This is a genomic window from Pseudomonas sp. TMW22080, from assembly GCF_022496745.1.
In the GTDB taxonomy this organism is placed as follows: Bacteria; Pseudomonadota; Gammaproteobacteria; order Pseudomonadales; family Pseudomonadaceae; genus Aquipseudomonas; species Aquipseudomonas bubulae.
The window spans coordinates 1,374,361-1,429,933 of record NZ_SCFF01000001.1 but is presented as its reverse complement, the minus strand read 5'-3'; the positions used below and the strand labels follow the sequence as shown (position 1 = coordinate 1,429,933).

Here is a 55,573-nt window from a genome sequence, read left to right as displayed (position 1 = left end):
GTTGACCAATATCAGGGCTACGGGCAAATGTTTGTGCGCCTGTTCTCCACGCAGCCAATCGCGGCACAGTTCACTGTTTTCAATGTCATGCATGGCGAATATCCGTCTGATGACCAGACGTTCGATGCTTACCTGGTTACCGGCAGCAAGGCGGACTCATTTGGCACCGATCCGTGGATTCAAACCCTCAAAACCTACTTGTTGACCCGCTACGAGCGCGGTGACAAGTTGCTGGGCGTTTGCTTTGGTCATCAATTGCTGGCGCTGCTGCTGGGTGGCAAGAGCGAGCGCGCCACTCAAGGCTGGGGCGTGGGCACCCATCAGTACAAACTGGCTGCCAAGGCACCGTGGATGAACCCGGTGGTCGAGGACTTGACGCTGTTGATCAGCCATCAAGACCAGGTTACGGCCTTGCCGGAGAACGCCACGGTCATTGCTTCCAGCGATTTCTGCCCGTTTGCCGCCTACCACATCAATGATCAGGTGCTGTGCTTCCAGGGCCACCCCGAGTTTATCCACGACTATTCGCGGGCCTTGCTTGACCTGCGCCAGGAACATCTGGGCGAGCAGGTCTACAGCAGCGGTATCGCCAGCCTGGGCCAGGATCATCATGGCCGCACCGTTGCCGAGTGGATGATGCGTTTTGTGTCGCACAAGCCGCAGATCGCCTGATATCCGGCTCGATATAGGTGGGAGCGGGCTTGCTCGCGACTGGAACGATGCGGTTTGGCTGAACAATCGCGCTGTCTGAATCGCGAGCAAGCCCGCTCCCACAGGGTGAGAGGGTTAGAGCCAGCCAGACCGTTTGAAGCTGGTCCACAGGCCGGTGACGCCCACCGCAATAAACCCCAGCACACCGAAATAGCCGTAGTGCCAGGTCAATTCCGGCATGTTCTGGAAGTTCATCCCGTAAATCCCCGCCACGGCAGTGGGGAACGCCAGGATGGCCGCCCAGGCGGCGAACTTGCGCTGTACATTGCTCTGGCGTGAAGACTCCAGTAGCACAACGATCTCAATGGTCTGGGTAGCGGCATCGCGCAGGTTGGTGAGGTCTTCCATCTGCCGCGTGACGTGAATCTGCACATCACGAAAATACGGACGCATGTTCTTGTCGATAAAGGGGAAGGTCAGGCGCTGCAGTTCTTCGCTGATCTCCACCATGGGCGCCACATAGCGGCGCAGACGCAGTACATCTCGGCGCAGGCCATGCAGGTGGACGATGTCGGCCTCATTCAGGGCATTGCCCATGATGCTTTGTTCGAGCTGCTCGATTTCGGCATGGATGGCTTCGCTGACAGGCTGATAACTCTCGGTAACGAAGTCGAGCAGGGCATACAGCACAAAGTCTTCACCATGCTCCAGCAGCAGCGGCCGTGCTTCGCAACGCTGGCGCACGGATTTGTAAGAGGCTGAATGGCCATTGCGGCTGGTGATGATATAGCCGTTGCCGGCAAAGATATGGGTTTCGACAAACTCCAGTTTGCCTTCATGGCGAACCGGCGAATAGATCACGATAAACAGCGCATCGCCAAAGGTCTCGAGCTTGGGACGGCTGTGTTGCTCAAGGGCGTCTTCGATGGCCAGTTCATGCAGGTTGAACTGGCGTTGCAAGTTGGCCAGCTCTTGCGCGTCGGGTTGCTCCAGACCAATCCAGACGAAGTGACCAGGCTTTTTCGCCCACTCAATGCCTTCGTCCAGCGTGATATTGGTGACTTTCTTGCCTGCGTTATAAACCGCAGCAGCAACAACTCTCCCCATAGTTCTAATCGCTTCTTCTTCAAAGGGTTATGGCACGAAGATGCAGCTTAGCGTGCTATTGGCCACTTTGAGACGACAAAGGTTCAGTGGTTCGGGTTGGATACTGTCGAGTTGCCCTTGGACAGGGGGGGCAAGTGAATGTTTTTCTGGCTCAGCAGTTCCCGGTCCATGGCTTCAATGCATTCACGCATCTGCTCGTGGCACTGTTCCATCAACTGCGGGATGTCATTCAGGGTCAGGCCGGCTGTCGGGATGGCAGGCAGTGAACGGATCTGGATATCGGCACTGTGCCAGCGGTTGAGCTGCAGGTGCTGGCTATAAGTGCTAACGCACACCGGTACGATCGGCACCCCGGCAGTGATTGCCATCTGGAATGCGCCCTTCTTGAAAGGCAGCAGGGTTTTGCCGAAATTGCGCGTGCCTTCCGGGAATACCCAGATGGACGTGTCTTTCTCTTGCAGGGTGCGGGTAGTCGTCAGCATCGACTTGCGGGCTTTCTGGGCATTGCCCCGATCGATCAGCACATTGCCCGCCAACCAGAACAGCTGGCCGAACAGAGGCACCCACTTAAGGCTTTTTTTGCCGATGCACACAGTGCGGCGCGGTACCACGTTGCCGAATATAAACAGGTCGTAGTTGGACTGATGATTGGCAATCACCACACAGCTTTGCGGCTTGTCCATCAGCGGTCCGACCTCGGCCTTGAGTCTGTAGCCCAGGATCCAGCGGGACGGCCAGGCATACAGGCGCGCGCACAGGCGGCTGTTGTCCGGATTGAAGGGACGGCACATGCCCAGTATTACACCCAGTACGCCTGCAAGCATAAAATGCAGACACATCAACAACATACGCATCGAAAGTAGCATTTACAGGCTCGCCAAAACAAAAGTCGGCGCAGTGTACGGATGTGCACTGTCTTCAGCAATTACCCCGATACAAGTAGGAGATAGCTGAAGTTTTAGCATTTGTTTCAACGAGCTTTGTAAGAGGCGGGCCAGAGCAGTTTGAGAATGATTGCAGGGGGACGTCAGGCAGGCACAATCCCGACCGCAGGTTGCGGTCGGGACCGGTATTTCAGGGGGGGAGGGTCAGAGCGGGTGGTGCTGGTCTTCTTCAATTGCCTTGTCCAGCGTTTCCAGCAGCTCCTTGCGCACCTTGAGCTTGGTGTTCCTGTGGGCCCTCATATTGATCTTCTTCAACTGGCGGGCGGCTTCCAGGGCTGCGGCTTGCAGCTCATCAGGCTTGACCACCTTGTCGAGGAAGCCTGCGTCAACTGCGGTGAGCGGGGTGAACATCTCACCGTTGATAACCGAGCGGTGGAATGCCGATTTGCGCAGCCGGTCGCGGGCCAGCTCAATACCGGCATGGTGCATGGTCATGCCTATCTGCACTTCGTTCAGGCCGATGCTGAACGGGCCTTCCACGCCGATACGGTAATCCACCGACAACAGCAGAAATGCGCCCTTGGCCACCGCGTGGCCGGAACAGGCAATCACCACCGGGAACGGATGCGCCAACAGGCGACGAGCGAGGGTCGAGCCCTGTCTGACCAGCTCAATGGCTTGCTCGGGGCTGGCGGTCATCACCTTCAAGTCATAGCCGCCAGAGAGAATGCCTGGTTGCCCGGTAATGATGACTACAGCGCGATCCTGCTCGGCCTGGTCCAGGGCGGCATTAAACGCAGTGATCACATCCGGGGAGATGGCATTGACCTTGCCATTGCTCAAGGTCAGCGTGGCGATACCGTCTTCCAGGTGATAGGCAATCAAGTCACTCATGGCGCAAATCCTTGTTATGAAGTGGGGCAGACGTTACCCAGCCCCGTGGCCCAGGTAAAGGGCCATGACTGACCGGTGAGTCATGCAATTGGCCTGCACCTTCTATATAGAGGGCAGCGGAGCAGGGTTTTTGCCTGAACGGGCAAAGCTGCGGTGCCGGAATTTGGCAGAAACGCCCCCCCGTGGCATACCGCCAAAAGGACTATTTTCGTAAGCACATGAAAATTCTGAAAAAAACATTTGTCATATCGAAAGCTTTCGACTACATTAGCGCGCCTCGACAGACAGAACTTGTTTGAAGAGATACGGTGAAGTGTCCGAGTGGCTTAAGGAGCACGCCTGGAAAGTGTGTATACAAGAAATTGTATCGAGAGTTCGAATCTCTCCTTCACCGCCACATTAAGTAAACACAAACCCCTGATTTTCCTAGAGAAAGTCGGGGGTTTGTGGTTTCTGGCGTCTGGAAAATGGTGGTATTGGAATAATATGAGAATACGTAGGGCTTTTTCTGGCTGGGCCCCCCGTCCTTTGGGGTAGGTCCCTTCATCCCCGTGTGTACGGACCGGACATAAGGTTGACGGGTGTGCGGGGACATGGTGGACACTTTTCGGGGAGCCAACTTCGCCGGAAAACCATCATGCCCTGGGACACGAGAGATGCAATGAGCCTGAAAGAAGAGTTCGTTGCCTTAGCACGGCAACCCGGTAGCAATAAACGAGAACTGTGTCGACGGTTTGGCATCAGCCCGCAAATGGCCTGCAAGTGGCTTAACGTTACGAGGCGCACGGTCAGTCGGGACTGCAAGAGAAGTCCCGCAAACCGGCTTCCAGCCCCAAGTTGACCTCTGCTGTTTTGGAGGCGCAAGTCTTAGCCCTCAGGTGTAAACACGGTAGCATTCACCATACTTTACTTAGTCCATTGGCTGGACTAGGCTAACCTCATCAACCAACCCTTGGGAGGTAGCCATATGCAGATCCACAACATCCATGCAGCGAAAACACACTTCTCGCAGCTTGTTGATGCGGCAGCGGGCGGGGAGACCATCATCATCGCCAAGGCAGGCGTGCCAGTGGCCAAGCTGGTTCCTATTACACCCCCCAAGCGCCGCGGGATGCTCGCGGGTGTGACATTCAACGCCGATGCTTCGGACGCTCTGGATGCTGAAATAGCAGATCTGTTTGAGGGAAAGGCATGAGGTTATTGCTCGACACGCATATCCTGATCTGGGCAGCTATTGGCGACGACAAACTGCCCAAGGCTGCCGCCCAGCTTATCGACGATGAGGCCAACACCCTTTATTTCAGCGCAGCCAGCATCTGGGAGCTGACCATCAAAGGCGCCGAGCGCACCGGCGTTATTCCTGCTGTACTACGCAAAGTGCTGATAGATGCAGGCTACCTCGAATTGCCGATCACTTCTGATCACGGGCTGACTGTAGGCAATCTGCCGAACCATCACCGCGATCCATTTGACCGCATCATGGTTGCCCAAGCGCTTGCAGAAGGTATCAGCCTGGTGACTCACGATAGTGCCATGCACGGATACCCTCACACGATCATCGTTTGACCTGTGCGTTATCGTATGACCAAGCCGCCCATCGAGGCGGTTTTTTACGGCTCGTAACAAATAGAACTGTAAACACACCTTGTGAGGCTGCCAGTGAGAGCGCACAGCGCTTCTCGTCAAAGTGTTGATAGAAGGTGGTCAAGCTTTGGCGCCACTCATAAAGGCAACAGGGCTCTCAGGTGAAGGCCATCGGATAGCAATTTTGACGGGCAGGGTAGTGGCATGCTTCATACCCTGGCGCGCACTGTCGTCCCCCCACCTCGTCTGCGGGCTAAGCAGGTCTTTTTTTCCGCAGTTCTGCGCCTGGTTGACAGCGGACAGGGCCGCGGGCTGGGCGGAGAGTTTTGGAAGACGAGAGCCCTGCGGATTCCTGCAAAGGTAGGACTTTTTGATGCAAAGGAGTCAATTCACATCAACGTGGCACTTGTTCATTTCGGATTCAAAAGCATATTAGCTTTGGTTTCTTCGTCGATGATATTGCGAAGCGCCTCGAATAGAGGGGCGGCATCTGTGTATTTTTTGCCATAGGCAAGATTGAATTCGTAATCGAAGTCCGGTGGGTTCTTGCCCTGGTTGTGCTGAAGCATTGTTTCCAACTTATCTAGCGCCTTGACGGCTACCGCCTCTGGTGACAAAGCATTTTCGTAGTCGTCCCAAAGTGCCAATATCTCGGCTTTTAATGATTCATCCAGAGTATTGGTCAAGAGAATGAGGTCGCTCCTCTCTTGCTCGCTCTTGTTGGGAAACGAATCTTTATTGACGGCGGGAATGTCACCGCTGATGGCCTCTCCCAAGTCGTGAATGACACACATCTTGAGCATTTTTAACCTGTCGAGACCGGTCAGATAATCTCCAAAGACGACGGCCATCAGGCATAAGCGCCAGCTGTGCTCTGCCGTGCTTTCGGTTCGCCCGGAAGAGGTGTGCGCGCTTCTAAGTACATCCTTGAGCTTTTCCGCCTCACGTAGAAATTGGAGGCGCCCTTTGATTTTTTCGATGTCCATGAACACCTCTGACTCTGTGGGCCGGACAGAATGTCCGCTCACCTGGTTCAGCCAGACTAGATCTCAAGATCATTAGCGTCTACGCATAAAATATGCAGGGTGCAGTCAGAGCGACTCAACCAGGCGTGTTGTTGCTCCGTCCGAAAGGGGGATTCGTGTCCAGCGACATAAGCTTTGGCTGATCGGAACAATGGACGAATGATTGTCGCCCGTTAGAAATTCCAGCGCTGGTGGTGCGAAGGCTTCCCGCCAACCCAGTCTATCCAGGTCAGCCTCCATGCTAATAATAGTTGGCGTAGCGAAGCGCCATAAAGAACTACCCAGCAGCTCGCTGACAGGAGTCGCGAATTGGGCTGCTCGCGAAGATGAACAAGCAAGCAAACGGTGCGTCAAATCACAAATGAGATGAACGGGGCGCGAGCTTTCACGAACCATTCGGCCCAGCGCTTGATCAGCGGCTGTAGTGAGGCGAGCAGCCAGCAACTTCTCAAGCTTTTCGTGTGCGAGGGAATCCAAATCCAGTACGCCACTTTCCCAGCGAGAGATAGTCGATTGGGTAACGCTAAACAACTCTGCGGCATGGGATTGTTTGACTTGGTGCAAGAGACGCCATCGCCGGAGCATGACTCCAGGTAAGGAAGGTTTTAGCAACATATCAGGCATATTGAGTTACAGAAAAAGTGGGAGTCTTGGCGAGTTTGATCTGTGCGAGCCCTGCATGCAAATTGCCTGGATAGTTGGAAGCTGGATCGACGTGCCAGCAGACAATGTCTTTTGCGGAGCTGCTCTAAATGACGGCCATATCATCTGCCATTTCCTATGTGATTCCGGGGCATAACAACAGTTCATGGATAGGCATAGGCTCATTAGCTACAGAGGTAAACAGCCGCAAGAAAGGATATGGCCTAAGCTGCCTGTCAATGCTGCTAGAAGGATATGAGAAACAACAAGCAACTACAGGGTTTATGCTTTTTCAAGACGTACAAACCAACATCTACAGATCAGCTGGTTTTGTTGCAGCAGAATCAAGAGGCTATAAAGGAGCTCACCCGAGCTTGCTGCTCAGAATAAATGAAAGGAATAATCAGGAAGCTGAGTATTTCTTAAAAAACCCGCCGAGCTATTTTTAATTGTTCATGAGCAAGGTGCTTACTGTTCTTGCCTTTTTTCGAGGGCTAAACGCAAAGAATACACATGCCCTATCAGGCAGCAGATCCACAAGTTGACACACAACCCCATGGGGCTGCCATGGGGCCGCTCGTTAGTCAGCAGATCCTCTGCAGTCGTTATAAGCCGGGGGCCGTGATTTGAAAAAACGGGTATGGACGGTTTCGAACCCCTCCTTAAACGCCACATTAAGTCAACACAGCCCCCTGATTTCCTACAGGATGTGCGGTTGATAAAGGCTTAGCCAGTTCTGAAGGTCACTGGCTAGGGTGATATTTATAGGGCGAGATCAAACAAATAGAAGCGGGTTGATTGCTTAAGCTTCCGGTTGCGTAAAGCTGTAACGGTTTGAGCGCTTATAGGTGCCGAAGTCATTAAACCTGACACCGGCGTCCGCTAAAACTTTATGGGCGAAGGGCGCGGTCATTTGGCGCAGGTAGAACGGGTCCTTGACCACAAAGTGATGAATGCAATGGGTGCTCCCGAAGTTGAAGCAAAACAACTGGAATGGCCACAGCCACCACCGGTTCATGACCTGGGTTTGCTGCAAGGGATTGCGTGGCATGACGTCGCCGAAATAGTGAATGTTAGAGCTGATAAAAAACAGGCAGAACTGACGGATGATATTGGGCGCGACGATAATCACCACTGCAGCATTGACCACCTGTATCAGCAGTGATGCGGCAGCAGAGAGCTCAACGGTGAGGCCCATCAGCGAGTTCACCCATGTGTAGAGGTGGTAACCCAGGAATATATACCAGCAGCCCCAGTACAGAAGCCCCATGGGCGCATTCAACCGAAGCACCTTGACGGTCAACCTGATTTTTTCTTGCCAGGTCGGTGCGAACAGGGCATTGACAATGCCAAAGACAAAACCGTCGATGAGTTTTAAAAAGCGCTTGGCCCCCCACTTGCTGCCGCTGGTGGTAATCCAGGCTTCAACATCGGTGTGGGTGCCGGATTCTTTGTGATGATGAAAGTGCAGTTCACGCCGTAACCAGGGGCTGGGCATGCCGGGGCGGGCTATCCAGCACAGCAGCATCATCAGGTTGTGCGCCACGGGGTGTTTTCTGAAATACAGGCGATGAATCAAGTCGTGTTCAAGTTCATGAATAAATGACGTCAACAACGCATTGATTACAATACAAAGCCAGCCGGGAATAAGCCCTTTTATATACAGTGTGCCCGTTATTATCATGCCAGTTACAGAAACAGCCATCACGCTGGCGCCTATGGCATTCTGGAAACCCAGTACGCGATAGCGTTTACGTAGCTCATTACTGTGCTGTGTGATTTTTTGAGTAACGTCGTTAATTAAATCCTGCTCGGTTTTTGGCAAAGTCGTACTGGGTGCTCGAGAGTCAGTGTTCATCACTTCATCCTTTGAAGACAATGGGTTGGGATCGCTTCACTAGAAAAGCACATTTATTTTATTGGGCAAGTTTTAATGTTTTTATGGCGGTTTGGTCGGACGAGCGGATATATATCGTTATATTGTCGGACAATAACTTTGTGGCGCGGGGTTAACTTTTGCGTCGGGTTAAATATCGGCCTGAAAACTAACGTTTGATATTATGTAACTGGCCTGAACCGAATTGTTGCGAATGCTCGGTCGTGTGGCGCCGGGATTGAAGGATTACTACCCGGTAGTGCCATTGAACGCTCCCATTCGAGCTCAAATGGATTTAGACGATGATAAGGCTGCTCCCCCTTTGGCGTGCTGTTGCTGAATGCGGGCTGCGCGCAGGCCCGGCAGTACACGCCACCTGCCGGTGCCCCCGGGCGCAGCGCTACCCGGTCACGGCCCAAGACTTGATTCAGGAAGGCGGACTGTTCAGGTCCAGTTCTCTGGAAATTGCTTGTTCCGCTTTCACGAATGCTGGGGTTTTGCCGGCATCGGCATAAATCTCTTCACCTTCTTCAATCCTGATGACCTCAGAGCCCTTCACATAGGGCATGGCCTGCTCTGCTTGCTCAAGCGCGCAATGAATCAGGCTTTGGGTAATGGTGGCTTCATCCAGCCCGTAGGCTTGGGCGAAAGCCTTGATTTTGACCAAATCACGCTTGTGTAGTGAAAGGTTGTATTCAACCCGCTCACTGGACTCCTGAGATCTGGACTCCCAGTTGTCGAGCATGGCCCTGAAGGCGTCCATATGGCTTCTCCTGTTTGGCGCAAAGTGTTGCTGGACAGTATGGCTCAGGGTTCGCTGAAGTGCCTTCAGTTGCCATCCGTCAGAAAAAACAGCTTTGATTTAAACCTTTGCCATCACGTGCCTTCAGATTCTGTGCAGGGAATAAACCTGCCTTTTTCTGGAGGACGTTATGAAACACCTGATTGGCCCCAAACGCTTTGTGGCAGGTTGTGCCCTGGTCTGCTCCCTGATCGTGGCGGCCACAGCAGTCGCAGCCAGTCCGGCAGACTTTGTTGATGAGGCTCATGCAGCAGGGATTGCGGAGATCGAGACCAGCCGTATGGCGATCAGTAAAACCTCTTCGACGGACATAGAAAGCTATGCCGTGGAAGCCATCAAGGACCATACCAATGCCAATCGGGATTTGAAGGATCTTGCCAGCCGACTGGGCCTGCAGGTGTCCAGCGACGAGCAGATACTCGACAAGGCGAAAAAGCTGATGCTGCAAGTGCAGGAGGGCGATTCGTTCGACGCGGCCTATGCGGCCAATCAGGTCAAGGCCCATGAACAGGCCATCGAGTTGTACAAGGAGCAGGCGCAAAATCCCGAGTCACCGGAGTTGCAGGCGTTTGCCGAAAAGTACCTGCCCAAGCTGGAAATGCATCTGCTGATGGCGCAAAAACTGGTGGATGCCCACCACAAGTCCTGATCCTTTAAGTGCAAAAACGCCCGGTGAGTGATCGACCGGGCGTTTTATGCAACGTGGCGTGGCTCAGACCGCGATTTCGTTGAACCCGCAGTACTCTTCCCAGCTCATGTCCAGGGCTTCGGCGACTTCCTGATGCACTTCAAGGCGCATGCTCTTGAGTTCTTCAGGGGAGCGGGCGATCAGTTCCAGGGCCAGTTCCCAGGCTTCCAGGCCGCGGCTTTCGGCTTCGTCCTCAAAGGCCCACAAAATCTGTTGCTGGCGGTCCTCGGCGCTCAGCTCTTTCATTTCTTCGATCAGTTCAGGGTGCGCCTTGATAAAAGTATCCAGGGCCAGTTCGTTACGGGATTCTTTAGGGATCATATGGCGTCTCGGATGGTCAGGGCATTTTTCGCATGCTAGCGAGTTCGCATTACGATGAAAAGTGCCATATAGCTGCTTAGCCCACCGGTTGCAGCTTGCTTTCGCGCTGCAGGCTGTAGCCCCATACCGCCAATGCCAGTGTCGCGACCACGGCGCCGACCACGACAATACCGTCCCAGCCATAGGCCGGGTAGGTCTGCGCACCTACCAGTGAACCCAGTGCGCCGCCAATGAAATAACAGGTGATGTAGCCAGCATTCAGGCGGTTGCGGGCTGCCGGGCGGACTTTGAACACCGCGTTCTGGTTGCTCACATGGACCAGTTGCACGGCAAAATCCAGGGCCAGCACACCGATCAGCAAAGCCACCAATGAATGCCCGGCAAATGCCATGGGCAGCCAGCAGGCCAGTAGCACCAGCAGGCCAGCGGTGGTGGCCTGTTGCCCCTTGCCGCGATCAGCCATGCGTCCGGCCCAGTTGGCCGCTACCGCACCGACGGCGCCGGCCAGGCCGAACAGACCGATCACCGCGTCCGAGTAGCTGTAGGGTGGTACCGCCAGCAAAAAGGCCAGGGGGGTCCAGAACAGGGCGAACAGCGAGAAGGTCAGCAGGCCCAGCAGGGCGCGCAGGCGCAGTACGGGTTCTTCGATAAACAGAGTGAACACCGACTTCAGCAGTTTTGGGTAGCTCAGCCCGGCGCTTTGATGGTGGTTGGGCAGGGCGCAATACAGCGAGATGGCACTGATCAGCATCAAGGCGGCAGCCACCAGGTAAATGGTGCGCCAGTCACCTGCCGATGACAGCGCGCCCGCTACGGTGCGGGCCAGCAAAATGCCCAGCAACAGGCCACTCATCAGTGTCCCAACGACCCTACCACGGCTTTGCGGGTCGGTCAGGCTGGCCGCCATGGGCACCAGCACCTGGGCCGATACCGAAAACAGTCCGGTCAGTGCCGTGCCGATCAACAGCCACGTCAACGAAGGGGCAAATGCGCTTAGCAGAAGGCCCAGGGCGCTGAGCACGGTCATGGTTACGATCAGTCGGCGTTGTTCGAACAGATCACCCAGCGGCACCAGCAGTAACAGGCCAGCGCCATAGCTGAGCTGGGCAGTGATAACCACGGTACCGGCGCTGCCCATGCTCAAGCCCAGTTGCTGGGCGATGGTGTGCAGCAGGGGTTGGGCGTAATAGTTGCTGGCAACAGCCAGGCCGGTGGCGGTGGCCATCAGCAGAATCAGGGCGGTGCTAAGAGGTTTTGTTGCAGCAGTAGACGTGGACATTGACTGTCTCGTTGGCATGGGGAATGCGACGAAGTATCAGAATGTCAGCGGAGAATGTCACTGAATATGTCGGCGGTTTTAAATTTTAAACCACACAGCCCCTGGCAATAATCACCAGGGGCTGTGCAGGCAACAGTGGCAGCCGATGTTAGTTGCGACGCCCCAGCAGCAGGCCAACGACCAGACCGAAACCGGCCGAGATGGCCACGGTCTGCCATGGATGGCCACCGATATAGCTTTCCGTGGCGTCGACCACAGGCTTGGTGCGCTCGCGCACGTTGGTCACTGAATCCAGTGCCTGCTTGAGCTTGAGGCTCACCTGGGCACGCAGGGTTTCGCCTTCTTCACCGACCAGGGACACGCTGTCCTTGAGCAGCTTTTCAGATTCGGCAATCAGGTCTTGCAGTTCGCTGAACGCTTGATCCTTGATTTGATCTTCAGCTTGTACGGCATTTTTTCGAGCCATTGCGGTACTCCTTGCAGGTTAAAGGGGTGATATGTAATGGAGTCAACCCAATGCTAAAAAGTTGCATCTGATTTGCGCCTGAGCTGACAGCGTAGTCAAAAACCAGACTGAGACACTTCTTTGTAGGGTGTAAGATGTCACCTAATTAACACCGCAGGAAATTCACATGAGCTTCAACCTCGCCAACAAGCCTCTCGCAGAGCGTGCAGCGCTTGAAGATGAAAAATCCCGTTTGTATGACCTTTGGCAGAGCAACCTTGGCAAGGCCAAAGGGGATGCGGCGCGTTTGTTTGGTGAACGCGCCAAGCGCAAGGGCAAATGGGCTGAATGGGTGCGCTCGGAACTGGACGTCATGTCACCGCCGGAATACGCCAACATGGTGCGCAGTGAGTTGAACCGCATGGTGGCTGCTGCCAAGTAAGGCATGCATCAAACTTTGGTAGGAGCGGGCTTGCTCGCGATTCAGCTGCCGCGGTTTATCTGCGTGACCGGGGCGATACTATCGCGAGCAAGCCCGCTCCCACAGTTGTCTAGAGCGTTTCGCAAACGCTAAACACCTGTACCGCACCGCCCACATTGATCTGCACTTCATCATCAAGCTGTTTGCCCTGCAAGGCGGCCCCCAGGGGTGAGCGCGGGGTGATGACGGTGACCGTCTGCCCGCTGTGGTCGAGCTTGAGCCCGGCGGCATCGGGGGCGAGGAACAGCCACTGTTCGCTGCCATTTTCGGCTTCCAGCCTGACCAGCGCTCCGATCTGAATGCCCTGCGCCGGGTTGTACGGCGCAAGGGTCATGGCCCGGCAGTTTTTCAACGCCTGGCGAATTTCCTCAACCCGGCGTGCCTGTCCTGTGGCCAGATATGACGCTTCCAGGCCGAGGGTGTCGTATTTGTTCTCGGCGATGTTTTCCGCATGGGTGGCCGCTTCATAGGCGGTTTGCGCCGCGCGCTGGAGGACATCGAGGTCGATTTCGAGTTTCTCCAGCATCAGCAGGTGCACAGCAGTCTTGTTCATGGTCGCAGCTTGATAGTGACGAACGTCGATTGTCGCACGAGTGCCGCGCAGATTAATCCGCCTCAAGACTTCTGTACGCAGCCAATTATGCGGACAATCCCCCCTTTTGAATGTTGGAGCCCGGTATGAAAGCCTCCTGGGATATTTTTTGCAGTGTGGTCGATAATTACGGCGACATCGGGGTGACCTGGCGTCTGGCCCGGCAGTTGGTGGCCGAGCATCAGCAGGGCGTACGGTTGTGGGTCGATGACTTGCGTGCGTTTGTGCCGTTGTGCCCCGAGGCGGATGTCGGCGCTGCGCAGCAATGGCAGCAGGGGGTTGAGGTTTGCCAGTGGCCGGCGCAGTGGCCGGCGACGGAGGTTGCCGACGTGGTGGTCGAGGCCTTTGCCTGCAAACTGCCTGAAGGCTATCTGCAGGCGATGAAGGCTCGCGAAAAACCGGCGTTGTGGATCAATCTCGAGTACTTGAGTGCCGAAGACTGGGTCAGCGGCTGCCACGGCCTGCCATCGATGCGGCCTGACGGTTTGAAACGGATGTTTTTCTTTCCGGGGTTTGATGCCGGTACTGGCGGGCTGTTGCGTGAGGCAGACTTGTTGCAGCGCCGCCACGCCTTTGAGCAGGACCCGCAGGCCAAGCAGGTATTTTTGCAGGGGCTGGGGGTTTGCCCGGCGCATAATGCGCGGCTGATTTCATTATTTGCCTATGAAAATAACGGCCTGGCCAGCTGGCTGGATGCAATGGCGGCGGGGGCCGGGCCGACCCACCTGCTGGTGCCACAAGGACGGATCATGGGTGATCTGCTGCAGTGGCTGGGTATTGAGCAGTTACCCCTGGGTGCGGTCGAACAGCGCGGGGCGTTGACCGTTCAGGCGTTGCCGTTCGTCAGGCAAGAGGATTACGACCACCTGTTATGGAGCTGTGATTTCAACGCAGTGCGCGGTGAAGACTCGTTTGTGCGGGCGCAATGGGCGGGGCGCCCGCTGCTGTGGCATATCTATGAGCAGGAAGAAGACGCGCACTGGGTCAAGCTCAACGCATTCCTCGACCTCTACGTCAAAGGCCTTTCACCACAGGCAGCCCGGGCGGTTACCGGGCTTTGGCATGCCTGGAATGCTGGCGCCGAGATGGGCGAAAGCTGGAATGGGGTGCTCCAATGCTGGCCTGAAATCGCTGCACACGCTGAACAGTGGTGTCTGGAACAGTCATTACAGGCTGATCTTGCGCAAGCGCTAGTACTGTTTTATAGAAATTGGATATGATACGCGACCTAGATTTTTGTAAATCTCAATCCAAATTCGGATATTCGTAATGAAAACTGGTAAAGAGCTTAAACCCGGTACAGTCATCAAGCTCGAAAACGACCCTTGGTTGGTTCAGAAAGCTGAATTCACCAAGTCCGGTCGTAACAGCGCGATCATGAAGACCAAGCTGAAAAACCTGCTGACTGGCTACAAGACCGAAATCGTATACAGCGCTGACGACAAGCTGGAAGACGTGATCCTGGATCGCAAAGAAGCGACCCTGTCCTTCATCAGCGGCGACACCTACACGTTCATGGACACCACTGACTACACCATGTACGAGCTGAACGCTGAAGACATCGAAGCCGTTCTGCCATTCGTTGAAGAAGGCATGACCGACGTTTGCGAAGCGATCTTCTTCGAAGACCGTCTGGTATCCGTAGAGCTGCCGACCACTATCGTGCGTCAGGTTGACTACACCGAAGGTTCCGCTCGCGGCGACACTTCGGGCAAGGTGATGAAGCCTGCCAAACTGAAAAACGGTACCGAGCTGAGCGTTGCTGATTTCGTTGAAATCGGTGACTGGATCGAAATCGATACCCGTGACGGTGGTTCCTACAAGGGCCGCGCCAAGGTTTAAACCTTGCGTTAACCGCACGATGAAAAAGCCCGGCCTTGATGCCGGGCTTTTTTTTGCTCGATGAAAAAGCCCCGGTTCTGCGCTTTGCCCGGCGCCGGGGACTGGTTAGCATGGGTGCTCACAACGAGGGGTGGTAATGCTGATCGATTTTGTAATGTATGCAGCCTTGGGTATCGCCATGGGGGCGCTGGGCGGGTTGTTCGGAATTGGAGGCGGTCTGATCGCGATCCCGGTACTGGGGTTGTGGTTCGGTCTGGACCAGCAATTGGCGCAAGGCACGGCCCTGGCCATGTCGGTGCCCAATGTGTTCTTGGCGTTGTACCGCTATCAGCAACGCAACAGGATCAATTTGCGTCAGGCATTGCCGCTGGTGCTGATGAGTTTTTGCTTCGCCTGGTTGGGCGCGATGCTCGCCGTTGGCGTGGATGCGCGGATCATTCGCTGGGGCTTTATCGTCTTTTTGCTGGCGATCACCCTCTATAACCTGATCAAAATGTACACCTCGCCAGCCCCGCCTGTGGCCGGTTCACGCTATGGCTGGCCGTGGTTCGGGGTGCTGGGTGCCGTGGCAGGCACGACCGGAGGGCTGTTTGGTGTCGGTGGCGCCGTGGTGGCGGCGCCCGTGCTGACCAGTGTGTTCGGCACCACTCAAGTTGTGGCCCAGGGCCTGTCACTGGCCCTGGCTGCGCCAAGTACGGCGGTGACTTTGCTGACGTATGCAGTGCATGACGAGGTCAACTGGGCCATGGGCGTACCGATGGCCATTGGTGGGCTGTTAAGCATCAGTTGGGGTGTCAGGCTGGCTCACGCTTTGCCGGAGCGCCTGTTGCGCGGCCTGTATTGTGCTTTCTTGCTGCTGTGCGCGGGGTTGCTGGCGCTCAAAGCTTGAAGCCTTCGACGATGTATTCGGCAAAGCACTCAATGATCGGTGACGACGCGCTGTTGGCTTTGCGTAACAGCACAATACTGGCTGAGGGAAGCTCCGGCAGGTTCTCGGCCGCGCCGATGATGCGCAGGTCGGGCGTCAGCAGGCTTTGTAGCTGAGCGGTGACGGCGAGCCCGGTGCTGACCACGGCGTTGATCGCCGCGAGGCTGGCACTGGTGTAGGCAACCCGGTATTCACGTTGTTGAATATCCAGGGCATTACAGGCCCAGGTCCGGCAAAAACAGTCGGTATTGAACATTGCCAGGGGCAGGGGTGTTTGTTCATGGGGCGAAAAGCCTTGGGCCACCATCCAGACAAAGCGTTCCTGGCGCAGGATCTGGCCCATTTCGGTACCGGGTTTGCGGGTTACGATCGTCAGGTCCAGATCATTACGCTGCAACAGCTGGGATGACGGCTCGCAATGTACCTCGACGTTGATCAGCGGGTAGTCCTGGGCAAAGCGCGACAATACGCCGGGCAAAAAACGCATCACGTAATCATCCGGCGAACCTATCTTCACCGTGCCCACCATCTGTGGTTGGCGCAGGGTGTTGAACACTTCGCTGTGCAGCTTGAGGATGCGCCGGGCATAACCGAGCAGCACCACGCCTTCCTGGGTCAGGCTGACAGTGCGCCCTTCGCGCTGGAACAGCGCACATTGCAGCACGTCTTCTTCCAGGCGCTTCATCTGCATGCTGACCGCCGACTGGGTGCGATTGACCGCTTCGGCGGCGCGGGTGAAGCCGCCGTGATCGGCGATGGCGGCAAAGGTGCGCAGCAGGTCGGTGTCGATGCTGGGAAATTCAGCCATTGATCAATCTCGCAGATGTATCGCATAAGAAACATTCGTTGGATTGATCTTATGCCCGCGCAGACACTTGAGCCATACCACAGGAGGGCTCAAGTGATGAAAGGTCAAACAGGCGTAGTGTGGATTGCCCGGATTTCGCGCTGGTATCAACTGTCGCGGGAGCGGGCGTGCTTGCGGCAGATCAGTGATGCGGCGCTCAAGGACCTTGGGTTGAGCAGGGCGGATATCGAGGCCGAAAGCCATCGGGCTTTTTGGGATGATCCGTTTAACAGGTGAGGGCGCGGTGTTTGCTGCCCCTCACCCCAGCCCTATCCCTGAGGGAGAGGGAGCTGATTGTCGGTGTTCTTGAAACCGCGTGCGGTCAGTCCCCTCTCCCTCCGGGAGAGGGTTAGGGTGCTCTTCAGCGCTTGACCTGCTTCAGCGTCTCGGCAATCAAAAACGCCAGCTCCAGTGACTGATCGGCATTCATCCGCGGGTCGCAGTGGGTGTGGTAGCGGTCCGACAGGCCGTCTTCGGTAATCGGATTGGCACCGCCGATGCATTCGGTCACGTTCTGGCCGGTCATTTCGATATGAATGCCACCTGCGTAACTGCCTTCGGCATCGTGAACCTGGAAGAACTGTTTCACTTCACCCAGTATTTGCGCGAAATCACGGGTCTTGTAGCCGCTGCTGGCCTTGATGGTGTTGGCGTGCATCGGGTCGCAACTCCACAGCACCTGCTTGCCTTCGCCTTCTACCGCGCGGATCAGCTGCGGCAGGTGATCGCCCACTTTGTCGGCACCCATGCGCACGATCAGGTTGAGGCGGCCCGGGTCGTTGTCCGGGTTGAGGATATCGATCAGGCGGATCAGGTCTTCGTTGTTCATGCTCGGGCCGACCTTGACCCCGATCGGGTTGTTGACCCCGCGCAGGAACTCGACATGGGCGCCGTCCAGCTGGCGTGTGCGGTCGCCGATCCAGAGCATGTGTGCCGAGCAATCGTAGTAATCGTTGGTCAGGCTGTCGCGGCGTACGAAGGCTTCTTCGTAATTCAGCAGCAACGCTTCGTGGGCAGTAAAGAAGCTGGTTTCGCGCAGTTGCGGCGAGCTGTCCATGCCGCAGGCACGCATAAAGGCGAGGGTTTCATCGATACGGTCGGCCAGCTGGCTGTATTTCTCTGCCAGGGCCGAGTTGGCGATGAAGTCCAGGTTCCACTTGTGCACCTGGTGCAGGTCGGCAAAGCCGCCCTGGGCAAAGGCGCGCAGCAGGTTCAGGGTGGCGGTGGACTGGTGATAGGACTGCAGCAGGCGTTCAGGGTCTGGCACGCGGCTTTTTTCATCAAAGCCGATGCCGTTGACGATATCGCCTCGATAGGCAGGCAAGGTCACGCCGTTGATGGTTTCGTCATTGGCCGAGCGCGGCTTGGCGAATTGCCCGGCCATGCGCCCGACCTTGACCACCGGGCACCCTGCCGCGAAGGTCATGACAATGGCCATTTGCAGCAGGACCTTGAACGTGTCGCGAATCTTGGCTGCCGAAAACTCCGCAAAACTCTCGGCACAATCACCGCCCTGAAGCAGAAACGCCCTGCCTTGAGTGACCTCGGCAAACTGTCGGCGCAGTTCCCGGGCTTCGCCGGCAAATACCAGTGGCGGGTAACTGGCCAGGCTTTGCTCGACGCGCAGCAGGTGCGCCGCGTCAGGGTAGTGGGGTTGTTGCTGGATCGGCAGGGCGCGCCAGCTGTCAGGGGTCCAGATTGGGCTCATCGCAGACTCTAGTATTTGTTGGAGATGGCCCATGTTAGCAGCAATTAGTGCGTGACCTGTTGCGCCGCAATGGCCGACAATCGCGCCTTTGCGCTCGATATCGAGTGGCTGTTTTTTCAGCGCCGCGGGTAGTACCGGGGCGCGGCAAGGAGAGGAAATGTCTGAGGAGCGCGTAGAGCGTCTGCTCGCCGAAGTTCATGATGACTTCGGCATGATTCGAGTGCTGGAAGTGGCTGACTACCGTTTCCTCGAATTCGGCGATGCGATCGAGCAAAGCTGCGTGTTCACTGCTGACCCCAGCTGGCTGGAATACGACTACACCCGCGCCATGCTGATTGGTGCGTTGTGCCATGACGCTCCGGAAAGCGCACTGTTTCTGGGGCTGGGTGCCGGAACTCTGACCCAGGCCTGTCTCAAGTTTTTGCCCCTGGAAGATGTCGAAGCCATCGAGCTGCGCCCGGATGTGCCGCGTCTGGCCATCGAATACCTGGGCCTGGATGATGATCCGCGTTTGTATATTCGTATCGGTGATGCCCTGGAGCTGCTGGACAGCGCCGAGCCCGCGGACCTGATTTTTGTCGATCTGTACAACGATCTTGGACCGGCAGCGGGTCACCTGGCCTGGACATTCCTTGAAAACTGTCAAAAGAAGCTGGCCCCCAATGGCTGGCTGATCATCAACCAGTGGGCCACCGACGATGGCAAGCCGCTGGGGGCTGCGTTGCTGCGCGGCCTGTATCACCGCCATTATTGGGAGCTGCCGGTCAAGGAGGGTAATGTCATCCTGATGGTGCCTGCTGACCTGGAACAGGCACTCGATATCGACGCGCTGACAGTCCGGACACAAGTCCTGGCTCCGCGTCTGGGTTATTCGCTGGAGTCCCTGATCAAGGCAATTCGCCCGGCGACTTGATGCCAAGCGGTGAAACGTTTTAGCGTTTCACCCAGAGTGGCCCGGCACGAAAAGCTTTTTCAAGGACGAAAAAAAACGTTAAAGCCCGGTCCACAGAGGGATACAGACGATTTTGTGGCAAAAAAACCCTTCTTTTTTTTGATAAATCCGGTATAGTGCGCGCCGGCCTTTAGCCGGGCCACGTTTAGGTGTCGCATTTCCCGAAGCACGCTTCGGCTGCTCGTCCGTTTCGCGGACAACCCTGAACGCTCCATTCATTTAAACGTTTTCGCAAATCCCCGCCGACAAAGCAGCCAGGGCGACTCTTGAGTCTTACACGGCATGCGCAGCTTTGGAGCATGGGTCTTTGCGGATGCACTTAGAGGCAGACCCATGACCCAGGAAACCGGCGGCTTCGCCGCTTTTAATCTTAATCCGAACATTCTTTCTGCTGTCATCGCGACTGGCTACGAAGAACCTTCGGCTATTCAGCAGCAATCGATCCCGATCATCATGGCCGGTCACGACATGATTGGTCAGGCGCAAACCGGTACGGGTAAAACCGCCGCGTTCGCCCTGCCGATCCTGCACCGCATCGATCCTGCTAAGCGCGAGCCGCAAGCCCTGATCCTGGCGCCAACCCGTGAGTTGGCGCTGCAAGTAGCAACCGCTTTCGAAACCTACGCCAAGCAAATGCCGGGCGTTACCGTTGTGGCCGTTTACGGCGGCGCCCCTATGGGTCCACAACTGAAAGCAATCCGTAATGGCGCACAGATCGTTGTCGCCACTCCGGGCCGTCTGTGCGACCACCTGCGTCGTGACGAAAAAGTGCTGTCGACCGTGAACCACCTGGTTCTGGACGAAGCTGACGAAATGTTGAAACTGGGTTTCATGGACGATCTTGAAGTTATCTTCAAGGCACTTCCGCCAACCCGTCAGACCGTATTGTTCTCGGCAACCTTGCCGCAGTCGATCCGTGCCATTGCCGAACGCCATCTGCGCGATCCGCAACACGTGAAGATCCAGACCAAGACTCAGACCGTTACCGCGATCGAACAGGCTCACCTGTTGGTTCATGCTGACCAGAAGACCTCGGCTGTATTGAGCCTGCTGGAAGTTGAAGATTTCGACGCCCTGATCATGTTCGTTCGCACCAAGCAAGCGACCCTGGATCTGGCCAGCGCCCTTGAAGCCAAAGGCTACAAAGCTGCTGCGCTGAACGGTGACATTGCCCAGAACCAGCGTGAGCGCGTTATCGACTCGCTCAAGGATGGCCGTCTGGACATCGTTGTGGCAACCGACGTAGCGGCACGTGGTCTTGATGTTCCACGTATCACTCACGTGTTCAACGTTGACATGCCTTACGATCCAGAGTCCTACGTTCACCGTATCGGCCGTACTGGCCGTGCCGGTCGCGAAGGTCGCGCACTGCTGCTGGTGACTCCTCGTGAGCGCCGCATGCTGCAAGTGATCGAGCGTGTAACCGGTCAGAAAGTTGCGGAAGTCCGTCTGCCGGATGCCCAGGCTGTTCTTGATGCCCGCATCAAGAAGTTGACCAACAGCCTGACGCCGCTGGTCGCTGACGCTGAATCGACTCACGGTGATCTGCTGGATCGCCTGATTGCCGATATCGGCTGCAGCCCGCGTGCCCTGGCCGCTGCTCTGCTGCGCAAGGCAACCAACGGTCAGGCCCTGACCCTGGCAGCCATCGAGCGTGAACGTCCACTGGTGCCTAACAGTGCACCGCGTGAGCGTTCCGAGCGTTCGGGTGACCGTCCTGATCGTGGTGATCGCGAGCGTCGTGCTCCGGTTCCATTGGCTGAAGGCCGTGCACGTTGCCGTACCGCGCTGGGTGCGCGTGACGGTATCGCTGCCAAGAACCTGCTGGGCGCTATCCTCAACGAGGGTGGCCTGGCTCGTGAAGCTATCGGTCGCATCCAGGTGCGTGACAGCTTCAGCCTGGTAGAACTGCCGGAAGCCGGTCTGGAAGGTTTGCTGGCCAAACTGAAAGACACCCGCGTTGCTGGCAAGCAGTTGAAACTGCGTCGCTACCGCGAAGATTAATCACTCTTGCAGTGATTGATCGCTAAAAAAATCCCCGCCTGGTGCGGGGATTTTTTTTGTCCGGGATTTGTATTTGCTGGCCTTTGTGGGAGCGGGGCGCTAGCCAAACCGGTAGATATCCATCCCCAACGCACCCAGTGTCCAGCCCTGGTGGGCAATGCTGAACTGGCCGCCCGCGGCACGGGCAAAATACAACGGCAGCAGGTGCTCGTCGCTGGGGTGGTTTTTAGCGGCGAAAGGCGCCTGTGTGCGGTAGGCATGCAGCGCCGTTTCGTCATCAGCCGCCAGTTTGTCGATCATCCAGTCACGAAACGCCTTGGCCCAGGGTTCAATGCTCTCAGGGCCTGCGTGCCAGTCCAGTTCGCGCAGGTTGTGGGTGATGCTGCCCGAGCCGATGACCAGAATCCCCTCGCTGCGCAAGACCGCCAGTGCATGGCCTACCCTGGTCTGGCCCGCCGGGCCCAACTGGCTGGGCAACGAGACCTGCACCACCGGGATATCCGCATCCGGGTACATCAAGGACAGTGGCACCCAGGCGCCATGGTCAAAAGGGCGTCTGGCGTCCAGTCGCGCCGGCAAGCCGTTGTCTGCCAGCAATTCCACAATGTTCGCGGCCAACTTCGGGTCGCCGGGCGCAGGGTATTGCACGGCAAACAGTGCTGGCGGGAAGCCGCCAAAGTCATGCCAGGTTTCCGGTGACGGGTGGCTGGCGACCCGCAGGTCGGGGCTTTCCCAGTGCGCAGACACCAGCACTATGGCCTTGGGGCGCGGCAGTTCGGCCGCCAGGCGTTTGAGCGCCGGGCCACTGGCGCCCGGTTCCAGTGCTAGCATGGGGGAGCCGTGGGAGATAAACAGGCTGGGGAGCATGAAAGAGGTCCTCGAAGTTGAGATGCGTCATCTTCATCCTGATCATTGATCTAAATCCAATATAAGTTTTAGTGCTTATCTATCGAATTTAAAGGTGAATCATGCAGCCCGAATTTTGGCACGACCGCTGGGATCGCAATCAGATTGGCTTTCACCTGTCGCAGGTCAACCCTTACCTTCAGCGCCTTTGGCCGGCACTGGGGGTGGAGGAGGGCGGTCGTGTGCTGGTGCCGCTATGCGGCAAAAGCCTGGATATGAGTTGGCTGGCGGCCAACGGTCATGAAGTGCTGGGCGTGGAGCTGACGCAGACGGCCGTGGAGCAGTTTTTCAGTGAACAACAGGTCAAGCCACAGGTTCGTCAGCAGGGCGCCTTCAAGGTGTACGAGGCGGGTCCTGTGAAGATCCTCTGCGGTGATGTGTTTGCCCTGACTGAGGCTGACGTGGCCTCCTGTGTGGGGTTGTATGACCGCGCTGCAACCATCGCATTCCCTCCCGAGATGCGTGCGGCCTATGCTCGGCACCTGAGCCGGATTCTGCCGCCAGGCTGTCGGGGGCTGTTGATTACCCTGGATTACGATCAGTCGCAAATGAACGGCCCGCCGTTCTCGGTGCCGGACGCCGAGGTACAAAGCCTGCTGTCGCATGCCTGGGCGCTGGAAGTGCTCGAGCAGCCGGATGTACTCGATCAGGAGTGGAAGTTCCTCAAGAGTGGCGTGACGCGACTGGTGGAGCGGGTGTATCGCCTGAGCAAAATCGCCTGAAGCAAAACCCGGGCACAAAAAAGGGCGACCTGGGTCGCCCTTTTTATGTTTGCCGTGGGGTTAGCCGCGGCGACGCAGTGCGTCGATACGTTCTTCCAGTGGCGGGTGGCTCATGAACATCCGCGCCAGGCCTTGTTTGAGGCCGCCGTTGATGCCGAAAGCCGCCATGGTGTCCGGCATGTGAACCGGCAGACCCTGCTCGGAGCGCAAGCGCTGCAGGGCGCTGATCATTGCCGAGGTGCCGGCGAGCTGCGCACCGGCTTCGTCAGCCCGGAATTCACGTTTACGCGAGAACCACATCACAATGGCGCTGGCGAGGAAACCCAGGACCAGTTCGGCGAAGATGGTCGCAACGTAGTAGGCAATGCCGCGGCCCTCGTCGTTCTTGAACACCACCTTGTCGACAAAGTTGCCGATGATCCGGGCAAAGAACATGACAAAGGTGTTCACCACGCCCTGCACCAGCGCCAGGGTGACCATGTCGCCGTTGGCAACGTGGCCGATTTCGTGGGCCAGTACCGCTTTTACTTCGTCGGGCGAAAAACGCTCCAGCAAGCCCTGGCTGACTGCGACCAGTGCATCGTTTTTATTCCAGCCCGTGGCAAAGGCGTTAGCCTCGTATGCCGGGAAAATCCCCACTTCAGGCATCTTGATCCCGGCTTCGCGGGACAGTTGTTCAACGGTTTGCATCAACCATTGTTCATGACGAGTACGAGGTTGTGTAATCACCTGGGTGCTGGTGCTCATCTTCGCCATCCATTTGGATATGAATAGCGAGAACAGAGACCCTGCAAAACCAAAGACCGCACAGAACACCAACAGCTGACTGAGGTTCAGATCAACCCCGTTGGCCGCCATGAACCCGTCAAAGCCGAACAGGCTCAGGGTGATGCTGGCAATCAGCACGACCGCCAGGTTAGTGGCCAAAAACAGCAGAATGCGCATCATGGTTGTATGAATCTCCTCGTCTTAAGGGTGTTGCCGTATGCGGGGTATATAAGGTGCTGCCACAGGCTATTCAACCAGGTGACTATTTCAAACTGTGTCCTGCAGCCTGATTTTAGTAGTTTGCTGGGAATTTCCTAATATGAAGGAGCGTTTTTTTTGGCCAAAAGTTCCACTGAGCGCCAGTAAATAAAGGGCTTTATGGTTTTCATGAGGCTATTGAAGGCGGGGGAGGTCCGTAAAGACGCAGAATGAAGAATGTTTCATCAGACACATGTTGTGCGACTTTTGATTGGTCGCACAACATATTCAGAAACTACTGACGATAAGTCTTCAGAAAGTTACCGATCCGGCCAATGGCCATGTCCAGCTCGTCGACACGAGGCAGGGTCACGACGCGGAAGTGATCCGGCCACGGCCAGTTGAAGGCGGTGCCTTGTACCACCAGCAGTTTTTCCGAGAGCAGGAGGTCCAGCACGAATTTCTCGTCGTTGAGGATCGGGCACACTTTCGGGTCGATACGCGGGAACGCATACAACGCCCCCATCGGTTTCACGCAACTGACACCGGGGATCGCGTTGAGCAGTTCCCAAGTGCGGTTCCGTTGCTCAAGGAGGCGTCCGTTGGGCAGTACCAGATCATTGATGCTCTGGTAGCCGCCCAATGCGGTTTGAATGGCGTGCTGGCTGGGCACGTTGGCGCACAGGCGCATGTTGGCCAGCATGTCGATGCCTTCGATATAGCCCTGAGCGTTTTGCTTGGGCCCGGAGATGGCAATCCAGCCCGAACGGAAACCCGCAACCCGGTACGACTTGGACAGGCCGTTGAAGGTCAGGCACAACACGTCAGGGGCCAGTGAAGCGGTGCAGATATGCACCGCGTCGTCGTAGAGGATCTTGTCGTAGATCTCGTCCGAGAACACCACCAGATTGTGCTGGCGGGCAATCTCGAGCATGCCCAGCAGGACTTCCTTGGAGTACACCGCACCCGTCGGGTTGTTCGGGTTGATGATGACCATGGCTTTGGTGTTTGGAGTGATCCTGGCTTTTATGTCCTCAAGATCAGGCCACCAGTTGGCTTGCTCGTCGCACAGGTAGTGCACCGGATGGCCGCCAGCCAGCGTCACGGCAGCGGTCCACAGCGGGTAGTCCGGTGCTGGTACGAGAACTTCGTCGCCATTGTTGAGCAGCGCCTGCAGCGACATCACGATCAGCTCGGACACGCCGTTGCCCAGGTAGATGTCTTCGATGCCGACACCTTCCACCTGCTTTTGCTGGTAGTACTGCATGACTGCCTTGCGGGCGCTGAACAGGCCTTTGGAGTCGCTGTAGCCCTGGGCTGTCGGCAGGTTGCGGATCACGTCCTGGAGGATTTCGTCCGGCGCTTCAAAACCAAAAGGTGCCGGGTTGCCGATGTTCAGCTTGAGGATGCGATGGCCTTCCTCCTCCAGTCGTTTGGCGTGCTTGAGCACCGGGCCGCGAATGTCATAACAGACGTTGGCGAGCTTGTTTGATTTGCTGACCTGCATGGCGATGTGATCCCGAAAATGAACGATCCAGGCGATGTGATGACCACTGCACTGGGAAATTCTGTGTTTGCACACAGTGGCTAACACCGCTTTGCTTCAAGAATCCGTTTGAATGCAGCTAGGGCGGGTGCCAGACTGGTGATTAACGAGGCGCAATCATACGTGCCACCCGATCCCTGGAAAAGCCACCGGTCGGGGTTTTTCAGTGACAGAGGCAGAACCATGGAAAAGTTGAACAAAACCCTGGACGAATGGAAGGCCATGCTCGACCCGGAGCAATACAACGTGTGCCGCCTCAAAGGCACCGAACGGCCGTTTTCGGGGAAATACAACGCCACCAAAACTGACGGTGTCTATCACTGTATCTGCTGCAACGCGCCGCTGTTTGACTCCCGCGCCAAGTTTGACTCTGGCTGCGGCTGGCCGAGCTTTTCCCGGCCCATTGGCGACAGTGCGATGGTCGAGATCCGTGACGTCAGCCACGGCATGGTGCGTACCGAAGTGGTCTGCGCCAAATGTGATGCGCATCTGGGCCATGTGTTCCCTGACGGTCCGCCCCCGACCGGGCTGCGCTACTGTATCAACTCGGTGTGCCTGGACCTGGTCCCTCGCGTCTGACTTTTTGAGGTGTTGCCATGAACGATAACCTGCTCGATATTGCCTGTACCACACTGGTCGGTGAGCAAAAGGCCCTTGGCGATTTCGGCGGCAAGGCGCTGCTGGTGGTCAATACGGCCAGCAAGTGCGGCTTTACCCCGCAGTACAAAGGGCTGGAGGCGTTGTGGCAGCAGTACAGGGATCAGGGGCTGGTGATTCTGGGCTTCCCCTGTAACCAGTTTGGCAAGCAGGAGCCGGGCGACGAAGCGGCCATTTCCGGGTTTTGCGAGCTGAATTTTGGCGTGAGCTTCCCGCTGTTCAAGAAGGTCGAGGTCAATGGCCCCCAGGCTCATCCGTTGTTTGTCCAGCTCAAGAGGCGTGCGCCGGGGCTGTTGGGCTCGCAGGGAATCAAATGGAACTTCACCAAATTCCTGGTCAGTGGCGATGGCAAAAGCGTAAAGCGCTATGCCCCGACCACCAAGCCTGAGGCGCTCAAGGCCGATATCGAAGCGTTACTGGGTTAAAATCGCTCTATCTGTAGCCGCTGACGAGTGGAATGAGGCTGCGATCGGCGGCGCAGCCGTCGCAAATCCTGCAAACCGTGTCTGTCTGGTGCACCCTGGTGCATCATTTTGCGACCGCTTCGCGCTCGATCGCGGCCTCGTTCTACTCGTCGGCGGCAACACGGTTGGTGTCTCTGTCTCGCCTTTGCGGCACCCATACCTCAATCAACGCCGCCAGCTCTTCGCGCCGAAACGGCTTGGCCAGATAATCGTTCATCCCCGCCGAACGGCAGCGCTCACGCTCTTCGGGCATGGCATTGGCGGTCAGGGCGACGATGGGCAACTTGGGCCAGCGCCCGCGATGGCGGATTTGCCGTGTGGCTTCGTAGCCATCCATGACTGGCATGTTGCAGTCCATCAACACCAGGTCAAAGGTCTTCTGCTCCAGCCGACTCAGCGCCTCGCCGCCGTGGCTCGCAACCACCACTTCACAGCCCAGCTTGCTCAACATACCCTTGGCCACCAGCTGGTTGACCGGATTGTCTTCGACCAGCAGGATTCGCGCGCGGTGGACCGCAGGAGTATTCACGGTTTGAGTGCCCTGTACCTCGCCGTCGTCCTTGAGCAGCAAATGTTGCAAGGTCTTGTACAGTGCCTGACGCGACAGGGGCCGGGCTTTTTGTTGCAGGGGTGCCAGCGCATTGACCTGGTCACCGGGCATAAAGTTGCCATACGCGGTCACCAGCAGGATCGGCGCACTGATGGCCGGGCGCAGGCCAAACAGGCACTCGGCACAGTCGGTAATCAGTAACTGTGGATGGGTGTCGGTCAGTGAGTCGTCCTGGGAGTAGCGTGTGTAGTCCAGCCCCCACAGGGGCAAAAAACTGCCAAGCATTTCGCTCAGCCCGCTGCTCGCTGCACTCACCACAATAACCCGGCCGGACAACGGCTTTGGCTGGATGGCGGGGGTATGGCAGGGCAGGGGGAGTTCGGCGCAGAACTGGCTGCCAAAACCGACTTCCGAGCTGATGGTCAGGCGTCCGTGCATGACTGCGCACAGACTGTTGGTCAGGGTCAGACCAAGCCCGGTGCCACCATACTGGCGGGTGATGCCGGCCTCTGCCTGAGTGAAGGGGCTGAAAATTCTGGCCTGGGCCTCCTGGGCGATGCCGATGCCGGTGTCGCAAACCTCGATACGTACCTGATCGCCTTGCGCGCTGAGCCGTACATCCACCCGCCCGAATCGGGTGAATTTCAGCGCGTTGGACAACAAATTGCTGACGATCTGTCGGACCCGGGTCGGGTCCCCCATGACCAGTGCCGGAAACTGCGGATCGATCAGGCAGGTCAGTTCCACGCTGGGTGCGGCGTTCTGTGACAGCAGGTTGGCGGTATCTTCGATCAGCGTGCCCAGGTCGAAGGCAATATGTTCAAGCTCCAGTTGGCCCGCGTCGAATTTCGACAGGTCGAGAATGTCATTGAGCAGCTCGACCAGAACCTTGCCGGAGTCATGGGCAATCGACAATTGCTGGTGTTGCTCGGCATTCAGCGGGCTGTCCAGGCACAGCGCCAGCATCCCGAGCAAACCATTGAGCGGGGTGCGTATTTCATGGCTCATATTGGCCAGAAACGCTGAGCGTGCCTGGGCCATTTCCAGGGCAGTAGTGCGCGCAGCCTCAAGCTCTTCATTGGAGTGGCGCAGTTGCTCGTTGCTGGCCTCCAGTTCCTGGGTGCGCACAGAAACAATGGTTTCCAGCTGTGCCAGGTACTCGGTCAGGGTGTTTTCAGCGCGGCGCCGGTATTCCATTTCACGGGCCATGGCCTCGAACTGCTGATTGGCAGCGTTCACCAGTACGCCAATTTCATCGTTTTCGTGACCGCTGGGGCAGTGCACTTTCGACTGCCCCGGATCTGCGGGCTTGCCATCGCTGATCTCACGAATCACTCGCACCAGCGGCTTGGTCAGCATGACGTAAAACAGGCCCAGAAGAATAAAGGTGAGCACGATGCTGCGAATAAAACCGCTGAGCAGTGTGACTTCCGCCCGCTGCAAAAACCGCTTGCCGAAGGGGTAGGTATCCACCTCAAGGTGCAAGACGCCCATGCTTTGTTCGGGGAGGTGATTGAAGTACAGTCGCTGGTCAAATGAGCGGTTGGCACCAAACAGAGAGTCGCTCAGCGCCCGATAACGGCCGGTTTCAGGCAGATCCTGCACCGCCGAGAGCACCAGATAGTCGTTGTCGAGCAGTTGTGCGGCGGTGATCGCCGGTGAGCGCACCAGCCCTTGCAAAAGCTCTTGGGCAAGCTCCGAATCAAGGTTGTAGGCAATGCGTGATGCCGGGTTGTGACTGATCTCGAGCAGCGACTGGATTTCGCGATCGATGGCGGCGTTTTCACTGGCATAATCGATGCCGATTTGCAGCAGGCTAAGCAGGGTCCCCAATATCAGACCGACCAGCACAGTCAGTTTGGCTTGCTTGAAAGACAGGCGGTGGGTGAGTTTTATGTCCATTGGGGGTGTTGCACCTGTTTCCATTTCCTTGCGGCGTGCAAGAGTAGTCGATTCGTGGGTCAACCGGCAGGCATTACTGCGGTATTTGCGACCTGGCGATGTGAGTCGTAATGTGGTTTGAGCTGAATGTAGGTCATATCAATATGCCATCATTGTGTATCAGTCTGAGGAAATGTTGTGAATTCTAATCTGGATGCCTTTCTGCAACGGGCCGAAGCGGTCCTCGCACGTCTTGAACCCTTGCTGCCGGCTCAGCGTGAGCCGATCGAATGGCATCAATGCCTGGCGGCCCGTTGGCAGCGGGAGGGGCGTTCGGGTTACCTGATGCCATTGCAAGTCAGCCTTGATATGCGCCTTTCGGACCTGATCGGCGTCGATATTCAGCGGGATCAGCTGGGTCGCAATACCAAACAGTTCCTTGATGGTTTGCCGGCCAACCACGCTCTGCTTTGGGGCTCGCGCGGTACTGGCAAGTCTTCGATCATCCGTGCACTGCTTGCCGAGTATGGCAATGCGGGCCTGCGCCTGATCGAGATCGAGCGTGACCATCTGGCCGACCTGCCGCGGGTGGTCGAGCAATTGCAAGGTTTGCCCCAGCGCTTTGTGCTGTTTTGCGATGACTTGTCATTTGAGGCGGGTGAAAGCGATTACCGGGTGCTCAAAAGCGTGCTCGATGGTTCCCTTGAGCAAGCGCCGGATAACGTCCTGCTTTACGCCACGTCGAACCGCCGTCATCTGGTGCCCGAAAAGGAAAGCGATAACGAGAACTGGAAGAATGTCGACGGTGAGTTGCATCCCAATGAAGCTGTGGAAGACAAGATCGCCTTGTCTGATCGCTTCGGCCTGTGGCTGTCGTTTTATCCGTTCACCCAGGACCATTTCCTGAGCGTGGTTGAGCACTGGATCGATGTATTGGCCACCAAAGCCGGTTTGCAGTGGCAGCGCGACGAGGCACTGGATATTCTGGCGGTGCGCTGGGCAACCGGGCGTGGCAACCGCAACGGCCGTTGTGCCTATCAGTTCGCGCGTTATTGGGTGGGTTTGAAATTGTTGGAGCAAGTGAATGATTGATTTGAACGCCACAGGTGCAGGCCTGAACGGCTATGGCCTGTTGCAGGCTCAGTTGGAGTCGTTGTTGGCAGATGAGCGTGACTTTATTGCCAACGCTGCACAGTTCTCGGCGTTTTTGTATCACCAGCTCGATGATCTGAACTGGGCCGGGTTTTACCTCAATCGTAATGAGGAGCTGGTACTGGGCCCGTTTCAGGGGCAAATTGCCTGTGTTCGTATCCCGTTTGGGCGTGGCGTCTGCGGGGCTGCAGCGGCGAGCCGGCAAACGCAGCGAGTTGAAGACGTGCATGCATTTGCCGGGCACATCGCTTGCGACAGCGCCTCTAACAGTGAGTTGGTCGTGCCGTTGATCAAGGATGGTCGCCTGATCGGCGTGCTGGATCTGGACAGCCCGAGCATCGGGCGCTTCAGCGAGCAGGATCAGTTGGGCATTGAAGCGCTGGCGGCCATCTTTTTGCGCTTGAGCGAGTGCTGATCCGCATCAGTTTTTCAGCCCGGCCTTGAGCATCAGCGCATCGATATCGACCGTATCGATTTGTTGAGGGTCAAGAAACTGCCGGGCGTATTGCAGGTAAATCTGTTCGTGCATGAACAGCGCGAACAGTTGCGGATCAATATGGGCGTCATGGCACATGGCGGCCATGATGTTCAGCGCCTCACTCAAGGTTTTGCTGCGTTTATAGGGGCGATCCGACGCGGTCAATGCCTCGAAAATATCGGCAATTGCCATCATCCGTGCCTCCAGGCTCATTTCCTCGCGTTTCAGGCGTTTTGGATAACCGCTGCCATCCATTTTTTCGTGATGCCCCCCGGCGATTTCGGCAATGTTGCTCAGGTAGGCAGGTAGCGGCAGGCTGCTGAGCATCAGGATGGTTTGCACGATGTGGTTATTGATGATGTAGCGCTCTTCGCGGGTCAAGGTGCCGCGCCGGGTACTGAGGTTGTACAGCTCGCCACGGTTGAATTTGTAGGGTGGTACTTCGAGTTTAAAGCCCCAGGGGTTTTCGGGGTCAATCAGGTCGGCCTCGGGGCGAGTGAACAGGTGCTCGGGCTTGTCGGCCAGCAGCGACTCGGTCACCGGCAAGGCTTGCTCCTGGCGGGTGGACTGGCGTTTGTTTTCTTCCCAGGAAACGCCCAGGCGATCATCCAGCGTGCGGGTCCAGGTGCGGCGCGCAATGGCGTTCAAACGCTGCAGGTCTGCCTCCATCATGGCTTCCCCGCCCAGATTGCACTGGGCGACAAAAGCGAAGTCATCATCCAGCTCAAGCAGACAGGCATCTCGCAGGTGCGCCAGCTGTTGATCGTCGCCACCCAGGGCTCGTGCCTGCCAGTAATTGACCCAGGCATCGCGCTTGAGCACTTCAAAGCGGGTGCGGATTTCGTGAATGCGGTCGTACAGGGTTTCAAGCTTGGTGGCCTTGTCGACCACATATTCCGGTGTTGTGACCTTGCCGCAGTCGTGCAGCCAGGCGGCGATACGCAGCGCCTCCCATTGCTCATCCGTGGGAGCGTACTGCTCAAAGGGTGGCTGCCGGCTCGCAGCAGCCGCCTGTGCCAGCATCAATGTCAGGATTGGAACCCGTTGGCAATGGCTGGCGGTGTACGGGCTTTTGGCGTCGATAGCCCCCGCCAGCAATTGGATCAATGCATCCAGCAACTGTTTCTGCCGAGCCTGCAGGCGCTGGCTTTCAATAGCAACGGCAGCTGTACCGGACACCGCCTGGATAAAGGCAATCCGGTCGGCCCGCAAGTGGTCCTGATCGTCAGTCGAACCACTGTCGTTCAATACCAGCACAAGAATACCCACCGTTTCGCCCTGGCGGTTGTGCAGGCGAATGCCGATCAGGTGGACACTCTGGCTGCCCAGTTCATCCATCACAGACTGCAAGTCACCCGCCTGTTCAAGGGTGAGTGAGCGGGCGACACTGTCATGACCTTCGAAAAGCGCCCGTAACCACTCGGGGCTCTGGCTGTCGTCAGGGTTCAGCACGGGCGCGGGCTGGGTTGCCAGGTCCTGGGGCTGGCCGTTGATGATCAGGCCTTTTAACTCCAGTTGAGTACTGTCGTTTTTTGTCAGGTAGATCAGCCCGGCCTCTGCCTGAGCAATCTTGAGAGTCTCGAACAGTACGGACTGCAGCAAGGGTTCAAATCGGGTATGGGCCGAAAGGCTGGAGGTGATTTCAAAAAAGCTGGCGAGGGTTTCTTTCATGCGGCCCATGGATGCCTGCATCTGATCGATTTCGAGCACGGGCGATTGTCGTGTGAATGGATAGTTGAAATCGAACCGTCGAACCGCATCGGCTTCACGCACCAATTCGCGCAAGGGCCTCACCAGCAACCTGGAGGTCACCCACCCCATGGGCAGGCACAGCACCAGGGCGCCCAATGTCACCAGGGCCCCTTGCCAGCGCAACTGATAGGCATCGGCCAACAGCTCGTCTTGCGGGACCATCATTGCCAATTGCAAGCCATTGGCACTGCCATCGTCCACCTTGAACCGCGAAACGATCCATTGGCGCTGGCCGTCGTCCAGGCGCTGCTGAGCATCTGCCCCTTGATTGATCAGCAGTCCAAGGGCCGGATTCAGCTCCGAGACTTTGGGCAGTTTGGTGGGGTCCATGGCGTTCAATAATTTGTTGAAGTCCGGGTAAGCGATGGCCCGGCCATCATCGCCGAACAGAACAATCTGTGTACCAGGCGTTGTTTGATGGTCGGCCAGGGTGGCGGACAGTTGAGACAGCGTTACATCGGCACCCATCACCGTATTGGCAGTACTGCGTTTGGCGAGTGTAGTACCAACTTCGTGGGTGGTAAAAAACAGGTAGGGGCTGGTGGTGGTCTGATTTTTGTCGGCATCCTGCGCAATAAACCAGCTGCGCACGCGGGGGTCATAGAGCTCATTGGGGATGTTGCGCTGTTCGAGCTGTTTCAGATTTGCATCCAGATACAGTTTTTTTGAATTAACCGTGCCTTGCCGGGCTGCACGTGTTATCGACCATACTTCGAAGCTAGCTTGGGGTGGGGCTTTTAACTGGCGCCGGATCTCTTGATTGCGCAAAGGCCGGACCAGGAAAAAGTTGCCGTTGTCATCGCCCAGGTATAGAGCTGACAGTGTGTGGTTGTCTTCGAGTGCTTGTACAAAGGGCTGCAGCAGGCCTGTTCGAAGCTCGACCTGGTCGGTTGTGGCCGCAGAATCAAGAATTAGCAGGTTGAGCGCATGCCGTATGGGTTGATAGGCATCCAGCAGGTCATCCTGAACATCCTGTTCTATGTAGCTGAACAACTTTTGGCTGCTGTCGAGAATGATGCGGGTGGTTTGCTGGTAATTGAATACGCCCAGTACAACGCCCAGCAATAGCAACAAAAATGTAAACATCGCACTTATGTGAGCATGCAGCGGGTACTGGCGCCGATGGGAGAGCGCACTGTTGCGCATGGGCTGATTCTCCGCTGATGTAGGCGTGCTGGTATCTATCAGCATAGTAAAACCGCGCCAACCTGCCTTTGATTGGCGCTCAGGTGTGCTTCGTCAACGATTCAAGTTGCAGGGCCAGCGCCTGTCCCAGTGCACGCATGGAGACCTGCACTTGCTCGCGGGCCTGCACGAGGTTAGCGGGCGTGGCTTGCTCCAGTGCCTCGCAGTTGTTGATCAGGCTTTGGGCGCCCACAATGCGGGCAGCGCCTTTTATCCTGTGGGCAATTTCGACAAACGCCTGCAATTCGCCGTTGTCAGGTAACTCAAGCAGCGTCTTGAGATCCTGGCAGTTGCTGCGGAGCAGTTCTTCCAGCAAGAGTCTTGTTCGTTCCTTGTCGCCTCCTGTAAGCGGGCTGAGAGCGTCGGCGTTGAAGGCTTCCGGGCAGTGGAATAGCGGCTCAAGCATGGCCAGTCGTTGACTCAACAGGGTCAGGCTGATGGGTTTGAACAGGCAGTCGTCCATTCCTGCCTGCTTGCAGCGTTGCCGCTCTTCCGGTTGGGCATTTGCAGTAAACCCCAGCACGGTACATGGCCGTTGGCTGGAGGCCAGCTCATGCTTGCGTATGGCTCGAGTCAGTTCATAGCCATTCAGGACAGGCATGTTGCAGTCTGCAATGACCAGGTCGAATTTGCCTGTCTTCCAGGTTTTCAAACCTGCGGCGCCGTCGTGCTCGGTGGTAAACCTGTGCCCTAAAAATCCAAGTTGCTGGCACATCAGCAAGCGGTTGGCCGGGTGATCATCCACCACCAGTACGTTAAGCGGATGAGCGGCAGGGTTGATTGAGGGTTCTTGTGCGGGGGGGCACTGGGACGGCGTCAGGGTTGGCACTTCAAGTTTTATCTGAACCTGGGTACCTGCACTTTCCTGGCTGCTCAGTACCAGGGTGCCGCCCATCATTTCGCACAGGCTACGGCAGATGACAAGGCCAAGACCGGCACCATTGAGCGCCAGTTGCCCGCTGTTCTGTGCCTGGGCGAAGGGCTCAAACAGGCGTGCCTGATCACGCTCGCTGATGCCGATGCCAGTGTCTTTGACGCTCAAGTGCAGTTCAGTCCGCTCAGGGGTGCCGGCTGGCAGCAAGTTGATTTCAAGCGTCACCCGGCCTTGTTGGGTGAACTTGATCGCATTGCTGATCAGGTTGGTCAGGATTTGCTTGAGACGAAGCGGATCGATCAGTACGTCGGGTAGATCGTCTGTTGCATCGAAACGCAGGTCGAGCGTGAGGTTTTTTTGCCGCGCCAGGCCATCAAAAATCCGCATCACGGAGTGTGCCAGTTGGTGCAGATTGACGCGTTCCGGGGACAGGTTCAGGCGGCCGGACTCTATACGGGCAATATCAAGAATATCGCCTATCAGCTCCAGCAGGTCTTTGGCCGAGTTATAAGCAACTTCAATGGACGGGCGGTCGAGATGCCCATGGTCGGCGCGCTTGAGCGTCAGTTCAAGCAAACCGATCACTGCGTTCATCGGTGTACGGATTTCATGGCTCATGGTTGCCAGGAAGGTGCTTTTGGCCCGGTTGGCATCATCTGCCAGCTCCTTGGCCGTACGCAGCTCATCCAGTAGCTGATGACGTTCACTGATATCAATCCAGCCACCGATGATGCCCTGTACTTCGCCCAGGGAGTCCCGATAGGGAAGAATCCAGTGATAGATAGTGAGCGTTTTTTCGCCGATTCTCAGCGGGCGATCAGTCACCAGCGGAGTACCTTCACGCATGACACGCAGGTAGTCGGCCTGATAGTCACGGGCTTCACATTCGTTGCTCAGGAGGTCGCAGGTTTGCATCACGGTCTTGCCGATGACTTCTTCGCGCCTGGCTGAAAAGGCATTCAAGTAGCTGTCATTGCAGGTTTTCAGAACACCTTCGCGATCACGCACATAAATAGGATGAGGCGTACCGTTGACGAGCGCACGCATGAACTCGAACTGATCGCTGAGTGCACGTTCGGCCGATTTTCGTTGCCGGATCTGGCGCCGCATATAGGCATTCCAGATCAGGGACAGCAACAGTAAAAGGCTGGTGCCAATGATGAACTGGTAGAACAGGCGATGGTAATTGTGCCAGTAACTATCAGATGCCGGCACATAGCCCCGCCAGCGGCTGTTGATAATGCCCAGCTCATCAGGCGCGATACTCAACAACGCCTTGTTGAGGATTGAGGACAACTCGCTGGCATCCCGGGCAGTGGCGAGGGAAAACATGGCGGGTTGGGTGCCGATGGTGGCACTGATTTGTAACCGGTCCTGAAACAACCCCGAGGCCAGCAGGTAGTTGGCGATGACCAGCGTACTGACTGCACCTTGCACTTTCTCTTCGGCCAGCAGTTCTGTGGCGCGATAGATATCCCCGGTTTCTACCAGTGTTATCTGCGGGTATTGACTGCGCAGGTAATCGGTCAGGGGATTGCCTCGGGTCAAGGCCAGTTTTTTACCCGCAAGTTGTTCAAGGCTCGCAGGTTGCCCATCACCTTTTGCCGTAAGCAGGACAAAGGAGTTCACCAGATAGGGACGGGTGAAACTGAGGGCGCTTTCTCGTGAGGCTGAAGGATTGATGGCCGAGATAATGTCGGTTTCGTGCCGACTGATCATTCGGGTCATGGTGTCGAGGCTGTTCGCGCGTTGTATTTCGAAGCGCAGCCCCGTGCGCAGACGGATCATCTCCAGCAGGTCGGCAGTAATGCCTCGGAAATCCCCGCTGGCATCAAAAAATGTCAGGGGTGCCATGGTTTCGTTGACCACTACGTTGACCACAGGATGCTTGAGCAGCCAACGGGCTTCTCGCTGAGTAAGCTGCAGCTTCTGATCGGACAGTAGAATGTCACTGCCAGCGCTCCAGCGTTTGGCAATGCTTTCTTGTTCACTGTTGGGTACGGCCTTGAGTGTGGCGTTGATGATGCCTAGCAGGGGCGAGTTGTCCCGACGCACTGCAAAGCTGAATCCATGGGCTTCGTGTTTGCCAAAATTGGCCATCTTGATGTTTTTCAGGTACCCCTTGTTGATCATGTAATGGGTCGACACAGTGTCCCCCAGAAAAATATCCGCCTGATCGAAAGCCACGGCATTAATGGCATTTTGATAGGACGGATAAGACTGGATGATTGCCTGGGGATAAAGCGCCTTTACTTCCTCCTGGGGCAGATAGTGGTACACCATACTCAAGCGCAAACCGGCGAGGCCTTGGGAGAGTGAGCGTGTTTCTCCCTCTCGGGTCACCAGTACGGGTTGGTCGATGGCATAGGGAATGGAAAGTACAAGGTGCTGGTTCGCGGCCTCAAAGCCGTTGGAAGTACCCAGCAGGTCAATCTGGCCGTCCTCGAGTGCCTTGATGGCTGCTTCTCTGGAGGCAAAGCGCTGGATCCTGATCGACAGCTTGAGGGCTTTGCGCAGAAGGCCGGCGTAATCTGCGGTGAGGCCTTCGTAGTCCCGACCGCTATCGGTCATGTCGAACGGTGGATAGTCGGCAGCAGAGGTGCCGATCACGAGTTCGCGCTTATTTTGCAGCCAGTATCGTTGAGTGTTGTCCAGGGGGACTTCAATGTGGCCGGAACTCGAGCGGCTGAGCAACGTAAGGGTTTCACTGCGGACCGGGGCGGCCAGCACGGGCACGCACAGAACTAACCCCGCAAAAAGTGACAGGTACTTGATTAATCGTGCGGGCATCCTGTTTTTCATACAAGACCATTACGTTTTGCCAGCTCGATAAGTTCCACCAGCGAATGGGCTTTCAGTTTTTGCATGAGGCGCTTTTTGTAAGTGCTCACGGTTTTGTTGCTTAAAAACATGCCGGCTGCAATGTCCTTGTTTGTTTTGCCTTGTGCGAACAGCTTCAGAACCATAAGTTCCCTGTCGTTGACAAGTTTGAATAACTCGATTTCAGATGAGTTGTTGTGATCGTTTGTTTCAGAAGTCAATGCCTGGCTTGGAAAATAGTTGTAGCCAGAAAATACCGCTTTTATTGCACTGGTAAGCTCACTCAGCTCTTCTTGTTTGCACACATACCCGGCTGCACCGGATTGCATGCAGCGCATGGCGAAAAGTGTCGGTGACTGCGATGTGAGAACCAGCGTCTTGAGGGCTGGGCTTATTGAGCTGAAGCGTGACAGCACTTCCAGGCCATCGAGTTTGGGGATGCTGATATCAAGAATTACCAGATCAGGAGTGCACTCGCGGATCATCTGCATGGCGTCTACTCCATTGTCGGTTTCTCCGACTATTTCATAACCTTCATGTTCTAACAACATGCGAATTGCGAGCCGGATTACAGGATGGTCGTCGACAATAAATACGGTGTTCATATTGATTCCCCATAAGGTGCTGAATAGAAAGCGCGACCTTAGCTCAGATGTAAGAGCTGGGGCAGGAACCGGGGAGCCTACAAACGTAGTATGGGAATTATCCTACGCAAAATAAGGCGATGGCTCACTAAATACACAAGGGGAGAGGCGTATTTAAATGCGCGTTTAAAGATTTTTTGAGTTTAACGCCGGGCGCGCGAGTATATTTCTTTCTTGTGTATGGAAAAGTCTTACTTGCTACTTCATGTGGTAAACATAGTGTTTGATCAAGTGGAGCTGCGTGCCCTCCCTGTTTGGCAGGGGAGGGCAGCGGTTGTCAGGCGGGGGGTGGAGTGACCTGTCATTGCTCTGGCCATTTCAGTGGCATAACTGTCGGTCATGCCGGCAATAAAGTCGTTGATGCGCATAAACGATCGATGTAATGGCCACTGTGGGTCGGGAGCATTGTTGCCCAGCAAATCGAGGATCCGACGGTTTTGAACGATGGGGTACGACCGCCATGCTGCCCAAGTGCGGCGCCACAGAATGCATTGAGGAGGATTTCCAGGGACGTATAGGCACCCATTTCATGCAAGGTTTTGCATTTGTCCTGGAAGATTTTTTGCGTGCCATGTCTTTGTTGTCCAGCACGCAAGGTGGCCGTGCCGTGCATATGCTCGACCAGATCCCCTGGTGCCAGCAGTGCTTGCTGTTGTTCGACAAAAGCCCGGGCAGCGGCGTTGGTCAGATGTTCGATGGCCTTGCCGCGCAGTATTGCCCGTTTTCGCCGTCGTGAGTCGTTGGGGCCAAGCAGGCGAAAAGTTTCAGGCAAATCATCGCCCACCAGGTTCAGCAGCAGGGACTCGACACATGGAGAAGCTGCGTTTGCGTTTGGGAGCCTCTCTTGGTGATAAATGGACAAGGCTAGTTACATCATTGCAGTTTTGGACATTTTGAAGAGGCCATGATCTGCCGTTTAGGGTCTTCAGGTTTAGAGTATATATGTGTTTGGCGGGTTGATTTATGTAAAGTTTTCCTTAAGTAATAAGTGGTTTTTATGTGTGGCGAACTCCATTTGCTTCCTGTTGACGGGCTATAGGCGGCAAAATACCCAGTTCCTTTTGTGTGGTCAGGTTGGGCTGTTAGGAAAGGTGTTTATAAGTCGTGATTTTTCTCTACCTATTGTAGCTTGTCGAGTGAGTTGGGGTGTTTGTAATCTGCACTTTTACTCAGGGTTGATGCTAGCAGTAAGGGGTTGTTAAATTTTCTGTTGCTGATTGTCTGTCAGGTATAGCAGTGGAGAAGTTATTAACAGGTTGTGATTTTATCTATGTGTAGGGGATAGTGGCATTTTACAATCAATCATTTTGTGATAGGATTTGTCCGTTCTAGCGTTGATTGGTTTATGCAATCTATTAAATGGAAAAGGAAAAAATGGATAAAATTATAAGTGTTGTATTTGCGTCGTTGATTGCGGTTTCGTCGTTTGCAGCATCAGCAGAAACCTTTGAGCGAGTAGAACTTGATAAAGATAGAACCAGTGTTCAGTACGCTGGCCCTATTAAGTCAGTCACTAAATCGCTTGAAGGTTATAAGTGGCTTGGTCAATCAGATGACATGAATGGTGGCGTGGTTTTTGAGCCGTATGCAAACCCTGATTTCGGTAAAAATGACACTGAAACGGGGGGTGCAATCATGGTGACCGCTACATTCTATCTTTATGATAAGCCAGTTAAAGAGGCTCTGATGATTGCTCGTCAAAGCGAGATTCCGGGTTTTGTTGAGTTTTACGGGTACGAATCAAGAGAGCTACAATTGCACGTGAGAATGGCTGATGATAATGCATTCCAAGCTTTTTCAAGTGCAGACGAATATCGTAGGCCGGAAAAGTTGATGGCATATAAAAAGGTTGAACAATTTAATAAGAGTAACTATGAGAGCACGTTGAAGTCTGCACTTGATGATGGAACCTTTTTTTAGTAACGGCGTCTAGAGAAAAGGCTGCCTTGGCGGTCTTTTTTATTTTTATGGTTTGGGGTTTTTTTGAAGTAGGGGGCTTGGTCCAGGTTGGAGGGTTGAATTGATCAGCTTAAAGTGTGTTTTGAACCGTGGTATAAATCAACGGTCTTAGGTGTTTATCAATTACTGGGGAGCACGCATGGAAAGCATGAGTTGGGACAAGTTGCTGAATAATACCCGTCTTGGCGGTCGTCCTCCTAAATCTGAGCTAGGCCGTTCACCTTTCCACTCAGACCACGACAAGGTTATTTTCTCCGGAGCTTTCAGACGCCTTGCCAGAAAGACTCAGGTTCATCCTCTTGCCACTAATGACCACGTTCATAACCGTCTCACACATAGCTTGGAAGTGGCTTGTGTAGGCCGTACCCTGGGGGTGAGAGTAGGCCAGGAACTTCTGAATGAAAGACTTATTCCTGAGCAACATTCAGCTTCTGATATTGGTGATATTGTCCAGACTGCTTGTCTCGCTCATGACATTGGCAACCCTCCCTTTGGGCATACAGGTGAAGAAGCTATTCGTCACTGGTTCACCAATGATGTTGGGGCGAAGATAATAGAACAATTGCCTTTTAATGAAGCTACTGATTTACGTAGATTTGAAGGCAATGCACAAGGGTTTAGGGTTTTAACGACCTCGGAATATCATCCCTATGAAGGGGGGATGCGTCTTACTTATGCGTCGCTTGGCGCTTTCATTAAGTATCCTTGGCTTGCTGGTGATGCTGTTAATGGGCAAAGACCTATTCAGAACAAATATGGTATTTACTGTTCTGAATTGGGTTTGTTCAATGAAGTGGCGGACGCTACTGGCTTGTTAAAGCTGGGTGATGGTTGGCGGTGTCGCCATCCACTGGCTAACTTGATGGAGGTGTCTGATGATTTTTGCTACGCCATTCTTGATTTAGAAGATGGTGTAGAGATGGGTATCCTTGAGTGGGATAAGGTCTTTGAAATACTGTGCCTTGTCCTTGATGATCACCAGAAGAATCAGTTAGTCAAAGAAATTCAAGGCATGAAGGTTGGCCGTAGGCTCTCTATGATTCGTGGGAAAGTTATTTCAGCTTTTGTAGACGCTGGAGCGACTGCTTTCATGAATAACCATAATGAAATCATGACTGGCAAGGTTCTAGGTATTTTAGAACTTTGTGATAAGAATGTCCGTGAGTGTGTAGCTGCCGCCAAAGGTCTTGCTCGCGATGAAATCTTCCAGCATCCCAGGAAGGTTGAGTTAGAAATAGGGGCTTATAGCACTATATCTACGCTGCTAAACGTTAGCTGCTCTGCTGCTTTGGAATATGTCAGAAAGGGCGGTGTAGCTGATTCGAAGACGAGAAGGGTGGTAGAGCTTCTTGGGCTGGACTTGAATAATTTAGACGCCAGTGGGGGTGTTTCCAAGGAGTACGGTGCAATGATGCAGGTTCTGGATTACGTGAGTGGCATGACCGATAACTATGCCATGCACTTGGCTCGACAGTTTAATGGTATGGGCGGGGAGCGTTGAGCCTGCGTGTACATAATAGCCAGCTGTTTTATTATGTGATTGCAAATGTGCTTCTCATTGAAAAGGCCACCTAAGTGGCCTTTTGTATCACAATTCAGCTTTTAATTTGTCGAATTCATTTTTTATTTCACGAAGCATTAACTTGCGTCCCTCATTTGCTTTGGAGTTTCCAATAATGGCAGAGATGGAAAATCCAACGGCAGTAAGGGCTGTTCCTACTACATAGCCAAACCATCCTTTGGCAATGTATACGCTAAGGGCAGTCACTGCGAGTCCGGCGGCGACAACAATTTTGTTGCCGTTATAGGTTTTGAATTCCCCGTGCTCGTAATACGTTTGCGTAACTGCAAGTGAGGCCAGGCTAAAAAAGGTGCCTACGCCCGGCAATGCAAACATTATAAAGTCTTGAAAAGTAAAAGTTTCTCTTTCGCTAATATACCCGAGTGTGTAAATCTCTCCATTCGGGGTCACTTGATAGGCGACTGGTTCACCACTTTTAAAAGCCATTAGAATTTTTTTGCCAACAGGAGCATGTAAACTCTCGTCAATGAGGATCGCTGGCAGCAAGTCACCGTTCTGAAACTCAAGCAATGCCTCAAGCTTGACATGAGTTCCTATATTGTTACTAACTGAAACGTTGTTGCCTTGCTTAGTGGTTGTAACTGAGCCGCTTGTGTGGGAGGTGACTGTTTTGTCCCTTAAAATGACTGCTGCACAATCGAACGCGGGCCTTCTACTCATGGCTATTCCTTAGCTTGCTAGCAATAAAAAAACGACTAATTCAAAAAATTAAGCGGGAGGCTGGCATAATGCCATTATTTGATGAGGGCCAGGAACTTATCAAATTTCCAAAGCCTGATCAAGCGGCTGTAGAGGCTTCATTCTTTTATGCGTTCGTTAGAGGCTAACAGGATGGGTTTCGCTGCTGCGCCAGAGGCGTAGAGCAGGTGACTTATAGGCAGGCGATGGCTAGTGTCTTTGTTTTGCTGGTGATGCAAACAACCGTAAATCCCTAGTCAGTTCGAACGGGCTGTTCGAAGAGTGGTGTATTGGCTCTATAATTGTCCTGGCAAAAACTGAGGTTATTCCTAAGTGGTACAATTTCGTCTTCTTGTTCTTATATATTCTTATTTGTAACTAGTTGGCTGTTGACACTGTAATAAGGTCGTTTTTGGCTGCGGAGCCTAAATACAGTTCGCTCGGTAGCAGCCGAACCGGTGCTTCTTGTCACCCAGGGAGCGGCCGACGCAACTGACTTCGAGGGAGTGGGTGAGGCGGGTGTGGATATGGTCGTTGCTGTTGACCGGATGGACCTGTGTTTTGCGCCCCAGCAGCTTCTCGTTTCAGAACGGATGACGCAAGTGGAGGCATGATCAGGAGCGCCATCTGTGGCAGCGGGCTTGCTCACGATGCAGGCAGCGCGGTGTTTCAGTCAAACCGCGTCGATGCCATCGCGAGCAAGCCCGCTCCCACAGAAGGAGGGGGGAGGCTTTCTGTTCAGGGCTTGCGCGAGGCCTGGATCACCATCTTGATCAGTGGTATCAAGCCAGTGGTCAAGCTGATCCAGCGTGACGTGCCCCCGGTGTTTTTGCTTTTGGCGCCTCTGCCGGTCAGGAACCCGAGCAGGGTGACAATCCCCACACCCCACAAGGGTGCATGCTTGATCCCCAGGGTTTCCTGCCAGTTGCTGGTCATCCCGCGCATTTTTTGCAGGGGTTGCAGCAGTTGTTGCGACTCATGACGAATCTCCTGCCGGTGCATTTCCATGCGCAGGCGGATCAAGGTTTTGCGCAACTCCTGGCGTGAAGCATTTTTCGGCAATTCAGGCAGGCTCATGGCAACAAACGCTCGCGGTCTTTGGCCAGCTCTTCAAGCGTGGCATTGAAAGGAGAGGATTCATCGAATATCGCGGCGTTGAGGCGCAGCCCGCAGAACACCGCGGCCAGCGTATAAAACACACAAAGCCCGATAATGCCGGGGATGCGGTAGCTGTCCCAGAGCAGGATCATCACCAGCGCCGACAGTCCGATCAGCAGCAACAGCGCGAACACCAGTGCCAGCCCGGCAAACAACAACAGGCTGACGGTGCGTGCCTTCTGCTCTTGCAGTTCGATGCCCAGCAATTCGACATGGCTGTGCAACAGACCCAGGAATGCGGCACCCAAGCGCCGCGGTGAGGAACGGGGGGAACCGGATTCGTCTGTCATATCAGCGCCGGGTTGCCAGCAGGCCCAGAACAAAGCCGATACCGGCCGCGATGCCCACAGACTGCCAAGGGTTAGCCTGCACATAATCTTCGGTGGCCACCACAGCCGCCTGACTGCGGTCTTTCAACGATTCCTTGGTTTCTTCCAGGGTTGCGCGGGCCTTCAACAGGCTGTCCTTTATCTGGGCGCGCAGTTCTTCAGCCTGGTCACCGGCCAGGGACGCGGTATGTTCCAGCAACTTTTCGGCATCGAGTACCAGCGTCTGGAAATCGGCCATCAGGATTTCTTGAGCATTCTTTGCTGTTTTACGGGCCATGATTCACTCCATTAGTGGCTTGATAATCGTTCGAGTGTAGGCCTTCGGTGAAGGTTCACTCGTTTCCTTGGCATTGCTTACGCTGTTGGATGGGCAATGCCAGAGATGTCTTTTGTGTACAGAGGCAAAACCTTACCTTAAATCAGTCGTTTTCGCGGGGGATTGCAGCTTCCCGCGCGTCTTCGCTTTCAAAACAGCCTTCGAGCAGGTGATAGCGGTCATGGCGTACCTGGTCGACCCGGCGTTGCACGATTTTTTCTGACAGGCCCAGCAAAATCAAGGCATGGGAGGCGAGCATCAGGCTCGACTCGAGCAATTCCGGTACCACTTCAGTTGCCCCGGCGGCCTTCAGCTCGGTGAGCTGGCTGTCATCGCGGGTCCTGACCAGGATAGGCACTTCGAGGGTAATCAGCCGGGCTTCCTTGAGTACGCTCATGGCCACCTCGGTGTTGTCCACGGCAATCACCAGCAGTCGCGCACGATCCAGGCCTACAGCGCGCAGCAGATCACCCCGGCGGGCGTCGCCGTAGTGCACGCAGCTGTCCGCTTTAGCTGCTTCCTCAATGCGATCGGGGTCGTAGTCCAGCGCGACAAAGTCCTTGTGTTCGCTGCGCAGGAAACGGCCAATGGACTGGCCCACGCGGCCATAGCCGCACATCACCACGTGCCCGTGCAGTTCGGCGTTTTGGCTGGCGATTTCTTCCAGCTCCGCCTCTTCATAGGATTGCCGGTGCAGGCTGGCTGCGATAAGTGGCGCGGCGCGCAGCAGCAGGGGTGTCAGCAGCATCGAGCAGAACGTGGCGGCCAGCAGATAGGCAGCCATATCCGCCGGGATCAGCGAGTTGCTCTGCATCTGCGCCATCAGGGCAAAGCAGAACTCACCGCCCTGGGCCAGGGCCAGGCCACTGCGCCAGGCGGTTTCTCCGTCGCTGCCACGCAACTTGACCAGAATCGCGACCACGGCACCCTTGATCAGCATCAGGACCAGGGTCAGGCCTAAAATCAGGAAACCGTGGTGAATGAAAAGCTGCAGGTCGATCAGCATGCCGATGCTGACGAAAAACAGACCCAGCAGAATGTCCCGGAAAGGTCGGATATCGGCCTCAATCTGGTGTCGATAGTGGCTTTCACCCAGTAGCATGCCGGCCAGGAAGGCGCCGAGCGCAGGGGACAGGCCCAGCAGGTGGGTGAGCCAGGCGGTGAGCAGCACGATCACCAGCGCCAGCAACACAAACAGCTCTGCCGAGCGCGACGCGGCCACCTCGTGGAACAGGCGCGGCAGCAGGAAGCGACTGGCAAACAGCAACCCCAGAAACAGGATCACAGTCTTGCCCAAGGTAACCGGCAAGGCCCAATACCAGGCCTGGTCGCTGCTGCCGGCGAACACCGGCACCAGGGTCAGCAACAGTACCGCGACCACGTCCTGAAACAGCAGTACACCAATGGCATTCTGACCGTGACGGCTGAAGATTTCCCCCAGGCTAGTCAGCTCTTTACTTACGATCGCCGTGGATGACAGGGCGAGTCCGGCACCGAGCAGGAACGCGCCGTTAAGGCTCATGCCAAAGGCATACAGCAGGCCGCCCAGCGCCACTGCCGAACACAGCACTTGCAGGCTGCCCAGGCCAAATACCACCCGACGCAGCTTGAGCATCTTGGGCAGCGAGAACTCCAGCCCCAGGGAAAACAGCAAAAACACCACTCCAAGCTCTGCCAGGTCAGGCAGGTCGGGGCTGTCATTGATCCAGTCGAGGGCGGTGGGACCTACAAACAGGCCGACACACAGGTAACCCAGCACCGGCGGCAGCTTCAGGCGCCGGAACAGGGCAATGACCACCAGTGACGAGGCAAGGATGATTAACAGATTGGCAAACACGAAAGGCTTCCTTGGCAGGTCGGGAAAAAGGTCGCGAGCATCCGGCAAATACGAAGGTCTGTCGCTGATGTGGGTCAAGCGTAGTCGCAAGCAGGGGAATAGAGCGATTGTATTGGCAAATCAGGCATACGGCTGCGGGTATCTGCTACGGGTCGACGTCACCGGGCCAGGCTCTTAAGATAAACACTTTATTTCTAAGGTCGTTATTTATGCCTCCCGAATGCCAATTGTTCGGCACCCTGGGTTGTCACCTGTGTGAACTGGCCGAAGCGGTTTTAATGCCCTTGGTCGAGCATGGGTTGATGGTCGAGCTGGTCGATATTGCTGACAGCGACTCGTTGTTTGAAAGCTACGGCTTGCGTATTCCGGTATTGCGCCGGGTCGATACGGGCCAGGAGTTGGGCTGGCCGTTTGATACTGCGCAGGTGGTCAATTTTCTTGGATAAACCTGCATAATCACCGGCTGCATTTTCCGCTCGAGACCCTTTATGTCGTCCCAGCCTTTCATCGCCGCCGAGCATCAAGCCAGTACCTTGCACCTGCCGCCAGGCAGATGGTTGACGGTGCTCGACTGCCTGAGTGAACACTTCAGTGCCATCAGCCGCGAACAGTGGCTTGACCGTATCGCCCGTGGCCGGGTGCTGGATGCCGACGGTGCGCCTATCAGCCCGCAGCTGGCGTACCGGGAAGGCCTGCGCATTCATTACTTTCGCGAAGTGCCCAACGAAACGCACATTCCGGTGCAGGAAACCATCCTGTATGCCGATGAGCATCTGGTGGTGGCGGACAAGCCGCACTTCCTGCCGGTGACCCCGGGCGGTGAGTATGTCGAGCAAACACTGCTGCGGCGCTTGATCCGCACCCTGGGCAACCCCCATCTGGTGCCCCTGCACCGTATCGACCGGCACACGGCGGGCCTCGTGCTGTTTTCTGCCAATCCGGACACTCGTTCGGCGTATCAGTCGTTGTTTCCCACGCGCAAGATCGACAAACGCTATGAGGCCATTGCTCGCGCATTGCCTGAACTTGAGCTGCCGCTGGTGCATAAAAGCCGCCTGGTGGAGGGCGAGCCTTTTTTCCGCATGAAAGAAGGGCCGGGCGTCAGCAATACCGAGACCCTGGTCGACGTTTGTGAGAAAAACGGTGAGTTGTGGCGTTATGCGTTGTACCCCGTCACCGGGAAAAAGCATCAGTTGCGGGTGCATATGGCGGCGCTGGGGGCAGGGATATGCAATGACCCGTTCTACCCGGACGTGATCAGGGACGCTGTCGATGACTATGCCGAGCCGCTGAAACTGCTGGCCCAGAGTTTGCGCTTTGTTGATCCGCTCACGGGAGAAGCGCGCTTTTTCGAGAGCAGGATTCATCTGGACTGGTAAAACAAAACCCGCACTAGGCGGGTTTTGTTTTAAGACCAGAGAGCGGTATTACAGCTCTTTAACGGTACGAATCTGGTCTTTGTTGATGCGGGTTTCTTTACCGTCCAGTTGCTTGAACTGGTAGAAGCCTGAGTCGTCATCGTATTTTGGTGCGTCGACAGTCTGGATTTCGCGACCGTCGTTCAGGGTGATCACCGAAGGCGAGGAGCAGCCGGCAAGGGCGGCCATGCCAGCAGCGAGCATCAGGGCGGCGAGAGTCCGGTGAGTCATTGTGTATCTCCAACAAGTGAATGTGCTGTTAATGATTACTGTCCTTGAGACGTATACATCGTCTGCAAGTTCCATTGCTAGCCCCAGGCAGACACTGGCGCGGATTATTTCAGCCAGTCCGGGGTATTGAAATTGGCCAGCCGCGGGTCATTTTCGGCGCATTGCCAGGCCCGTGCATTGAGCTGGAGCATGATTTTGCGCGGGCTGCGTTCACCTGCCTGCCAGGCGGCCTCGAATACATCTTTCAGGGCTGTGGGGATCACGCATAACAGCGGTTCCCAGTGCTCCCCGTGGCGCACCATCAGCGGCTGATCGGGATGTTGAGCGGCAGCGCCCAGCAGGGCATCGAGCAACCCGCGGTCGATTTTCGGTACATCGCAGGGCAACACCAACAAGTGTGAGTGGCGGGCCACGGCCAGCCCGGCGCGGATCCCCGCCAATGGCCCGGCAAAGTCATCATTGCCATCACTGACCAGTTGATCGGCCAGGCGGGTGTACTGTTCGTGGTTGCGATTGCACGAAATGATCAGGTCATCGGTCAGCGGGCGGGTGACGCGCTGGGCATACGCGATCAGCGGCTGACCCTGCCATCTCACCAGCCCCTTGTCCTGACCGCCCATGCGCTGGCCACGGCCACCTGCCAGCAGCAAGATGGAGCATTGAAACCGGTTCATATGGAACTCCGCGCAACCAGGCAAAAGAAGCGCTGTGATATAACACCGGGCTGTTTCTCCTACAACTGGACCTCGTCTATGAAAGCCAAGGTTGATGCACCTTTCGTACCTTTGAATATCGCCGTTCTTACCGTCAGTGACACTCGAACTCTGGAAACGGACACTTCGGGTCAGGTTTTTGTCGATCGCCTGCGTGATGCCGGGCACAACCTGGCGGCACGGGTGTTGCTCAAGGATGACCTGTATAAAATCCGCGCCCAGGTCGCCACCTGGATCGCCGACGATGGGGTGCAGGTGGTGCTGATTACCGGCGGCACAGGTTTTACTGCACGGGACAGCACGCCAGAAGCCGTCAGTTGTCTGCTGGACAAGCAAGTAGATGGCTTTGGTGAACTGTTCCGCCAGATCTCCGTGGCCGATATCGGCACTTCGACCGTGCAGTCCCGGGCTCTTGCCGGCTTGGCCAACGGTACGCTGGTGTGCTGCCTGCCGGGTTCGACCAACGCTGTACGCACCGGTTGGGACGGGATATTGGCCGAGCAACTGGATTCCCGTCATCGCCCCTGCAACTTCGTCGCCCACTTGAAGCAGGCACCGGCCTGTGAAACCCGTGGATAAGCCGGGCCGAACTGGCGCGCTGATGCCCGTCGAGGTGGCACTTGAGCGTTTGCTGGCACTGGCTGAGTCGGCGCCGATCCTTGACACCGAATCGGTTCCGGTGGGCGCAGGGGATGGCCGCGTACTGGCCCACGACTTGATTGCAAGCCTTGATCTTCCCCCTTGGCCCAACAGTGCAATGGACGGTTATGCGTTGAACCTGGGCGACTGGTCCGGGGAACCGCTAACCGTTAGCCAGCGAATTTTTGCCGGTACTGCCCCGGAGCCACTGGCGCCAGGCACCTGTGCACGCATTTTTACTGGTGCCCCGGTACCTGCGGGCGCGGACTGCGTCGAAATGCAGGAAAATGCCGTGGTGCAGGCCGACGGACGAGTGGTATTCACCCATGCCTTGCGTGCAGGTCAGAACATTCGTCCTAAAGGGCAGGAAACCACCATTGGTGAGGTAGTCCTTACTGCGGGGACGCGCTTGGGGCCGATCGAGCAGGGGCTGGCAGCATCCCTGGGCTGCGCCGAGCTGCGAGTCATGCGACGGGTCAAGGTGGCGGTGTTATCCACTGGCGATGAACTGATCGAGCCCGGGCAGCCGTTGGGCCCGGGGCAAATCTACAACAGCAACCGCATAGTGCTGTGCAGCTGGTTAGCGCGCATGGGCTGTGAAGTGGTCGATGGGGGGATTCTGCCTGATGACTTGCCCGCCACCCGCCAGCGGTTGGGTGAGTTGGGAACGGTTGACCTGATTTTATCCACCGGCGGAGTGTCGGTTGGTGAGGCAGACTTTTTGGGCATTGCGTTGCGCGAAGAGGGCGAGCTGGCGCTGTGGAAGTTGGCAATCAAGCCGGGCAAACCCCTGACCTGCGGGCATTTTCGCGGTGTGCCGGTGATCGGCCTGCCAGGTAACCCTGCCTCGACTCTGGTGACGTTCGCGTTGCTGGCACGGCCTTATCTGCTGCGCCTGCAAGGCGTGCAGGCTGTCGAACCGCTGAAGTTCCAGGTGCCTGCAGGATTTGTCTGGCCCAAGCCGGGCAATCGTCGCGAGTACCTGCGCGGGCGTTTGGAGCAAGGGCGTGCGGTGATTTACAAAAACCAGAGTTCAGGCGTGTTGCGCAGCGCGGCATGGGCTGAAGGGCTGGTGGAAGTCCTTGAGGATTGCACCCTGGCCGAAGGCGACCGGGTGGGGTTTATCCCGTTGAGTGAAGTGCTGGGCTAGCACTGTTGCGTCACCCGTGGGAGCGGGCTTGCTCGCGATTGCGGGTGATCGCCATCGCGAGCAAGCCCGCTCCCACAATGATCTCAGACAGGCGCGCGCCCATAGATATCAGTCAGGCGCACGATGTCGTCTTCGCCCACATACTCGCCGCTTTGCACTTCGATCATGACCAGTTCAGCCTCCCCGGTGTTGCCCAGCCGGTGTGGGCTGCCGGGTTTGATAAAGGTGGACTCGTTGGTTTCGAGGGTGAAGTCCAGGCCATCATTGTTCACTTCGGCCCTGCCACTGACCACGATCCAGTGTTCGCTGCGCCGTTGGTGCACCTGCAGGGACAGCGCGGCTCCGGGCTTGACCACGATGCGTTTGATCTTGAACCCCGGACCTTCCTCCAGCACGGTGTAGGTGCCCCACGGGCGGGTGACAGTGCGGTGCAGGCGATAGGCGTCGTGGCCCTGGAGTCTGAGTGTTCGGGCGATGTGCCTGACGTCCTGGCTGCGTCGGGCGTCGGCCACGAGCAGAGCATCCGGCGTATCGATAATGATCAGGTCGTTTAGCCCGACCCCGCCCACCAACCGTTTCGGCGAGTCGATGTAGCAGTTGTGTACATCGTGCAGTACGTTTTCGCCAGTACACTGGTTGCCATTGGCGTCGGCCGGGGTCAGCTCGCGCACCGCCTGCCATGAGCCTATGTCACTCCAGCCCAGCTGGCAGGGCACCACGGCAACTTTTTGCGAGCGCTCCATCACGGCGTAGTCTATGGAGATATCGGGCACCAGGGCGAAACTCTGGCTGTCCAGTTCGAGGTGGCGTTGTTGTTTGCCCTCAAACATCTGGCTGTGATCAAGGCAGTGGGTCACGGCATCCAGTACCAGAGGCGCATGGGCCCTGAATTCTTGCAGTACGCTGTCGGCGCGCATGCAGAACATGCCGCTGTTCCACAGATGCAGGCCGCCGTCGAGGTAGCCCTGGGCCGTTTTGGCGTCCGGTTTTTCAACAAACTGCGCCACTTCAAAGCCATCCTGGTTCAGCTTCTGGCCTTTTTCTATATAACCAAAGCCGATTTCGGCCCGGGTTGGCAGTATGCCAAAGGTCACCAGCCAGCCCTCGTCGGCCAGTTTGCGGGCGTTGTCGACGGCCCGGCCGAAGGCGGCAATATCGGTGATCAGATGGTCGGCGGGGAGCACCAGCAACTGCGTATCACCGCCGTAGCGCTGCGCAATCTGCAAGGCGGCTGCGGCAATCGCCGGGGCAGTATTGCGGCCAAATGGCTCGAGGATAAAGTCCAGTTCGATGTCGTCCATGCTCTGTGCGCGGTAATCATCAAGCGTGCGAAAAAACACCTCCCTGTTGGTTACGGTCAGCAACGGGCCAACGTCACGCAGGCCGGTTGCGCGGGCAAAGGTCTTTTGCAGCAGGCTCTGACCATCGGGCAGGCACATAAAGGGCTTGGGCATGGCCTCGCGCGACACTGGCCATAGCCGGGTGCCAGCGCCACCGGCGATGATGCAGGGAACCAGTGTGCTCATACAGAACGCCTCTAGAATCATTGGACAACTTACAGGGGTTGAAGTCTGACCGGTTCTGCGCTTTTGATCGAGCCGTGAAGGTTAAATCACGGGTGCATGGGCCTTTTCGGTCTGGCTGTTGTCCAAGCAATCAGACCGTTATGTCGAGGGATGGAATATGAGTGCAGGTAAGGCTTTTTTGATTTTGCACGGCAAGCAGGCGCTCAACGAAGACGTGCGCGCTGCCGTTGAGCAGCAGCGGGCGGCGGGGTGGGAACTGGCGGTGCGGCTGACCTGGGAGGCCGGGGATGCGCAGCGTCTGGTACGCGAGGCGCTGGAGGGCGGCTACACCCGGCTGATTGCCGGTGGCGGCGATGGCACTTTGCGTGATATTTGCGAGGCGATGGCACTGGCCGATACCGAGGCCAGCCTGGTGCTGTTGCCGTTGGGCACCGCCAATGACTTTGCCCGGGCGGCCGGTGTGTCCCTGGAGCCCGCTCAAGCCCTGGCCTTGCTCGATGTGCCAGCCTGTCCCATCGATCTGGGTGAAGTCGACGGCCAGTTGTTTTTGAACATGGCCACCGGTGGCTTTGGTAGCCAGGTCACCGCCAATACCTCCGAAGACCTGAAAAAGGTCCTGGGCGGCGCTGCCTATCTGTTTACCGGGCTGTCGCGCTTTACTGAGCTGCACGCGGCCTATGCCGAGCTACAGGGGCCGGACTTTCACTGGCAAGGCGAGTTGCTGGCGCTGGGCATCGGCAACGGTCGTCAGGCCGGGGGCGGGCAAGTCCTGTGCCCTGAGGCGCTGGTCGATGATGGCTTGCTGGATATCAGCATTTTGCCAGCACCCACGGAAATCGTCGGTACGCTCAAGAGCCTGATGACCGAAGGCTGGGGGCTGGATAACCTGTTTGTCCGCGCGCGTTTGCCCTGGGTCGAGATCAAGGCCGCCGAAGGGCTGGCGATCAACCTCGATGGTGAGCCGCTTGCGGGCGATGCGATGCGCTTTGCCGTGCGCAAGGGCGCTTTGAAGGTCCACTTGCCCCAGGGGTCGCCTTTGCTGGGCCAGTCAGAACTGCGGGTTAGTTGATAGCTAAACGATATCAAGGTCCTGGGAATCCGGCCGATAAGGTCAGGCATCAAGTACCTACCCCAGGAGTTACTCATGGCCGGCATTCTCGACACGGTAGACCAGCGCACTCAACTGGTCGGTGAAAACCGACTGGAACTTCTCATGTTTCGTCTGGCCGGCAGGCAGTTGTTCGCGATCAACGTGTTCAAGGTGCAAGAAGTCCTGCAATTGCCAAAACTGACCTTGATGCCGCACCGCCATCCCCATGTGTGCGGCGTGGTCAACCTGCGCGGTAAAACCCTGCCGGTGATCGACCTGTCCCAGGCCATCGGCATGCGTGCGCTGGTGCCGGGCCCGGGCAGCACCATTATCGTCACCGAGTACAACCGCTCGGTGCAGGCCTTCCTGGTGGGCGGGGTTGACCGTATCGTCAATATGAACTGGGAGGCCATCCTGCCTCCACCCGCCAGTGCCGGGCGCAGTCATTACCTGACGGCCATCAGTAAGGTCGAGGAGCAATTGGTCGAGATCATCGACGTGGAAAAAGTTCTTGCCGAAATCGTGCCGTACAACGCCAAAGTCTCGCGCGAGAAGCTTGCCGATCCGATCTTCGAGCAAGTGCGCGGGCGTGAAGTGCTGCTGGTCGACGATTCCAGTGTAGCGCTGGCGCAACTGCGTGAAACGCTTTCGCAACTGGGGGTCAAGATGCATATCGCCAGCGATGGTTTGAAGGCGCTGAACATGCTCAAGGGCTGGGCCGATACCGGGCAGGTAATGACCGACAAGTTGCTGATGATCTTCACCGATGCCGAAATGCCGGAAATGGACGGTTACCGGTTGACCACTGAAATCCGTAATGACCCGCGTTTGCGCGCGCTGTATGTGGTGTTGCATACCTCGTTGTCCGGCAGCTTTAACGAGTCGATGGTGAAAAAGGTCGGGTGCGACAATTTTCTGTCCAAATTCCAGCCGGACAAGCTGGTTGATGTCGTACGTCAGCGCCTGATACTGGACCAACAACCTGCTTGAAGTCCCGCACCTTTGCATCAGTGATCGGCTCGTATACTGTGGCTTTTTTAACCCCGCAGGGAGCTGAGTCATGCTGCGTCTAAGCGCGCTTTATCGTTTTCCACTTAAATCCGGCAAGGGTGAAAGCTTGCCTCTGGCCACGCTGGACAAGCTGGGGCTGGTGGGCGATCGACGCTGGATGTTGGTGGATGAAGCCAGTGGGCGGTTTCTGACCCAGCGTGCCGACCCCAAAATGAGTCAGCTGTCTGCGCTGTGGAATGTCGCCGGTGGCTTGACCTTGAATGCCGAAGGGTTCGAGGCACTGGAGGTCGCAGTGCCGGATGCCGACACCGACCTGCGTGGCGTGACGATATGGCGCGACACCTTGCGTGTACCGGATGCAGGGGATGCTGCTGCTGACTGGCTAAGCCGCTTTGTAGAAAAGCCGGTGCGGCTGGTGCATGTGCCACTACAAAGGGCGCGCACCACGGAGTCGGGCTACGGCCGGGATGATGACCAGGTTGCGTTCGCCGATGGTTATCCGCTTTTGCTGATTGGCCAGGCATCGCTGGATGATATTTCGCACAAGATCGGCCGGCCGATGGACATGCTGCGTTTTCGCCCCAACCTGGTGATCGAAGGCAGCGAAGCCTTTGCCGAAGACGGCTGGAAGCGTATCCGCATCGGCGATGTCGAGTTCCGCGTGGTCAAGTCCTGCTCGCGCTGCATCCTCACTACTGTTGATCCGCATACAGGGGTGCGTGATGAACAGCGCGAACCGCTGGCGACCCTGATGACCTACCGCAAGCAGGAAAACGGCACCATGTTCGGTCAGAACCTGGTTAACGAGGGTAATGGCGTTCTGGAAGTCGGCATGCCGGTAACAATCCTGGAGTAGCCAAGCCCTGTAGCAGCTGCCTCGTTCCTTCGGCAGCTGCTACAGGCTACCTGTCACTGATCATCAAAATAGCGCTCATGCCAGTCCACTACAGGCTGTGGCGCATTGAGCTTTTGCCCGTAGATCACCGAATAAGACAACACGTTCTGCACGTACTGGCGGGTTTCGTCGAACGGGATGCTCTCGATCCACACGTCGAAGCCCAGGTGGTTGGCACCCTTGAGCCACTGGCGCACACGACCCGGCCCGGCGTTGTAAGCCGCTGAAGCCAGCACCCGGTTGCCGTTGAACTGGCCATGCACCTGGCTCAGGTAAGCGGCACCCAGCTGGATGTTCTTGTCGGGGTTAAGCACTTGCTGCGGCGAGGCCAGCGGGATGCTGAATTTTCGTGCGGTCTCTTTGGCGGTGGCGGGCATCAACTGCATCAGGCCGCTGGCGCCAACGCCGGAGCGGGCGTCATCCATAAAGGCACTTTCCTGACGGGTGATGGCGAATACCCAGCTGGAGTGCAAGCCGCGGAGTTTGGCTTCGCGCACCAGAGTATCGCGGTGGGCCATCGGGAAGCGAATGTCCAGGTCATCCCAGTACTGGGCCTGGCTGATGGTGCGGATAGCCGGGAAATACCACTTGAGGTCGTAAGCCAGCTTGGCCTGGGCGACCATTTCGTCACGGCTGAACAGGCGACTGACGTAATACCACTCACGACGACCATCGACCACCTGGCCGCGGTCATGGAATTCAAGTGCGCGCTGCACGCCTGGCGTATTGCGCACTTTTTTGATCAGTTGCGGGCTGAGCACCAGCGGCCGGTTGTTGAGTTGATAAGGGGTTTGCGCCCGGTCAGCGGCCAGGAACCCGTAGAAATCACGTTCGTTCGCGACTTTTTTGAACAGAACCTGAGCTTGCGGGTTTTTGGGTTCGGCCAGTTCAA

The 55,573-nt window shown here is 56.3% G+C and carries 55 protein-coding genes, 1 tRNA gene and 2 pseudogenes (2 of these 58 running past the window's edge); 28 read left to right on the top strand and 30 right to left on the bottom strand.

The window, feature by feature from the left end; translation table 11 throughout:
* On the top strand, window positions 1-672 hold the 3' portion of the coding sequence (locus EQV96_RS06275; protein ID WP_095002263.1) for an amidotransferase. 51 nt of this gene lie to the left of the window's left edge; only the last 672 of its 723 coding nucleotides appear in the window; its start codon lies off the left edge, out of view; it ends in the stop codon at window positions 670-672.
* A gap of 114 nt (window positions 673-786) precedes the next feature.
* Here EQV96_RS06275 and EQV96_RS06270 read toward each other — a convergent pair whose 3' ends face one another.
* The 3 genes from EQV96_RS06270 to EQV96_RS06260 form a co-directional block, all read right to left on the bottom strand.
* On the bottom strand, window positions 787-1,758 hold the full coding sequence (locus EQV96_RS06270) for a magnesium and cobalt transport protein CorA (protein WP_095002262.1): 972 nt from the start codon (window positions 1,756-1,758) through the stop codon (window positions 787-789).
* Window positions 1,759-1,841: 83 nt separating this feature from the next.
* Window positions 1,842-2,624 (bottom strand): 1-acylglycerol-3-phosphate O-acyltransferase, encoded by a 783-nt coding sequence (locus tag EQV96_RS06265; protein ID WP_095002261.1) that lies wholly within the window; start codon window positions 2,622-2,624, stop codon window positions 1,842-1,844.
* Between the two features lie 222 nt (window positions 2,625-2,846).
* A complete protein-coding gene (locus EQV96_RS06260; protein WP_095019389.1) occupies window positions 2,847-3,536 on the bottom strand; it encodes a crotonase/enoyl-CoA hydratase family protein in 690 nt (229 codons plus the stop codon).
* Window positions 3,537-3,843: 307 nt separating this feature from the next.
* Between EQV96_RS06260 and EQV96_RS06255 the strand changes: the two genes are divergently transcribed.
* The 4 genes and pseudogenes from EQV96_RS06255 to EQV96_RS06240 all read left to right on the top strand — a co-directional run bounded on the left by EQV96_RS06255 (window position 3,844) and on the right by EQV96_RS06240 (window position 5,102).
* Window positions 3,844-3,933 (top strand) — tRNA-Ser (locus tag EQV96_RS06255).
* A 240-nt stretch (window positions 3,934-4,173) separates the two neighbouring features.
* Window positions 4,174-4,415, top strand: a pseudogene (locus tag EQV96_RS06250) (helix-turn-helix domain-containing protein); the annotation flags it as partial.
* Window positions 4,416-4,503: 88 nt separating this feature from the next.
* Window positions 4,504-4,731: a type II toxin-antitoxin system prevent-host-death family antitoxin gene (locus EQV96_RS06245; protein WP_095002259.1), complete on the top strand. Its 228-nt coding sequence runs from the start codon at window positions 4,504-4,506 to the stop codon at window positions 4,729-4,731.
* Entirely contained in the window at window positions 4,728-5,102 is a 375-nt protein-coding gene (locus EQV96_RS06240; protein ID WP_095025160.1) for a type II toxin-antitoxin system VapC family toxin, read from the top strand. Before EQV96_RS06245 ends, EQV96_RS06240 begins: the two co-directional genes overlap by 4 nt.
* A gap of 428 nt (window positions 5,103-5,530) precedes the next feature.
* On the opposite strand, the gene EQV96_RS06235 is transcribed toward EQV96_RS06240, so the two are convergent.
* Window positions 5,531-6,106: an HD domain-containing protein gene (locus EQV96_RS06235; RefSeq protein ID WP_095025163.1), complete on the bottom strand. Its 576-nt coding sequence runs from the start codon at window positions 6,104-6,106 to the stop codon at window positions 5,531-5,533.
* A gap of 105 nt (window positions 6,107-6,211) precedes the next feature.
* On the bottom strand, window positions 6,212-6,769 hold the full coding sequence (locus tag EQV96_RS06230) for a helix-turn-helix transcriptional regulator (protein ID WP_095002257.1): 558 nt from the start codon (window positions 6,767-6,769) through the stop codon (window positions 6,212-6,214).
* Window positions 6,770-6,897: 128 nt separating this feature from the next.
* On the opposite strand from EQV96_RS06230, the gene EQV96_RS06225 reads away from it, so the two are divergent.
* Window positions 6,898-7,236, top strand: coding sequence for a hypothetical protein (locus EQV96_RS06225; RefSeq protein WP_141228815.1), 339 nt, complete (start codon window positions 6,898-6,900; stop codon window positions 7,234-7,236).
* 353 nt (window positions 7,237-7,589) lie between these two features.
* On the opposite strand, the gene EQV96_RS06220 is transcribed toward EQV96_RS06225, so the two are convergent.
* Together EQV96_RS06220 and EQV96_RS06215 are read right to left on the bottom strand one after the other, a co-directional pair.
* Window positions 7,590-8,645 carry a fatty acid desaturase gene (locus EQV96_RS06220; protein WP_095002256.1) on the bottom strand — a complete coding sequence of 352 codons (1,056 nt, stop codon included), beginning with the start codon at window positions 8,643-8,645 and terminating at the stop codon, window positions 7,590-7,592.
* A gap of 445 nt (window positions 8,646-9,090) precedes the next feature.
* Window positions 9,091-9,426 (bottom strand): hypothetical protein, encoded by a 336-nt coding sequence (locus EQV96_RS06215; protein WP_130872522.1) that lies wholly within the window; start codon window positions 9,424-9,426, stop codon window positions 9,091-9,093.
* Between the two features lie 169 nt (window positions 9,427-9,595).
* Between EQV96_RS06215 and EQV96_RS06210 the strand changes: the two genes are divergently transcribed.
* Entirely contained in the window at window positions 9,596-10,114 is a 519-nt protein-coding gene (locus EQV96_RS06210; RefSeq protein WP_095002254.1) for a DUF4142 domain-containing protein, read from the top strand.
* Window positions 10,115-10,177: 63 nt separating this feature from the next.
* Here the strand turns inward: EQV96_RS06210 and EQV96_RS06205 are convergent, their stop codons facing one another.
* The 3 genes from EQV96_RS06205 to EQV96_RS06195 all read right to left on the bottom strand — a co-directional run bounded on the left by EQV96_RS06205 (window position 10,178) and on the right by EQV96_RS06195 (window position 12,219).
* On the bottom strand, window positions 10,178-10,474 hold the full coding sequence (locus tag EQV96_RS06205; RefSeq protein ID WP_016779995.1) for a DUF6388 family protein: 297 nt from the start codon (window positions 10,472-10,474) through the stop codon (window positions 10,178-10,180).
* Window positions 10,475-10,550: 76 nt separating this feature from the next.
* A complete protein-coding gene (locus tag EQV96_RS06200) occupies window positions 10,551-11,753 on the bottom strand; it encodes an MFS transporter (RefSeq protein ID WP_095002253.1) in 1,203 nt (400 codons plus the stop codon).
* 148 nt (window positions 11,754-11,901) lie between these two features.
* Window positions 11,902-12,219: a DUF883 family protein gene (locus EQV96_RS06195; RefSeq protein WP_095002252.1), complete on the bottom strand. Its 318-nt coding sequence runs from the start codon at window positions 12,217-12,219 to the stop codon at window positions 11,902-11,904.
* Window positions 12,220-12,385: 166 nt separating this feature from the next.
* Between EQV96_RS06195 and EQV96_RS06190 the strand changes: the two genes are divergently transcribed.
* Window positions 12,386-12,640: a hypothetical protein gene (locus EQV96_RS06190; RefSeq protein WP_095032180.1), complete on the top strand. Its 255-nt coding sequence runs from the start codon at window positions 12,386-12,388 to the stop codon at window positions 12,638-12,640.
* 109 nt (window positions 12,641-12,749) lie between these two features.
* Here EQV96_RS06190 and EQV96_RS06185 read toward each other — a convergent pair whose 3' ends face one another.
* Window positions 12,750-13,232: a GreA/GreB family elongation factor gene (locus EQV96_RS06185; RefSeq protein WP_095002250.1), complete on the bottom strand. Its 483-nt coding sequence runs from the start codon at window positions 13,230-13,232 to the stop codon at window positions 12,750-12,752.
* 125 nt (window positions 13,233-13,357) lie between these two features.
* Here EQV96_RS06185 and earP point away from each other — a divergent pair, with 125 nt between their 5' ends.
* The 3 genes from earP (at window position 13,358) to EQV96_RS06170 (ending at window position 16,002) form a co-directional block, all read left to right on the top strand.
* Window positions 13,358-14,491, top strand: coding sequence for an elongation factor P maturation arginine rhamnosyltransferase EarP (earP, locus tag EQV96_RS06180; protein WP_240881568.1), 1,134 nt, complete (start codon window positions 13,358-13,360; stop codon window positions 14,489-14,491).
* Window positions 14,492-14,540: 49 nt separating this feature from the next.
* Window positions 14,541-15,113: an elongation factor P gene (locus EQV96_RS06175; RefSeq protein ID WP_016780001.1), complete on the top strand. Its 573-nt coding sequence runs from the start codon at window positions 14,541-14,543 to the stop codon at window positions 15,111-15,113.
* A 139-nt stretch (window positions 15,114-15,252) separates the two neighbouring features.
* Complete coding sequence (locus EQV96_RS06170) at window positions 15,253-16,002, top strand: sulfite exporter TauE/SafE family protein (RefSeq protein WP_176465201.1); 750 nt, start codon at window positions 15,253-15,255, stop codon at window positions 16,000-16,002.
* Here the strand turns inward: EQV96_RS06170 and EQV96_RS06165 are convergent.
* Complete coding sequence (locus EQV96_RS06165; RefSeq protein ID WP_095002248.1) at window positions 15,992-16,849, bottom strand: LysR substrate-binding domain-containing protein; 858 nt, start codon at window positions 16,847-16,849, stop codon at window positions 15,992-15,994. The genes EQV96_RS06170 and EQV96_RS06165 overlap by 11 nt on opposite strands.
* Before the next feature lie 96 nt (window positions 16,850-16,945).
* On the opposite strand from EQV96_RS06165, the gene EQV96_RS06160 reads away from it, so the two are divergent.
* Window positions 16,946-17,125, top strand: a complete 180-nt coding sequence (locus EQV96_RS06160; protein ID WP_095025155.1) for a DUF1127 domain-containing protein — start codon at window positions 16,946-16,948, stop codon at window positions 17,123-17,125.
* Window positions 17,126-17,249: 124 nt separating this feature from the next.
* On the opposite strand, the gene EQV96_RS06155 is transcribed toward EQV96_RS06160, so the two are convergent.
* Window positions 17,250-18,596, bottom strand: a complete 1,347-nt coding sequence (locus tag EQV96_RS06155; protein ID WP_095020307.1) for a 3-deoxy-7-phosphoheptulonate synthase class II — start codon at window positions 18,594-18,596, stop codon at window positions 17,250-17,252.
* A gap of 157 nt (window positions 18,597-18,753) precedes the next feature.
* Here EQV96_RS06155 and EQV96_RS06150 point away from each other — a divergent pair, with 157 nt between their 5' ends.
* Both EQV96_RS06150 and EQV96_RS06145 read left to right on the top strand, forming a co-directional pair.
* Window positions 18,754-19,509, top strand: a complete 756-nt coding sequence (locus EQV96_RS06150; RefSeq protein ID WP_240881566.1) for a spermidine synthase — start codon at window positions 18,754-18,756, stop codon at window positions 19,507-19,509.
* Window positions 19,510-19,881: 372 nt separating this feature from the next.
* Window positions 19,882-21,552: a DEAD/DEAH box helicase gene (locus EQV96_RS06145; RefSeq protein ID WP_095002244.1), complete on the top strand. Its 1,671-nt coding sequence runs from the start codon at window positions 19,882-19,884 to the stop codon at window positions 21,550-21,552.
* A 99-nt stretch (window positions 21,553-21,651) separates the two neighbouring features.
* On the opposite strand, the gene EQV96_RS06140 is transcribed toward EQV96_RS06145, so the two are convergent.
* Window positions 21,652-22,419, bottom strand: coding sequence for a class III extradiol ring-cleavage dioxygenase (locus EQV96_RS06140; RefSeq protein WP_095019382.1), 768 nt, complete (start codon window positions 22,417-22,419; stop codon window positions 21,652-21,654).
* 101 nt (window positions 22,420-22,520) lie between these two features.
* Between EQV96_RS06140 and EQV96_RS06135 the strand changes: the two genes are divergently transcribed.
* Window positions 22,521-23,180, top strand: coding sequence for a thiopurine S-methyltransferase (locus EQV96_RS06135; RefSeq protein ID WP_240881564.1), 660 nt, complete (start codon window positions 22,521-22,523; stop codon window positions 23,178-23,180).
* A gap of 60 nt (window positions 23,181-23,240) precedes the next feature.
* Here EQV96_RS06135 and htpX read toward each other — a convergent pair whose 3' ends face one another.
* On the bottom strand, window positions 23,241-24,128 hold the full coding sequence (gene htpX, locus EQV96_RS06130; RefSeq protein WP_088379295.1) for a protease HtpX: 888 nt from the start codon (window positions 24,126-24,128) through the stop codon (window positions 23,241-23,243).
* A gap of 313 nt (window positions 24,129-24,441) precedes the next feature.
* Window positions 24,442-25,653, bottom strand: a complete 1,212-nt coding sequence (locus EQV96_RS06125) for a pyridoxal phosphate-dependent aminotransferase (RefSeq protein WP_095002241.1) — start codon at window positions 25,651-25,653, stop codon at window positions 24,442-24,444.
* A gap of 222 nt (window positions 25,654-25,875) precedes the next feature.
* Here EQV96_RS06125 and msrB point away from each other — a divergent pair, with 222 nt between their 5' ends.
* Entirely contained in the window at window positions 25,876-26,271 is a 396-nt protein-coding gene (gene msrB, locus EQV96_RS06120; RefSeq protein WP_130872517.1) for a peptide-methionine (R)-S-oxide reductase MsrB, read from the top strand.
* A 17-nt stretch (window positions 26,272-26,288) separates the two neighbouring features.
* Window positions 26,289-26,774, top strand: a complete 486-nt coding sequence (locus EQV96_RS06115) for a glutathione peroxidase (protein ID WP_095002239.1) — start codon at window positions 26,289-26,291, stop codon at window positions 26,772-26,774.
* A gap of 142 nt (window positions 26,775-26,916) precedes the next feature.
* Here EQV96_RS06115 and EQV96_RS06110 read toward each other — a convergent pair whose 3' ends face one another.
* Window positions 26,917-29,265 carry a response regulator gene (locus tag EQV96_RS06110; RefSeq protein ID WP_095002238.1) on the bottom strand — a complete coding sequence of 783 codons (2,349 nt, stop codon included), beginning with the start codon at window positions 29,263-29,265 and terminating at the stop codon, window positions 26,917-26,919.
* Between the two features lie 177 nt (window positions 29,266-29,442).
* Here EQV96_RS06110 and EQV96_RS06105 point away from each other — a divergent pair, with 177 nt between their 5' ends.
* Window positions 29,443-30,336: an ATP-binding protein gene (locus EQV96_RS06105; RefSeq protein ID WP_095025151.1), complete on the top strand. Its 894-nt coding sequence runs from the start codon at window positions 29,443-29,445 to the stop codon at window positions 30,334-30,336.
* Window positions 30,329-30,811 (top strand): GAF domain-containing protein, encoded by a 483-nt coding sequence (locus EQV96_RS06100; RefSeq protein WP_095002236.1) that lies wholly within the window; start codon window positions 30,329-30,331, stop codon window positions 30,809-30,811. Before EQV96_RS06105 ends, EQV96_RS06100 begins: the two co-directional genes overlap by 8 nt.
* Before the next feature lie 6 nt (window positions 30,812-30,817).
* Here the strand turns inward: EQV96_RS06100 and EQV96_RS06095 are convergent, their stop codons facing one another.
* The 4 genes and pseudogenes from EQV96_RS06095 to EQV96_RS06080 all read right to left on the bottom strand — a co-directional run.
* The gene (locus tag EQV96_RS06095) at window positions 30,818-33,772 is read right to left on the bottom strand and encodes an HD domain-containing phosphohydrolase (protein WP_095019380.1); all 2,955 of its coding nucleotides are present in this window, start codon (window positions 33,770-33,772) and stop codon (window positions 30,818-30,820) included.
* A 79-nt stretch (window positions 33,773-33,851) separates the two neighbouring features.
* Complete coding sequence (locus EQV96_RS06090) at window positions 33,852-37,475, bottom strand: transporter substrate-binding domain-containing protein (protein ID WP_095025149.1); 3,624 nt, start codon at window positions 37,473-37,475, stop codon at window positions 33,852-33,854.
* Between the two features lie 8 nt (window positions 37,476-37,483).
* Window positions 37,484-38,110, bottom strand: a complete 627-nt coding sequence (locus tag EQV96_RS06085; protein WP_095002233.1) for a response regulator transcription factor — start codon at window positions 38,108-38,110, stop codon at window positions 37,484-37,486.
* Between the two features lie 266 nt (window positions 38,111-38,376).
* Window positions 38,377-38,957: pseudogene (locus tag EQV96_RS06080) on the bottom strand (deoxyguanosinetriphosphate triphosphohydrolase); the annotation flags it as partial.
* Window positions 38,958-39,508: 551 nt separating this feature from the next.
* Here EQV96_RS06080 and EQV96_RS06075 point away from each other — a divergent pair.
* Entirely contained in the window at window positions 39,509-40,069 is a 561-nt protein-coding gene (locus EQV96_RS06075; protein ID WP_141228169.1) for a hypothetical protein, read from the top strand.
* A 178-nt stretch (window positions 40,070-40,247) separates the two neighbouring features.
* Window positions 40,248-41,609, top strand: coding sequence for a deoxyguanosinetriphosphate triphosphohydrolase (locus tag EQV96_RS06070; protein WP_306108787.1), 1,362 nt, complete (start codon window positions 40,248-40,250; stop codon window positions 41,607-41,609).
* Between the two features lie 87 nt (window positions 41,610-41,696).
* Here EQV96_RS06070 and EQV96_RS06065 read toward each other — a convergent pair whose 3' ends face one another.
* From EQV96_RS06065 to EQV96_RS06045, 5 genes are all read right to left on the bottom strand, one after another.
* Window positions 41,697-42,350 carry a hypothetical protein gene (locus EQV96_RS06065; protein WP_095002231.1) on the bottom strand — a complete coding sequence of 218 codons (654 nt, stop codon included), beginning with the start codon at window positions 42,348-42,350 and terminating at the stop codon, window positions 41,697-41,699.
* A gap of 756 nt (window positions 42,351-43,106) precedes the next feature.
* Window positions 43,107-43,445: a hypothetical protein gene (locus EQV96_RS06060; RefSeq protein ID WP_095002230.1), complete on the bottom strand. Its 339-nt coding sequence runs from the start codon at window positions 43,443-43,445 to the stop codon at window positions 43,107-43,109.
* Window positions 43,442-43,816, bottom strand: a complete 375-nt coding sequence (locus EQV96_RS06055) for a phage holin family protein (protein WP_095002229.1) — start codon at window positions 43,814-43,816, stop codon at window positions 43,442-43,444. The genes EQV96_RS06060 and EQV96_RS06055 overlap by 4 nt, the downstream gene beginning before the upstream one ends.
* A gap of 1 nt (window position 43,817) precedes the next feature.
* Entirely contained in the window at window positions 43,818-44,132 is a 315-nt protein-coding gene (locus EQV96_RS06050) for a YqjD family protein (RefSeq protein WP_095026082.1), read from the bottom strand.
* A gap of 142 nt (window positions 44,133-44,274) precedes the next feature.
* Window positions 44,275-46,008: a monovalent cation:proton antiporter-2 (CPA2) family protein gene (locus tag EQV96_RS06045; RefSeq protein ID WP_095002227.1), complete on the bottom strand. Its 1,734-nt coding sequence runs from the start codon at window positions 46,006-46,008 to the stop codon at window positions 44,275-44,277.
* Window positions 46,009-46,217: 209 nt separating this feature from the next.
* Here EQV96_RS06045 and EQV96_RS06040 point away from each other — a divergent pair, with 209 nt between their 5' ends.
* Window positions 46,218-46,454: a glutaredoxin family protein gene (locus tag EQV96_RS06040; protein WP_095002226.1), complete on the top strand. Its 237-nt coding sequence runs from the start codon at window positions 46,218-46,220 to the stop codon at window positions 46,452-46,454.
* A gap of 42 nt (window positions 46,455-46,496) precedes the next feature.
* Window positions 46,497-47,387, top strand: coding sequence for a pseudouridine synthase (locus tag EQV96_RS06035; protein ID WP_240881562.1), 891 nt, complete (start codon window positions 46,497-46,499; stop codon window positions 47,385-47,387).
* Window positions 47,388-47,435: 48 nt separating this feature from the next.
* Here EQV96_RS06035 and EQV96_RS06030 read toward each other — a convergent pair whose 3' ends face one another.
* Entirely contained in the window at window positions 47,436-47,657 is a 222-nt protein-coding gene (locus tag EQV96_RS06030) for a YgdI/YgdR family lipoprotein (protein WP_095002224.1), read from the bottom strand.
* Between the two features lie 104 nt (window positions 47,658-47,761).
* Window positions 47,762-48,331, bottom strand: a complete 570-nt coding sequence (mobA, locus tag EQV96_RS06025; protein ID WP_095025147.1) for a molybdenum cofactor guanylyltransferase MobA — start codon at window positions 48,329-48,331, stop codon at window positions 47,762-47,764.
* Between the two features lie 78 nt (window positions 48,332-48,409).
* Here mobA and moaB point away from each other — a divergent pair, with 78 nt between their 5' ends.
* Window positions 48,410-48,949, top strand: coding sequence for a molybdenum cofactor biosynthesis protein B (gene moaB, locus EQV96_RS06020; protein WP_095002222.1), 540 nt, complete (start codon window positions 48,410-48,412; stop codon window positions 48,947-48,949).
* Complete coding sequence (gene glp / locus EQV96_RS06015; protein ID WP_095020298.1) at window positions 48,933-50,159, top strand: gephyrin-like molybdotransferase Glp; 1,227 nt, start codon at window positions 48,933-48,935, stop codon at window positions 50,157-50,159. The genes moaB and glp overlap by 17 nt, the downstream gene beginning before the upstream one ends.
* Window positions 50,160-50,242: 83 nt before the next feature.
* Here glp and EQV96_RS06010 read toward each other — a convergent pair whose 3' ends face one another.
* On the bottom strand, window positions 50,243-51,685 hold the full coding sequence (locus tag EQV96_RS06010) for a mannose-1-phosphate guanylyltransferase/mannose-6-phosphate isomerase (protein ID WP_095002220.1): 1,443 nt from the start codon (window positions 51,683-51,685) through the stop codon (window positions 50,243-50,245).
* Between the two features lie 157 nt (window positions 51,686-51,842).
* On the opposite strand from EQV96_RS06010, the gene yegS reads away from it, so the two are divergent.
* The 3 genes from yegS to EQV96_RS05995 all read left to right on the top strand — a co-directional run bounded on the left by yegS (window position 51,843) and on the right by EQV96_RS05995 (window position 54,642).
* The gene (gene yegS / locus EQV96_RS06005; RefSeq protein WP_095002219.1) at window positions 51,843-52,754 is read left to right on the top strand and encodes a lipid kinase YegS; all 912 of its coding nucleotides are present in this window, start codon (window positions 51,843-51,845) and stop codon (window positions 52,752-52,754) included.
* A gap of 75 nt (window positions 52,755-52,829) precedes the next feature.
* Window positions 52,830-53,765 (top strand): chemotaxis protein CheV, encoded by a 936-nt coding sequence (locus EQV96_RS06000; RefSeq protein WP_095023995.1) that lies wholly within the window; start codon window positions 52,830-52,832, stop codon window positions 53,763-53,765.
* 70 nt (window positions 53,766-53,835) lie between these two features.
* Window positions 53,836-54,642, top strand: coding sequence for an MOSC domain-containing protein (locus EQV96_RS05995; RefSeq protein ID WP_095002217.1), 807 nt, complete (start codon window positions 53,836-53,838; stop codon window positions 54,640-54,642).
* A 53-nt stretch (window positions 54,643-54,695) separates the two neighbouring features.
* Here the strand turns inward: EQV96_RS05995 and EQV96_RS05990 are convergent, their stop codons facing one another.
* Window positions 54,696-55,573, bottom strand: partial view of a transglycosylase SLT domain-containing protein gene (locus tag EQV96_RS05990; RefSeq protein ID WP_095019371.1) — the 3' portion only. 1,051 nt of this gene lie beyond the right edge of the window; the window shows 878 of its 1,929 coding nt (coding positions 1,052-1,929); its start codon lies off the right edge, out of view; it ends in the stop codon at window positions 54,696-54,698.

Coding starts and splice junctions, on each gene's coding strand:
- EQV96_RS06185 (WP_095002250.1), bottom strand. CDS start 13,232: ATGAACAAGACTGCTGTGCACCTGCTGATGCTGGAGAAACTCGAAATC.
- EQV96_RS06000 (WP_095023995.1), top strand. CDS start 52,830: ATGGCCGGCATTCTCGACACGGTAGACCAGCGCACTCAACTGGTCGGT.
- EQV96_RS06165 (WP_095002248.1), bottom strand. CDS start 16,849: ATGGCTGAATTTCCCAGCATCGACACCGACCTGCTGCGCACCTTTGCC.
- EQV96_RS06040 (WP_095002226.1), top strand. CDS start 46,218: ATGCCTCCCGAATGCCAATTGTTCGGCACCCTGGGTTGTCACCTGTGT.
- htpX (WP_088379295.1), bottom strand. CDS start 24,128: ATGATGCGCATTCTGCTGTTTTTGGCCACTAACCTGGCGGTCGTGCTG.
- moaB (WP_095002222.1), top strand. CDS start 48,410: ATGAAAGCCAAGGTTGATGCACCTTTCGTACCTTTGAATATCGCCGTT.
- EQV96_RS06085 (WP_095002233.1), bottom strand. CDS start 38,110: ATGAACACCGTATTTATTGTCGACGACCATCCTGTAATCCGGCTCGCA.
- EQV96_RS06205 (WP_016779995.1), bottom strand. CDS start 10,474: ATGATCCCTAAAGAATCCCGTAACGAACTGGCCCTGGATACTTTTATC.
- msrB (WP_130872517.1), top strand. CDS start 25,876: ATGGAAAAGTTGAACAAAACCCTGGACGAATGGAAGGCCATGCTCGAC.
- EQV96_RS06150 (WP_240881566.1), top strand. CDS start 18,754: ATGTCTGAGGAGCGCGTAGAGCGTCTGCTCGCCGAAGTTCATGATGAC.
- EQV96_RS06125 (WP_095002241.1), bottom strand. CDS start 25,653: ATGCAGGTCAGCAAATCAAACAAGCTCGCCAACGTCTGTTATGACATT.
- EQV96_RS06220 (WP_095002256.1), bottom strand. CDS start 8,645: ATGAACACTGACTCTCGAGCACCCAGTACGACTTTGCCAAAAACCGAG.
- mobA (WP_095025147.1), bottom strand. CDS start 48,331: ATGAACCGGTTTCAATGCTCCATCTTGCTGCTGGCAGGTGGCCGTGGC.
- EQV96_RS06190 (WP_095032180.1), top strand. CDS start 12,386: ATGAGCTTCAACCTCGCCAACAAGCCTCTCGCAGAGCGTGCAGCGCTT.
- EQV96_RS06050 (WP_095026082.1), bottom strand. CDS start 44,132: ATGGCCCGTAAAACAGCAAAGAATGCTCAAGAAATCCTGATGGCCGAT.
- EQV96_RS06230 (WP_095002257.1), bottom strand. CDS start 6,769: ATGCCTGATATGTTGCTAAAACCTTCCTTACCTGGAGTCATGCTCCGG.
- earP (WP_240881568.1), top strand. CDS start 13,358: ATGAAAGCCTCCTGGGATATTTTTTGCAGTGTGGTCGATAATTACGGC.
- EQV96_RS06265 (WP_095002261.1), bottom strand. CDS start 2,624: ATGCTACTTTCGATGCGTATGTTGTTGATGTGTCTGCATTTTATGCTT.
- EQV96_RS06260 (WP_095019389.1), bottom strand. CDS start 3,536: ATGAGTGACTTGATTGCCTATCACCTGGAAGACGGTATCGCCACGCTG.
- EQV96_RS06240 (WP_095025160.1), top strand. CDS start 4,728: ATGAGGTTATTGCTCGACACGCATATCCTGATCTGGGCAGCTATTGGC.
- EQV96_RS06055 (WP_095002229.1), bottom strand. CDS start 43,816: ATGACAGACGAATCCGGTTCCCCCCGTTCCTCACCGCGGCGCTTGGGT.
- EQV96_RS06115 (WP_095002239.1), top strand. CDS start 26,289: ATGAACGATAACCTGCTCGATATTGCCTGTACCACACTGGTCGGTGAG.
- EQV96_RS06195 (WP_095002252.1), bottom strand. CDS start 12,219: ATGGCTCGAAAAAATGCCGTACAAGCTGAAGATCAAATCAAGGATCAA.
- EQV96_RS06135 (WP_240881564.1), top strand. CDS start 22,521: ATGCAGCCCGAATTTTGGCACGACCGCTGGGATCGCAATCAGATTGGC.
- EQV96_RS06075 (WP_141228169.1), top strand. CDS start 39,509: ATGGAAAAGGAAAAAATGGATAAAATTATAAGTGTTGTATTTGCGTCG.
- EQV96_RS06175 (WP_016780001.1), top strand. CDS start 14,541: ATGAAAACTGGTAAAGAGCTTAAACCCGGTACAGTCATCAAGCTCGAA.
- EQV96_RS06270 (WP_095002262.1), bottom strand. CDS start 1,758: ATGGGGAGAGTTGTTGCTGCTGCGGTTTATAACGCAGGCAAGAAAGTC.
- EQV96_RS06235 (WP_095025163.1), bottom strand. CDS start 6,106: ATGGACATCGAAAAAATCAAAGGGCGCCTCCAATTTCTACGTGAGGCG.
- EQV96_RS06110 (WP_095002238.1), bottom strand. CDS start 29,265: ATGGACATAAAACTCACCCACCGCCTGTCTTTCAAGCAAGCCAAACTG.
- EQV96_RS06215 (WP_130872522.1), bottom strand. CDS start 9,426: ATGGACGCCTTCAGGGCCATGCTCGACAACTGGGAGTCCAGATCTCAG.
- EQV96_RS06155 (WP_095020307.1), bottom strand. CDS start 18,596: ATGAGCCCAATCTGGACCCCTGACAGCTGGCGCGCCCTGCCGATCCAG.
- EQV96_RS06065 (WP_095002231.1), bottom strand. CDS start 42,350: ATGAGTAGAAGGCCCGCGTTCGATTGTGCAGCAGTCATTTTAAGGGAC.
- EQV96_RS06200 (WP_095002253.1), bottom strand. CDS start 11,753: ATGTCCACGTCTACTGCTGCAACAAAACCTCTTAGCACCGCCCTGATT.
- EQV96_RS05995 (WP_095002217.1), top strand. CDS start 53,836: ATGCTGCGTCTAAGCGCGCTTTATCGTTTTCCACTTAAATCCGGCAAG.
- EQV96_RS06095 (WP_095019380.1), bottom strand. CDS start 33,772: ATGCGCAACAGTGCGCTCTCCCATCGGCGCCAGTACCCGCTGCATGCT.
- EQV96_RS06060 (WP_095002230.1), bottom strand. CDS start 43,445: ATGAGCCTGCCTGAATTGCCGAAAAATGCTTCACGCCAGGAGTTGCGC.
- yegS (WP_095002219.1), top strand. CDS start 51,843: ATGAGTGCAGGTAAGGCTTTTTTGATTTTGCACGGCAAGCAGGCGCTC.
- EQV96_RS06100 (WP_095002236.1), top strand. CDS start 30,329: ATGATTGATTTGAACGCCACAGGTGCAGGCCTGAACGGCTATGGCCTG.
- EQV96_RS06090 (WP_095025149.1), bottom strand. CDS start 37,475: ATGCCCGCACGATTAATCAAGTACCTGTCACTTTTTGCGGGGTTAGTT.
- EQV96_RS06225 (WP_141228815.1), top strand. CDS start 6,898: ATGACGGCCATATCATCTGCCATTTCCTATGTGATTCCGGGGCATAAC.
- EQV96_RS06030 (WP_095002224.1), bottom strand. CDS start 47,657: ATGACTCACCGGACTCTCGCCGCCCTGATGCTCGCTGCTGGCATGGCC.
- EQV96_RS06010 (WP_095002220.1), bottom strand. CDS start 51,685: ATGAGCACACTGGTTCCCTGCATCATCGCCGGTGGCGCTGGCACCCGG.
- EQV96_RS06210 (WP_095002254.1), top strand. CDS start 9,596: ATGAAACACCTGATTGGCCCCAAACGCTTTGTGGCAGGTTGTGCCCTG.
- EQV96_RS06070 (WP_306108787.1), top strand. CDS start 40,248: ATGGAAAGCATGAGTTGGGACAAGTTGCTGAATAATACCCGTCTTGGC.
- EQV96_RS06160 (WP_095025155.1), top strand. CDS start 16,946: ATGAAAGGTCAAACAGGCGTAGTGTGGATTGCCCGGATTTCGCGCTGG.
- EQV96_RS06140 (WP_095019382.1), bottom strand. CDS start 22,419: ATGCTCCCCAGCCTGTTTATCTCCCACGGCTCCCCCATGCTAGCACTG.
- EQV96_RS06245 (WP_095002259.1), top strand. CDS start 4,504: ATGCAGATCCACAACATCCATGCAGCGAAAACACACTTCTCGCAGCTT.
- EQV96_RS06145 (WP_095002244.1), top strand. CDS start 19,882: ATGACCCAGGAAACCGGCGGCTTCGCCGCTTTTAATCTTAATCCGAAC.
- EQV96_RS06035 (WP_240881562.1), top strand. CDS start 46,497: ATGTCGTCCCAGCCTTTCATCGCCGCCGAGCATCAAGCCAGTACCTTG.